Below are 55,952 nucleotides of genomic sequence, written 5' to 3'. Positions count from 1 at the left end.
CCCTTGACCGACATCGTTAAGCGGGTCACATTTTGTGCGAACAACGAATAAAAGTGCGATTACCGCACATCACTGGAGCGACCTGATGATTGATAAAAGCGTATCGACGCTGAGCGAGGCCATCGCCGGGATCCACGACGGGGCGACTATTATGATCGGCGGCTTTGGTCCCGCCGGCCAGCCGACCTTTCTGATTGACGCCCTGATTGACCAGGGCGCCCGCGACCTGACCATCATTAACAACAACGCTGGCAACGGCGAAGTGGGGCTCGCGGCGCTGCTTAAGGCTGGCCGGGTGCGCAAAATGATCTGCTCCTTCCCGCGCCAGGTCGATTCCCAGATTTTCGATGACCTCTATCGCCGCGGCAAAGTGGAGCTGGAGCTGGTGCCGCAGGGCAACCTCGCGGCGCGGATCCAGGCCGCCGGCGCCGGGCTGGGCGCGGTGTTTACCCCCACCGGCTACGGCACGCCGCTGGCGGAAGGCAAGGAGACACGGGAAATCGACGGCCGCCACTATGTGCTGGAGTATCCGATCAAAGCCGATTTCGCGCTGATTAAAGCCCACCAGGGCGACCGCTGGGGCAACCTGGTGTATCGCAAGGCAGCGCGCAACTTTGGACCGATTATGGCGACGGCGGCGAAAACCACCATCGTTGAAGTCTCGCAGCTGGTGTCGCTGGGCGACCTCGACCCGGAACACATCATCACCCCCGGCATTTTCGTCCAGCGCGTGTTCTCGCTGGAAAACCTGACTGCCGCACAACGCGCCTGAGGAACCCGAGATGCAAAAACTGACCCGTGACGAAATGGCCCAGCGCGTGGCCCGCGATATCCCCGAAGGCGCTTACGTTAACCTCGGCATTGGCCTGCCGACCCGGATTGCCAACTACCTGCCTGCCGACAAAGAGGTGTTCCTGCACAGCGAGAACGGCCTGCTGGGCATGGGGCCGAAGCCGCAGCCCGGAGAAGAAGATCCCGAGCTGATCAATGCCGGTAAAGAGTACGTTACCCTCCTGCAGGGCGGCTGCTATTTCCACCATGGCGACTCCTTCGCCATGATGCGCGGCGGCCATCTCGATATCTGCGTGCTGGGGGCCTATCAGGTCTCCGCCAGCGGCGATCTCGCCAACTGGAGCACCGGCGCGCCGGACGCCATCCCGGCGGTCGGCGGGGCGATGGATCTGGCCATCGGCGCTCGCCAGGTGTTTGTGATGATGGACCATCTAACCCGCGACGGCGAGTGCAAGCTGGTGGAACAGTGCAGCTACCCGCTGACCGGCGTCGGCTGCGTGAGCCGGATCTATACCGACCTGGCGGTGATCGACATTACCGACCGCGGCCCGGTGGTGCGGGAAATCTTTAACGGTCTCTCTTTTGAAGAGCTGCAGCGCATCACTCCGGTGACGCTGACCTTTGAACAACTGGCGGAAAGCGCGTAAGGAACCTATGATGAATCAGGCATTTATCTGTGATGCGGTGCGTACACCCTTTGGCCGTTTTGGTGGTACGCTGGCGACGATGCGCGCTGACGACCTGGCGGCGCTGCCGCTGAAAGCGCTGCTGGAGCGTAACCCGGGACTGGATCCTTCGCGCATTGACGATGTGATCTTTGGCTGCGCCAACCAGGCCGGGGAAGACAACCGCAACGTGGCGCGGATGGCGCTGCTGCTGGCCGGGCTGCCGGAGAGCGTGCCCGGCAGCACCATCAACCGCCTGTGCGGCTCCAGCCTCGATGCGATCGGCGTCGCGGCGCGGGCGATTAAAAGCGGGGAGACGCAGCTGATGATCGCCGGCGGCGTGGAGAGTATGTCCCGGGCGCCGTTTGTGATGGGTAAAGCGGAGAGCGCCTTTAGCCGCAGCATGCAGATGGAGGATACCACCATCGGCTGGCGCTTTATTAACCCGCAGATGAAAGCCCTGTACGGCGTGCATTCCATGCCGGAGACGGCGGAAAATGTCGCCGATGAGTTTGCCATTTCCCGCGCCGATCAGGATGCGTTCGCCTTACGCAGTCAACTGCGCACCGCCGCGGCCCAGGAGGCTGGGCGTTTTGCCGATGAGCTGATCGCCGTCCAGGTGCCGCAGCGTAAAGGCGAACCGCTGCGGTTTAGCCGCGATGAACACCCGCGCAGCACCTCGCTGGAGGCGCTGGCGAAACTGCGCGGCGTGGTGCGCGCCGACGGCAGTGTCACCGCCGGCAACGCCTCAGGCGTTAACGATGGCGCCTGCGCGCTGCTGCTGGCCAGCGAAACCGCGCTGGCGGCCAACGATCTTCAGCCGCTGGCCCGGGTGGTCGGCGTGGCGACGGCGGGGGTGGCGCCGCGCATTATGGGCTTTGGCCCGGCGCCGGCGGTGCGGAAGGTGCTGGCGCAGACCGGTCTGACGTTAGCCCAGATGGATGTGATCGAGCTGAATGAAGCCTTCGCCGCCCAGGCGCTGGCGGTGACCCGCGATTTGGGCTTACCGGACGATGCCGCCCATGTGAACCCCAACGGCGGGGCGATCGCCCTGGGGCATCCGCTCGGCGCCTCCGGCGGCCGCCTGGCGATGACCGCAGCTTACCAGCTGAAACGGACCGGCGGCCGCTACGCGCTGTGCACCATGTGCATCGGCGTCGGGCAGGGGATCGCCCTGATTATTGAACGTGTTTAAGGAGCCAGAATGAGTTTGTTGACCCCGATGCTGCGCAGCAGTCCGCTCACCGACTGGTTCAGCGACGCGCAGCGGGTGCAGGGCATGCTGGATTTTGAAGCGGCGCTGGCCCAGGCGCAGGCCGCCTGCGGGATGGTGCCGGCGGCGGCGGTCGGGCCGATTGTCGCGGCCTGCCGCCACGAGGCGATCGATTTTACCGCCCTGGGCGAGGCGGCTGTGGGGGCGGGTAATCTGGCGATCCCGCTGGTGAAACAGCTGACGGCCCAGGTAAAAGCGCGGGATCCAAACGCCGCGCGCTACGTTCACTGGGGCGCCACCAGTCAGGATGCTATCGACACCGGGCTGGTGCTCCAGCTGCGCGGGGCGCTGGATGCCGCCGAGCAACTGCTTGAGCGACTGTTGGCGGCCCTCGCCGGGCAGGCCGACCGTCATTGCCACAGCGTGATGCCGGGCCGGACCTGGATGCAGCATGCGCTGCCGGTGACCTTTGGTCTGAAGCTGGCGGGCACTCTCGACGCGCTGCTGCGCTGGCAGCAGCGGCTGCGGGAGATGCGTCCGCGTCTGCTGGTGCTGCAGTTCGGCGGCGCTGCGGGGACCCTGGACGCGCTGAAAGCGCAAGGACCGGCGGTTGGCCAGGCGCTGGCGCAGAACCTCGGTCTGTCGCTGCCGGATACCCCGTGGCACAGCCAGCGCGATCGGCTGCTGGAGGCAGGCGCCTGGTTCGCTGGCGTCTGCGGCACCCTGGGGAAATTCGCTAATGACTTCTCCCTGCTGATGCAGACCGAAGTGGCGGAGGTGGGCGAGCCGGTAGCGGAAGGGCGCGGCGGCTCGTCGACGATGCCGCATAAGCGCAATCCGGTGGCTTGCGCGGCGATCCTGACCGCCGCCCAGCGCACCCCGGGTCTGATGGCCACCCTCTACGCCTGCCAGATTCAGCAGCACGAGCGGGCGCTGGGCGGCTGGCAGGCGGAGTGGGAGACCCTGCCGGAGCTGATTACCCTGGTGGGCGGGGCGCTGGCGCAAAGCGAGGCGCTGGTGCGCGACATGCAGGTCTTCCCGCAAAAGATGCGCGCCGACCTCGATATCACCCACGGGCTGATCATGGCTGAGGCGGTGACCCTGGCGCTGGCGGAATGCATCGGCAAAGCTGAGGCGCACCATCATATTGAGGTGCTGTGCCGTCAGGCGCTGGACCGCCACCGCCCGCTGGTCGATCTGCTCGCGGCAGACCCGCAGGTTAGTCAGTATCTCTCCCGCGAACGCTTAACCACGCTGCTGGACCCGGCAACGGCGACCGGCAGCGCCGAACGCTTTGTGCGCCAGGTGCTGGCGCGTTATCAGGAGCAACATGATGAATCTTGATTATCAACTCGACGGACCGGAAGGTGCGCCGGTTATCGTTCTCTCCAACTCGCTGGGTACCACCCGGGCGATGTGGCAGCCGCAGATAGAGGCGTTAACCGCCCATTTCCGGGTGCTGCGCTACGACACCCACGGCCACGGTAAAACGACGAAAAATGGCAAAGTGACCCTCGCCCAGCTGGGGGAAGATGTGATTGCGCTGCTCGATCATCTGAATATCGACCGCGCCTGGTTCTGCGGGATCTCGATGGGCGGTCTGACCGGTCTGTGGCTGGGCCGCTTTGCGCCAGAGCGTTTTTATGGTCTGGCCGTCGCGAACACCGCGGCGCGCATCGGCGATCAGGCCAGCTGGCTGTCGCGGGCGCGGGCGGTACGCCAGGAGGGAATGGCGGTGGTGGCCGCCGGGGCGGCAGATCGCTGGTTCACCCACGCGTTTCGCCAGAAGGCGCCGGAGGTGGTGGAGGCCCTGTGTCACCAGCTGACCCATACCGACGCCGAAGGCTATGCCGCCTGCTGTGAGGCGCTGGCCGCCGCCGACCTGCGGGGCGAAGTAGGGCAGATCCCGCTGCCGACGTTAATCATTGCCGGGGAAAGTGACCCTGTCACCACGGTCGGTGACGCTAATTTCCTGCAGCAGCAGATCCCCGCCTCCCAGGTGGTAGTTCTGCCGGCATCGCATCTGTCAAACATTGAGGCGGCGAAAAGCTTTACTTCAGCGCTGCTGAGCTTTTTCCAGGGAGAACGCCATGGAGGATAAACAGCGCTATCAGGACGGGTTGGCGGTGCGGCGCAAAGTACTGGGCGACGCCCACGTCGACCGTACGCTGCAGCATCTGACGCCGTTGAACGAAGAGTTTCAGGACTTTATCACCCGCTACGCCTGGGGTGAGACCTGGACCCGTCCGGGGCTCGACCACCACACCCGCAGTATGATCACCATTGCCATGCTGATTGCTCTCAATCGCGAGGCGGAGCTGAAGATGCATCTGCGCGCGTCGTTTAACAACGGGGTGACCCGTGATGAGCTGAAAGAGTTGATCATGCACTCTGCGCTGTACTGCGGACTGCCGGCGGCCAATGCCACGATGCATCTGGCGCAGCAGGTGTTTGACGACATTGACGCCGCGCAGGGTTGAGTCGTCGTCCAGGTCGGATTGCCCGGCAGTCGTTGTCGGCCGGGTAAGGAACAGACGCCACCCGGCGGAAATGCCGCTACGTTATCCATTATTTCTTACCCTCCTGCGGCGCGACGGCTGGGGCATCGTCCCGGTCGTCCCGAGGGTCAGCATCAACCCGGGAAAGGGAATTATTGTTATTTTTCAGCAATCAAGGGACGACTTGTCGTTGAGCATAGCCGGGCAGGAAGTGAATTCAAGCTGGCGCGGCGCGGCGCGGACATAAAACAAGCCGTCACCTGAACGGCGACGGCCTGCTGTTAGCGCCAGAGGGGGGCGTTAGCCGTGCTGTTTACAGCCGGCGCACTGCTTGTTCTGGATCTGCTGGAAGAAATCGTTGCCTTTATCATCGACGAGAATAAACGCCGGGAAATCTTCCACTTCGATTTTCCAGATCGCCTCCATCCCCAGTTCCGGATACGCCACGCACTCAAGGCTCTTGATGCTCTGTTGCGCCAGCACCGCCGCCGGGCCGCCGATGCTGCCGAGGTAGAAGCCGCCGTGTTTGTGGCAGGCGTCGGTGACCTGCTGGCTGCGGTTGCCTTTCGCCAGCATCACCATGCTCGCGCCATGGGACTGCAGCAGATCGACGTAAGAGTCCATGCGGCCAGCGGTGGTCGGGCCGAGGGAGCCGGAGGCGTAACCGGCAGGCGTTTTGGCCGGGCCGGCGTAGTAGATCGGGTGATCTTTCACGTACTGCGGCAGTTCCTCGCCATTATCGATAAGCTCTTTCAGCTTGGCGTGGGCGATATCGCGAGCGACGATAATAGTGCCGTTGAGACTCAGGCGGGTGGAAACCGGATGGGCGGACAGTTGCGCCAGGATCTCGCTCATCGGCTGATTCAGGTTGATGCTGACCACCTTGCCTTCGCCCTGCTGACGCAGATGTTCAGGGATATATTTTCCTGGATTGCTCTCCAGTTTCTCAATCCAGATACCGTCGCGGTTGATTTTGGCTTTGATGTTGCGGTCGGCGGAGCAGGAGACGCCCATGCCGATCGGACAGGAGGCGCCGTGGCGCGGCAGGCGGATCACCCGGATATCGTGGGCGAAGTATTTGCCGCCGAACTGCGCGCCGAGGCCGAGGTTTTGCGCTTCCTGCAGCAGTTCCTGCTCAAGCTGCACATCGCGGAACGCCTGACCGTGCTCGTTGCCTTCAGTCGGCAGGCCGTCGTAGTAGCGGGTGGAGGCCAGCTTGACGGTTTTCAGCGTCGCTTCCGCCGAGGTGCCGCCGATGACAAAGGCGATATGGTACGGCGGGCAGGCCGCCGTGCCGAGGGTACGCATCTTCTCCACCAGATAGTTTTTCAGCTTCGCCGGGGTGATCAGCGCTTTGGTTTCCTGATAGAGATAGGTTTTATTGGCGGAACCGCCGCCTTTCGCCATGCACAGGAATTTATATTCGTCGCCGTCGACGCTGTAGAGATCGATCTGCGCCGGCAGGTTGGTGCCGGTGTTGACCTCTTTATACATATCCAGCGGGGCGTTCTGCGAGTAACGCAGGTTATCTTCGGTATAGGTGTTGTACACGCCCTGCGCCAGGGCGGCTTCGTCGCCGCCGCCGGTCCAGACGCGCTGGCCTTTTTTACCCATGATGATGGCGGTGCCGGTGTCCTGGCAGGTGGGCAGAATGCCTTTGGCGGCGATTTCCGAGTTGCGCAGGAACTGCAGGGCGACATATTTATCGTTATCGCTGGCCTCCGGGTCGAGCAGAATCGACGCGACCTGCTGCTGATGGGAGACGCGCAGCATAAAGGCGGCGTCGTGGAAGGCCTGCTGCGCCAGCAGGGTCAGCGCCTGCGGTTCCACTTTCAGCACTTCCTGGCCGTCAAATTCGGCGACGGAGACGTGCGCTTTGCTGAGCAGATAGTATTCAGTATCGTCGTGCGCCAGCGGGAACGGATCCTGATAAACAAACGGTTTAGTCGACATAATCACTTACTCCATAAAGATAAAACCGCCGGGGTGGTCCCGGCGGTTATGAATCAGAACATCATGGACATCCACGGATAGCCAATCAGCAGCAGGGCGGCCAGGAAGATGGCGCCAAAGATGGTGCCGAGGCGCCAGTAATCTTTAGTCGGCAGATAGCCGCTGCCGTAGTAGATCGGGCTTGGGCCGGTACCGTACGGGGTGATGATCCCCATCACGCCCAGCGAGGTGACCATCAGCAGAACGAACACTTCCATATTCATCCCCGGAATGGTGGCGGCGATGGTCAGCATGGCCGGCAGCAGCGCGGTAGTGTGCGCGGTGGTGCTGGCAAACAGATAGTGCAGCAGGTAGAACGCCAGCAGCAGGACGATGGTCGCCATCCCCGGAGAGATACCGCTCATCAGCGCGCCGCCCTCTTTACCCAGCCAGGCGATAAAGCCGGTAGAGGAGAGGCCGTCGGCCAGCGCCACCAGGGTGGCGAACCAGACAAAGGTGTTCCACGCCGCTTTGTTGTTGGTGATATCGCTCCAGGAGAGCACGCCGGTCCACAGCATCAGCACGATAACCAGCAGGGCGGCCAGAGCCGGTTCAATCCAGTCGGCGGCGAAGATCCACATCATCAGCGCGAAGCAGACGAACACCAGCAGCAGGATCTCATTGCGCGACAGTTTGCCCAGTTTTTCCAGTTCACGAGCGGCCCACAGCGGCACTTCGTTATTGACTTTCACTTCCGGCGGGTAGAACCAGTAGGCCAGCAGCGGCATGGTCAGGATCAGCAGTACGCCAAGCGGCAGGAAGGCGATGAACCAGGTGCCCCAGGAGATGTTGATACCGACGATGCTTTTTACCAGCGCCAGCGCCAGCAGGTTCGGCGCCAGTGCCGACAGGAACATCGAGCTGGTGATACAGGCGGCAGTGATCGCTACCCACATCAGATAGGAACCGATTTTACGCGCGCTCGGATCGTTTGGTTTTGAACCGTACAGCGGCGGCAGGTTGGCGATAATCGGGTAGATGGTGCCCCCGCTGCGCGCGGTATTCGACGGCGTAAACGGCGCCAGCAGCAGATCCGCGAAGGTGATGGCGTAGCCCAGCGTCAGGCTGCGACGGCCGAGATATTTCACCAGAATCAGCGCCAGGCGGCGGCCGAACTGGGTTTTATCGTAGCCGGCGGCGAACATAAAGGCGCCGAAGATAAGCCACACGGTGGAGTTGCCGAAGCCGCTCACCGCCCACTTAAAGGAGGCGCCGGCCATTTTGAAGCCGGGTGCGGCCATCTGTTCCGGGCTGAACAACAGCCACTGACTGCACAGGGCGATGACCACCACGCCGGTGATGCCGATAACGGCGCCAGGCAGTGGTTCAAAAATCAACCCGACGATCACCCCAACGAAGATAGCGAAGTAGTGCCAGGCGTACGGCGGCAGGCCGTCCGGGACCGGGACGAAGAGTAACAGCACGGCAACGATAATTGGCAGCGCCATCATCAGGAGACGTTTTTTATTCGCAGTCGTTGGATTGACTGCACCGGCAGGCGGTATGGTTGTCTTTTTCTCTTTCATAATGAGTATCTGCAAGTTGTTGAAAATAACGTTTACGCCAGCGATGCGCTCAGTGGTTTCTTTAATTACAAAAGTTTCTTTAGTTTTTATTTTGCGTTTCTGAGTATCGTTGGGGCGATTATTTAACGCGATTTGATGGGCGTTAAATTAAATTTATTGGTTATTTATATATTGCGCTTTCAATGGCCGTTGCAATTGATCAAGATCAAGAAAAGCAGGTGATTTCACTATTTTTTTTATTATCAGTATAACCCTATGTGATGAGGTGTTATTTTGGCGAAAATATCGGTAAATGTTAAAATAAAAATAAGCAATTAATGCTAATTTTTTCCATTTGTTTCGTAAGTTGCTGAATAATAACTGTAATGTGCGCGAGTTTGGTCGTTGTGAATGTTAACGTAAGTATCTGAAATGTTATCGTTCATTTGTATTATGTAAATGCTATTTATTATTTTAATAATACAATAGAGGTAGCGATGTTATTGCTGGGGTTAAATAGTTTTATAACTAACGTAATTGATTTAGTAACTAAAAAACCCGTTATATTATTGGCATGACAACAGGAATTAAAAAAACCACAACCATTAATGATTCCGTCACCCCATTCTGAATTTTTAATATTTTAAAATCTGGAGCGTAACTTATGACCAGTAACGAACGAATTCTGCAGCCATTTACTTTACCAAATGGTACGGAGCTGAAAAACCGTTTGCTCATGGCGCCGATGACCACCTGCACCGGTTATTACGATGGGACTGTCACCAGCGAGCTGGTGGAATACTATCGCGCTCGCGCCGGCAGCATCGGCACCATTATTGTCGAGTGCTGCTTTATTGATGACTACGGCCTGGCCTTCCCGGGTGCTATCGGTATCGATAACGATGAAAAAATCGCCGGCCTGGCGAAAATCGCCGAAGCGATTAAAGCGGAAGGTTCGAAAGCGATTCTGCAGATCTATCACGGCGGCCGCATGGTCGACCCGCAGCTGATCGGCGGTCGCCAGCCGGTGGCGCCGAGCGCTATCGCCGCCCCGCGTGAGGGCGCCGCGATGCCGCGGGCGCTGAGCGGAGACGAAGTGGAAGCCATGATCGCCAAGTTTGGCGATGGGGTCCGTCGCGCTATCCTCGCCGGTTTCGACGGAGTCGAAATTCACGGGGCTAACACCTATCTCATTCAGCAGTTCTATTCGCCGAACTCCAACCAGCGCGACGATGAGTGGGGCGGTAGCCGCGACAATCGCGCTCGTTTCCCGCTGGCGGTGCTCGACATCACCCATAAAATGGCCCGCCAGTACGCTGACGATGCCTTTATCATCGGTTACCGCTTCTCGCCGGAAGAGATGGAGGTCCCGGGGATCCGCTTCGACGACACCATGTATCTGCTGGAAAAACTGGCCGCTCGCGGCGTCGATTATCTGCACTTCTCGGTGGGCGCGACTCTGCGTCCCTCTATCGTTGATACCTGCGACCCAACGCCGCTGATTGAGAAATACTGCGCCATGCGCTCTGACACTCTGGCTCAGGTGCCGGTGATGGGCGTCGGCGGGGTGGTTAACGTCGCCGATGCCGAGCTGGGCCTCGATCACGGCTATGACCTGATCGCCGTGGGCCGCGCCTGCATCGCCTATCCGGACTGGGCGGCTCGTATCGCCGCGGGTGAAGAGCTGGAGCTGTTTATCGACAGCACCCAGCGCGAGGCGCTGCATATTCCGGAACCGCTGTGGCGCTTCTCGCTGGTGGAAGCGATGATCCGCGACATGAGCATGGGCGACGCCAAATTTAAGCCGGGGATGTTTGTTGAAACCGTTCAGGATGACGCCAATGAGCTGGTGATCAACGTCAGCCTCGAAAATGACCATATCGCCGATATCGAACTGGCGGCGAGCCCGGTGCAGACCGTGGAGTTCACCACCAGCTTCGAAGAGATCCGCGAACGTATTCTGACCGCCAATACCCCGCACGTGGACGCTATTTCCGGGGCCACCAGCCAGAGCGAGGCGGTGAAAAAAGCGGTCGCCAAAGCGATGCTGAAATCGAGCAAAGCGCTGGCGGCGGAAGAGGGCGGCAATGACGCCGCGCCGAAAAGCTATGATGTGGTAGTGGTCGGCAGCGGCGGCGCCGGTCTGGCGGCCGCCATTCAGGCTCACGACGAAGGCGCCAGCGTGCTGATCGTCGAGAAAATGCCGACCATTGGCGGGAACACCATCAAGGCTTCCGCCGGGATGAACGCCGCGGAGACCCGCTTCCAGCGCGTGAAAGGCATTCAGGACAGCAAAGAGCTGTTCTATCAGGAAACCCTGAAAGGTGGGCACAATAAAAACAACCCGCAGCTGCTGCGCCGCTTCGTGGAGAATGCCCCGCAAGCCATTGAATGGCTGGCTGACCGCGGCATTATGCTCAACGATATCACCACCACCGGCGGGATGAGCATTGACCGCACCCACCGTCCGCGCGACGGGTCAGCGGTCGGCGGCTATCTGATTAGCGGCCTGGTGCGCAACATCACCAAACGCGGCATCGACGTCCTGCTGGATACCTCGGTGGAAGAGATCCTGATGAGCGGCGATGAAGTCAGCGGCGTGCGTCTGATCAACGACGAAAACGAGATCATTGAAGTCCAGAGCAAAAGCATTGTGGTGGCCACCGGCGGCTTCAGCGCCAACAGCGCGATGGTGGTGAAGTATCGTCCTGACCTCGAAGGCTTCGTCACCACCAACCACAAAGGGGCCACCGGGAGCGGTATCGCGCTGCTGGAGCGTATCGGCGCCGACACGGTGGATATGGGCGAAATTCAAATTCACCCGACCGTTGAACAGCAGACCTCCTATCTGATTTCCGAGTCGATTCGCGGCGGTGGGGCGATCCTCGTCAACCAGCAGGGTAACCGCTTCTTCAACGAAATGGAGACCCGCGATAAAGTCTCCGCGGCGATTATCGCCCTGCCGGAACACTATGCGTACATCGTCTTTGACGAACATGTACGGGCGAAAAACAAAGCCGCCGATGAGTACATCGCCAAAGGCTTCGTCACCAGCGCCAGCTCGCCGCGTGAACTGGCGGAGAAACTGGGGATGGATTACCATGCCTTCCTCGCCACCCTCGAGTGCTACAACGGGGCGGTGGAAAAACAGCATGATGAACAGTTTGGCCGGGCCACCGCGCTGCGCGCGCCGATTAACGAAGGTCCGTTCCACGCCATTCGTATCGCCCCGGGGGTGCACCACACCATGGGCGGCGTGACCATTAACACCGATGGCGAAGTGCTGAACGTTGCCCGGCAGCCGATCCGCGGCGCCTACGCCGCCGGTGAGGTGGTTGGTGGGATCCACGGCGGCAACCGTATCGGGGGTAACGCGGTGGCGGATATCATCATCTTCGGCACCCTCGCGGGCCACCAGGCGGCGAAACGCGCCAGAGGATAACACGCCATTGTTGATGCCGGGCCGGCGCTGTCGCCGCCCGGCTTACCCCTACTAAGGAGAGCCCGATGTCTGATAACCGCGTCTATAGCTACTCCGCCGTTCTGATGGGTTCTCCCATCCTGCTCAAACTCTGCTCCCATGATGAGGCGCTGGCCTCCCGCGTATTTCAGTTAATCAAGCGCTACGAAGATCTGCTTACCGTTAACCGCGCCGAGTCCCAGGTGATGGATATCAACCACGCCGCCGGACGTCACCCGGTGACCGTCAGCCGCCCGGTCTTTCAGCTCATTCAGTGCGCCAAAGCCGCCAGCATGGTGCGCGACAGCGCCTTTAACCTCGCGATTGGGCCGCTGGTGAAGCTATGGCGGATTGGCTTTCAGGGACACAGCGTGCCTGACGCCGGCGAAATCAGGGCCCGGCTGGCGCTGACCCGCCCGCAGGAGGTGATCCTTGATGAGGCAACCTGCAGCGTGTTTCTTCAGCAGCCGGGGATGGAGCTGGATCTTGGGGCGATCGCCAAAGGCTATATCGCTGACCGGGTGCGTGATTATCTGCGTCAGCAGCAGGTGGAAAGGGCGCTGATCAACCTCGGCGGCAATGTGCATACCCTCGGCGAATGGGCTATTGGCCTGAAAAAACCGTTTGCCGATGCGCAGGCGCTGATCGGCTCCCTGACGGTCAACGGACAGTCGGTAGTCACCTCGGGCACCTACGAACGTTATTTCGAGCAGGACGGCAAGCGCTGGCACCATATTCTCGACCCGCGCAGCGGTTACCCGCTGGACAACGAACTCGACAGCGTCACGGTGATTTCCAGCGATTCTTTAGACGGCGATATCTGGACCACGCTGCTGTTCGGCCTCGGCGTCGAGAAAGGCTGCGCAGCGCTGCGTCAACGGCAGGATATCGACGCGATTTTCGTCACCAAAAATCGCGACATTATACTGTCATCGCCGCAGCGCTTGCGCTTTGCGTCGCTGGACAGCGGCTACCGCGTTACTGACTGTACTGCTTAAGCAAACTGTACTGTTCGGCCACCAGGCGGTAGCGATAGACCGGCCGCCCGGTGGCGCCGTAGTGGATAGTGGTATAGAGAATATTGATCTGCGCCAGCCAGATCAGATACTTACGGCAGGAAACGCGGGAGATATTCACCGCCGCCGCCAGCTCATCGGTAGAGAATTCAACGTCCGGGTGGGCGTCAATCCACTGGCACAGGGTGCGCAGGGTTTGCGCGGTAAGCCCCTTGGGCAGCTTGCGCGCGTCGCTGGCCTCCGGCGCGCCGCCGTGCAGCAGGCGGTCAACGTCGGCCTGCTCGTAATAGGGTTGACCGGTTATCAGCTTGCGCTTCTCCCGCCAGGTGGTGAGCGCCTCTTCAAAACGGGGAAACTGGAAAGGTTTAATCAGGTAATCGACCACTCCGTAATGCATGGCGGTCTGCACCGTGGCGGCATCCGCCGCCGAGGTGATCATGATGACATCGATGGCGCGCCCCGATTTACGGATAGTCGGCAGCAGATCGAGCCCGCTGTCCTGCTGCATATAGACATCCAGCAGCACCAGATCGATCTCCAGCTGCGGATCGTTAATCATCTCCCGGGCTTGACTGAGCGTCGAGGCGCTCCCGCTGCAACGAAAGCCGGGAACCCTTGCCACGTACAGGCGATTCAGTTCGGCCACCATGGCATCATCGTCAACAATCAACACATTTATCACGCACGTTTCCTTTTACTATCCCAGGGGAGATGAACAAAAAATTGGGTAAATACGCCGGGTTCCGACTCGACGGCGAGGGTGCCGCCCAGCTCGCGTAATTGCTGGTTGGCGAGAAACAGCCCGACGCCGCGATTCTCGCCTTTGGTGGAGAAGCCTTTGTTAAAGATAGCGTCGATGTTGTTTTCCGGGATCCCCGGCCCGTCGTCGCTCACTTCACCGCTTAGCCAGCCGTCCTGATAGTGCAGCAGCAGGCCGATTTCGCCCTCCGCCTGACCGCTCATGGCGTCCAGCGCGTTCTCGATAAGGTTGCCCAGCACCGTCACCAGCACGGTGACCTGCTTTTCATTCGGGCAATCCGGCACCAGGCTCTCTTCCGCCAGCTTAAGGGTAAAGCCGCACTCGGTGGCGCGCTGCATTTTACTTATCAGAAAGCCGGCCACCACCGGGGATTTTATGCGGTGCTGAATATCGCCGATGTCCGCCTGGTAGCGGTGGGCGGTCTGCAGCACGTACTCCTCGAGTTTGCCATAGCTTTTCATATTCAGCAGGCCGAGGATCACGTGCAGTTTGTTCATGAACTCATGAGAGGTGGTGCGCAGGGCATCCACATAGCTCATCATGCCGTCCAGCCGCTGCAGCAGCTGGCTGACTTCGGTCTTATCGCGGAAGGTACAGATGGCGCCGACCACCGCCTCCTGGCTGCGGATAGGCACCGTGTTGCTGATGAGCAACAGGCCATTGCACCCCAGCTCGCGGTCGTACATCGGCTCGCCGCTGTGCAAAACCGTCTGCAGGTCGGCCAGCAGCGGGGTATGCGCGAGGGTCTTGTCCGGCCCGGAAAAGAGAATCTCGCGCGCCGCCGGGTTGATCAGATTAACCTCACCATGGGCATCGACGGCCACCACCCCCTCCTTGAGGGCGTGAAGCATGGCCTGACGCTGCTGAAACTGAGTGGAGATTTCGTGCGGCTCCAGCCCCAGCAGGACGCGCTTCAGGCCGCGCACCAGGCTCCAGGTGCCGATGGCGCAGACCAGCGCGCTGAACAGGATGGTCAGCAGCACGTCCCAGCGGCTGTTGGCGATCTGCTCGTCCACTTTACTCAGCGAAATGCCGACCGCCACCACGCCAATCTGCTGATGCTGGTCATTGAACACCGGGGTAAACACTCGCAGCGCCGGGGCCAGCACCCCGTGGTTAATGGCCACGTTCTCTTTTCCCTGCAGCGTCGGCTGGATATCGTGGCCGATGAAGCGTTTGCCAATAATCGAGCTGTCCGGATGCGAATAGCGAATACCGTGCATATCGGTGACGATAGCGTACAGCAGGTCGTTGCGCCGGGTGATGGCCTGCGCCAGCGGCTGAATAATCTGCTGCTGCGGCGGCGCCGCCAGTCCGCGCTTCACCTGCGGCATATCAGCCATGGTACGCGCCACCGCCAGCGCGGTCTCTTTCAGGCCGTCGCGGGTGGCATTGCTGATCTGCATATACCACAGGGCATAGACCAGCAGCAGCACGGCGCCGATCACGCTGCCAATCATCAAGGAGACGGCGGTGCTCAGTTTTAGCGGTAAGGCGCGTTGACGAACGCGAGGCGGGTGCTCTGATGCCTTCATGACGATCCCGGATAGATTCAGTGAACGATTATTATCGCTGATAGCGCGGCATTCATAAAGCCGTGTAATCAAAGCAAAAGGCCGCTTTTGCTACGGTAGCCTCGGCCCGACCACGATAAACTGTCGCTTTTCGCCACAGGCTTAAGGCAGACATGATGGAACTGGCATCTCTGGTCCGGGATATCCTCCGGCAACAGCACGTTGAACGACTGACGCAGCATCGTCAACAGGACCGTGAAGCGGAAGCAGAGTGGGAGATCGCGCGCTGGCGGCATCGCAGCGGGGTGGTGATCCAGCACCGCTACGAGCTCGAGCTTCCGCAACAGGATGCCGCCTCCTGCCCGGAGTGCTGGATCGACTGGCTGGTTATCGACAGCGCCGGCCTGGAGGTGAAGCCAATGCGCAAACAATTTTATAACCTCTGTCAGCAATCCTTCTGGCTGGCCATGCAGGCGGAAGGCGAAGATAAGACCTGATACAGGATTGCTCAGATAATCGGCAATTGCCCGTGAACGGGCGATCGGGACGGTAAACTGTGACCCCGACGGCGGTAAAGCGCGGAAGATTCCCCTTATAGTGGCGACAGAGGTTAAATAGTCCTGATGAATATAAGGATATGCATCAGGCCGCTGATTTCGCCGAGATGCGCTTTTTCTGTCGTAAATGGAGGTTGTTATGAGCAGTTCGCTAACCGCGTCAATGCAGGCACGTCGTCATCCGGATACCACCCACATCGATCGCCTCGCCACCGCCGACATGCTGGCGATGCTGCATCAGGATGATAAGCAGATATCGGAGGCGGTCGGCGCCTGTCTGCCGGATATCGCCCGGTTGATTGATATCGCCACCGCGACAATGAGCCGGGGAGGGCGTCTGGTCATTATCGGCGCCGGGGAATCAGGCCGCACGGCAGTCCAGGCGGTCAGCGACTACTCTCCGGAAGGCAAACACGCGCTGGTGGGGCTGATTGCCGGTGGCCAGACGGCGGCGATGGCCGAGCGGGAGACGGCGGCGAATAATTACGATCTTGGCGCCTTCGAGCTGCAGTCGCTGGACTTTTCCAGCCACGATATGCTGCTGGCGCTGACCGTTAGCGGCAAGACCCCGTGGGTCTGGGGGGCGATGCGCCACGCCTGGTCGCTGGGGGCCCCGATCGCGGTGGTGACCCAGCAGGCGGCCAGCGAGGCTGCGCAGCTGGCGGATATTGTTATTGCTCCGCAGACCGGGCCGGAAGCGGTGGCGGGCTTGACCAATCCGAAGGCCCGGCTGGCCCAGCGGCAGATCCTTAACATGGTGTCGACGGGCCTCGCTATCCGTGACGGCCGGGTGTACAGCAACCTGCGGGTGGATCTGCAGGCTGACACTCCGCACTGGGCGGAGCGGCAGGTGGCGATTGTCATGGCGGCCACCGACTGCACGCGCAGCGAAGCAAAAGCCGCGCTGACCAGCTGCCACCACCATTGCCGCACCGCGATCCTGATGCTGCTCAGCGGGCTGGACGCCTGGCACGCGCGGGAGCTGCTGACCAAACATCACGATCATCTGCGTCTTGCCCTGCGCGAAGCCCAGCGCAGCGCTGTCACTCCCGCCCATTAAGCCTGTCGCCAGGCGCGCTCCAACGGTGTGCGCGCCTGGACTTTATTAACTAAAGAAAAGCCTCTCTTTTATTTTTCCCAGCAATCTTGCTGAATTTTCAGCGATAATTTTACGGCGACTTTTATTTTTTGCGTCGTTCTGATTTTTTAAGTTAAATAATTATTTGATTAAAAATGCGAGAGTGTAAATGATATTTTAAAATAAAGTAAAAGTGCGTTAATATGCTGCCTCTTATTACCGTGTGCTACGTGATAATTCTATTATGCCTGCAATGAAAAAAACGATTATTTCCTTTACCGCATTAGCGATGTTCGTCAGCGCGGCGACGCATGCTGAAGCGGATACCTCTAAAAAAACTGACTTCCTGCTGATTGGCGGCGGGATCATGAGCGCCTCGCTTGGCACCTGGCTGCAGGCGCTGCAGCCGGACTGGGACCTGACGATGGTGGAGAAACTGGACGGCGTGGCCCTGGAATCTTCCAACGGCTGGAATAACGCCGGTACCGGTCACTCGGCGAATATGGAGCTGAACTATACGCCGGAGCGGGCGGACGGATCGATTGACGTCAGCAAAGCGCTGGATATTAACGAACAGTTTATGATCTCCCGTCAGTTCTGGTCGGCACAGGTGAAGCGCGGTATTTTGCACGATCCGCACTCCTTTATTAATTCCACGCCGCATATGAGTTTCGTCTGGGGCGATAATGTCGACTATCTACAGAAGCGTTATACCGCGCTGCAGCAGACCACCTTATTCCAGGGGATGAAATTCTCCACCGACCACGCGCAAATTAAACAGTGGGCGCCGCTGGTGATGGAAGGCCGCGATCCGCAGCAGAAAGTCGCTGCCACCTGGACGCCGGTAGGTACCGACGTTAACTATGGCGAAATCACCCGGCAGCTGATCGGCAGCCTGAAGAAAAACAGCCATTTCACCCTGCAAACCTCCTCTGAGGTCACCGATTTCAAACGCAATGCCGATAACTCCTGGCACGTGACCATTAAGAACGTGCAGAGCGGGGAAGCGCAGACTATTGACGCGAAATACGTCTTTATCGGCGCCGGCGGCGGCGCGCTGAAGCTGCTGCAGAAAACCGGTATTCCGGAAGCGGACAACTATGCTGGCTTCCCGGTGGGCGGTTCGTTCCTGATGACCGAGAACCCGGCGGTCACCGCGCAGCACCTCGAGAAAGTGTATGGCCAGGCTTCGGTCGGCGCGCCGCCGATGTCGGTACCGCACCTTGACGCCCGCTACCTGGATGGCAAGCGCGTGGTGCTGTTTGGGCCGTTCGCCACCTTCTCGACCAAGTTCCTGAAAAACGGTTCCTTCTTCGACCTGTTGAGCACCACCACCACTGACAACGTGCTGCCGATGACCCACGTCGGACTCGATAACTTCGACCTGGTGAAATATCTCGTCAGCCAGGTGATGCTCAGCGATGATGACCGCTTCGCCGCGCTGAAAGAGTACTACCCGGACGCGCGTAAAGAGGACTGGAAGCTGATCCAGGCCGGCCAGCGCGTGCAGATCATTAAGAAAGACGCAGAGAAGGGCGGCGTGCTGAAACTGGGCACCGAAGTGGTGGTCGATCAGCAGAAAACCATTTCCGCGCTGCTCGGCGCATCGCCAGGGGCTTCCACCGCCGCGCCGATCACCCTCAATGTGCTCAAGCAGATGTTCCCGACGCAGTTTAACTCGCCGGAGTGGCAGACCCGTATCCACCAGATCGTGCCGAGCTACGGCCAGAAGCTGAACGGTAACGTGGCGCTGACCCAGCAGGTTTGGGATGATACCGCCGCGACCCTGCAGCTGACGAAACCGCCGGTGATCCAGATGCCAGCGGCTGCGCCCACCGCGACCGCGAAGCCGGCTGAGCCGCAGCGCGACGCCTCGCCGCAGCACGATATGGCGCTGTAAAAGCAAACTCGATAGAGAACAAAAGGGAAGACCACGGTCTTCCCTTTTTTGCATTCCTTGCCGGCCTAAGCCGCTCTCTGCCTGCAACTTTGCCGTCATAAACGATATACTGATTTGAATTGAAAAAAGAAAAGCAAATCAGGAGTGTGGAAGGGCTATGCAAGACGATATCAACCAGGAGATCACCTTCCGCAAGCTGTCGGTCTTTATGATGTTTATGGCGAAGGGCAATATCGCCAGAACCGCCGAAGCGATGAAGCTTAGCAGCGTCAGCGTTCACCGCGCGCTGCATACCCTGGAAGAGGGGGTGGGCTGCCCGCTGTTTGTCCATAAAGGGCGCAATCTGCTGCCGCTGCAGGCGGCGTGGACGCTGCTGGAATATTGTCAGGATGTGATGAGTCTGATGAGCCGCGGCCTTGAGGCGACGCGCAAAGTCGCCGGCGTCGGCCAGGGGCGGCTGCGCATCGGCACCCTCTATTCCCTGACCCTGGAAACCGTCCCGCGCATTATCATGGGTATGAAGCTGCGTCGCCCGGAGCTGGAGCTGGATTTGACCATGGGCTCTAACCAGATGCTGCTGGATATGCTGGAAGACGACGCCCTCGACGCTATCCTGATCGCCACCAATGAAGGGGAGTTCAACAATACCGCTTTCGACGTGGTGCCGCTGTTTGAGGACGATATCTTTCTCGCCGCCCCGGCGACAGCGCAGCTGGATAGCACACAGCTTGCTGACCTGCGCGATTACGCCGACCGGAAATTCGTCTCGCTGGCGGAGGGGTTCGCCACCTATGCCGGGTTCCGGGAAGCGTTTCATATCGCTGGCTTCGAGCCGACGATCGTCACCCGGGTGAATGACATCTTTTCGATGATTAGCCTGGTGCAGGCGGGCGTCGGGTTTGCGCTGCTGCCGGGGCGGATGAAAAAAGTCTATGAAAAAGATGTACAGCTGTTAAAGCTGGCGGAACCGTACCAGATGCGCCAGCTGATCTCGATTGTCTATTCACACCATCGCGAACGCGATGCCGATCTGCTGGCGCTGGCGGCGGAAGGGAGAATGTACGCCCGGAGCCTTAATCGCTAAGCCGCTGCGCCAGATGGCGGGCGACATCCACGCCGCTGCGTTCCAGCGAAAGGGTCTCTCCGCGCCAGCCCGCCTGGCGGGTCAGGCAGGTCAATACCCCGCCGGGGGGCATCTCAATGGCTAAGCGCGCGTCGCGCTCATCGGCGGCGATCATCGCCTCCTGCCAGTGGACGGTGCGCGCCATGTTCATCGCCAGATCGTCGGCGATCCGCTGCGGATCCCACAGCACGCGCGCCGTCGAGCCGCTTAAATAGGCGCACTGCGGGCGCGTTAAGGTCACGTCGGCAAAGGCTGTTGCCAGCGCGGCGGCGGGTTTATCCAGCAGCGCGCAGTGCGACGGGACGCTGACCGCCAGCCGCTGCGCCTTACTGGCGCCCGCCTGCAGCGCCAGCTGCGCCACCTCGGCCATGGCTTCATCGCGTCCGGCGATCACGATCTGCGTTTCGGCGTTCAGGTTGGCAAGATAGACCTCGTGACCCTGCATCAGCGCCTCAACCCGCGGGCGGGTCAGGCCCATGATCGCCGTCAGCCCGTAACCGTCGGGATAGGCCTGCTCCATAAGATCGCCGCGCAGGGCCACCAGGCGCAGCGCGCTGGCGAAATCGAGCGCGCCGGCAATCACCGCTGCGGGAAAGGCGCCGATGGACAGGCCGCTGACAATCTGCGGATTGACGCCCTGGCGCTGTAGCTCGCGCGCCCAGGCTACCCCGGCGATCAGCAGGCAGAGCTGGACCGCACGGGTATGTTTTAGCGATCCGGCGCTATCTAGGGCCTCGACTTCATTCCCCAGCACGGCGCGCGCCTGGCTGAGGATCGCTTCGCGGTCGGGGATAGCCGCCAGCATGCCGGGACGCTGGGCACCCTGTCCGGGAAAAGTAAACAAAATCTTCATCATTCCTCCCTGCGCCACGGCGCAGCGGTTAAGCGCGCGCCGCGGGACGTTTTCAGCAGCGCTCGCCCATCGCGTAGCCACTCATTGAGGGCGAAGGCGCCGTATGGCGTTTCGACCTGGGTATCGGCGCGGCACGGGAGCTGGGCCACCCGGGACTGCCAATCCAGCAGCGCCTCGCGGGCCAGCGGCTGCGGGGCGCGGATCAGTAGATCCAGATCGCTTGCCGCATGGAGTACCGGGATTTCGGTCGCCAGCGCGTAGCCGGTGCTGCCGGTGACGCCCCAGCGCCAGGGCCAGTCGCCCAGCGTCAGGGCGATGGCCGCCTGGACCGGCGGCTGCGAAACAAAAGGGGAGCCCAGCAGGCGCTCGCGCTCCACCAGCATCTCCGGGGTGACGCTGCGAACGATATTGTGCGCCTGTACCCAGCCGGCGGCGCGCTGTTCGCGCTTCATGCCCCGCACCCCAACCGGGATGCGGGCCTGGCCGTCAACATCGCGCCTCACCACCACCGGCAGCGCGGCTCGCCACTGCTGCGCCACCCACGGCTCGACAACATCTTCCAGGGCGCTGGCGTGGTTTAACCACACTAAATCGTGGGGACGCGGTGTTGATGACATGGTTTACAGTCCTGAAGTCAAAGAGATAAATAGCGGTAGCGACAGGATACACAGAACCGAGCTCAACAGCAGCACGGCTTCAGCATCCGGGGACTGCACGCCGAAGCGGTTGCCGAAGACCACGCCGAAGAAGCCGGCGGCCAGGGCAATCATCAGGATCGCGGTGATGGCGATGGCGCCGTGCAGACCCAGCAGCATCACCAGACCCCAGGCGATAAATGGCTGCACCAGCAGTTTCACGATGGTGGAGGTGGCGATCAGCGCATTGAGCTGCAGTTTACGCGCCGAGAGGATCACCCCGGTGAGGAACAGCGCCGCGGCGGTGGCGGCCAGGCCCAGCGGTTTGATGGCGGCCAGCAGCAGGTCCGGCATTTTAATGCCGATAGCGGAAAGCACCACCCCGAGCAGCGGGCCCCAGACGATCGGCTTTTTCACCGAACGCCACATCAGCACCGGCAGCATCGCCAGCGTAGAACCGGTGGTTTCCCCCGCGGCGCGGGCTTTTTCACGTTCCAGAATCAGCAGGCAGAAGGGGGTCATCAGTACCGAACCGCAGGCGATAGAGACCGCCACCGACAGCGAAGTCGATGCGCCTTCGCCGAGCACGCTGCCGAGGATCGGCAGGCCCAGCGCGGCATAGTTCGGCAGGGCGACGGTGAGGGTCAGCACCGCGGCATCCTGCGGGGTGCGTTTGAAGACGCTGGTGGCGAGGAAGTAAATCCCGGCGTAGGTGATCCACATCGCGCCAGTGAGCACCAGCACCAACGGCGACTGGGCGACGATACCGGCCCACGGAGTTTGCACCGTGGCGCTGAACAGCGTAGCGGGTAAGGCAAAGTCCATTACAAAGATATTGAGCAGGGAGACATTTTTGTTATCTACCATCCCGGCCTTACCGGCCCAGAAGCCCAGCAGCATAATGACGAAAATCGGGGCAAGAGCATGAATAATCACATAAGTCATAAATCACCTGTAAATAAAATAGAGTACTGGCGCGATTGTTATTTTTTCTAAAAGCCGTCCCTACCCGGCGCGGTTATGACGCGCTCCGGGGGACGGCTTCCGGCAGGTTTTCTTCTACTACTTACGTACGAACGTGTTACCAGCTGGCGCGCATCAGGTCGCGGACCCGCTGCGAGCTGCGGCGGTTTTCCGCACCCAGGCGGCACTTCAGCGAGGGATCCTGGCGCGCGTCAGCGATGGCGTCGCACAGGGTGTGGCTCACCAGCGCCAGATCGTGGTCGTCAGGGGCGTCAGGATGGCTGATATCAAGCAGAGCGGAGAGCAGGCCGAGCGTGGCGTAGTTGCTGACGTCATAGGCCATCGGCGGGATGGTCGCCGCCAGTTTCTCCAGCGCCTCCACGCTGCGCAGGGTAATGCGCGCGGCCGACGCTTTACCCATCGCGTGGACCAGTACGCCGCTGTCGTTAAAGGCGATCAGACGGTTGGCCTGGTAGCCGTGGGCCAGAAACGCCCCGGACATCGCTTTGCCGACGATCAGGCCAATCACCGGGTGGCCGGCCAGACGGGCTTTGGCGTAGGCGCCTGCCGCTCCGGCCAGCGCCTGATGAATACCAAAGGCTTCTTCGCGACGGCCATAGGCCTGGCTGGGGACATCGATAACCGCGATAATCGGGCGCTTTACCGTTTTATCGGCATCGGCGTCGAGGGTTTCGTTGACCACTTTCGCCAGCGTCCAGCCTTCCAGCAGACCGACTTCGCCTCCGGCGGCGCGCGGGTAGTGGTTGTTGGCGTCAGGCACTACGGCGATAAAACGCACCTTTTCGCCATTAAGCTGGCCGTCTGCCACCTGCACGGAAGGGCACAGGCCGCTCATCAGCGGCGCCTCGGGCGCCAGTTTGTTCAGCCATAGCGCGGCGCGGTTTGGGAACTGACTCATTATTTTTCCTCCCGGGCAAAAAGCTGTTTAATCTGCGCGGTATCCGCCTGCTGGCGGGTGTCGAACTGGCTCAAACGGCGCAGATAGTCGTCATAATTGTCGCTGCGGTGCTGCGCCGGTACGCCTTTGGCGATCGCTTCGTTCATCGCGGTTTTGACGGCCTTGACGCCATCGTTAACCAGCGCGTCGACCAGGCCGCTGGCGGCGCGAATTTCGCCGCCGGTCATGCTCCAGATAAACGGCCGGTTACGCGAGTCGTACTCTTCAATGCCGGCTTCCTGCTCGATAACCTGCGGGCCGTTGAGGCCGAGACGGGCTTCTCGGGTGACGATGAGATAGCTGCACAGCGCGGCGGCGATGGACATGCCGCCGAAGCAGCCGACGGTGCCAGCGATGATGCCGACTACCGGGGTGTAGCGGCGCAGATCGACAATCGCGGCGTGAATATCGGCGATGGCGGCCAGGCCAAGGTTGGCCTCCTGTAGCCGGACGCCGCCGGTTTCCAGGCACAGCACCGCCTGCGTCGGGATACCGTTGCGGTTATCCTCCGCCGCCAGCTCCAGCGCGGCGGCCATTTTGGCGCCGGAGACTTCGCCCATACTGCCGCCCTGGAAGGTGCCTTCGATGGCAATCACCACCGCCGGCTGGCCGTTGATAGTGCCTTTGGCGACCACCATACCGTCGTCGGACTGCGGGACAATGCCCTGCGCCCCGAGCCACGGCGACATAATGCCGTCAAACGGATCCAGCAGTTCACGGTAGCTGCCGTCGTCCAGCAGAGCGTGGGCGCGTTCGCGAGCGCGCAGTTCGATAAAGCTGCGATCGTTACGCATGAGCGGCCTCCTCAAAGACTTGTTCAATACGAATACGGGCGACGCCCGGCGTGGCGCCGAAGTCGTGAATAACCAACTGCCCGGCGGGCAGGCCGTTAATCAGGCTCAGCCGGTCGAACAGCGCCTGCCAGCGCGCCTGGCTGTTATCCACCGAGGTGGTAATTTGCACGCTGAGCGTATCGCTCCCGGCGGCGGTATAGAGCACTTCCATATCGCCTGAACCTACAACCCCTGCCAGCGCTCGGCCGCGGAGGGCGCGGCTGGCAGGAAATGACAATGTAATCTGTTCCATAACATCCTCTGAATGCGTTAGCCGGCAACCCGGTCGAGAAACAGGGTGGCGGCAAGGAGATCGGCGGCGCCGCCCGGCGAGGCGTTGTGCGCCAGCATCTGCGCGTCAAGCCGCGCCAGGGCGGCGCGTCCGGCGACGCTGGCGCACCCGCCGGCCGCCAGCACCGCGCGGGCGCCCTGCTGCATGGTCTGCAGGCCGGTCAAGCCGGCGCGCGACAGCACGCAGGTATCGCTCAGCGAGGTCATGATGGCCATCAGCGCGTCAAGTTGCGCCTGCGGCTCGCTGGCGCCCCGGGCGCGGCTTTGCTGTAACTGCGGCAGCGCCAGGGTGGTGATATGCGGGAAACCGCGCTGCGCCTCTTCGCGCGCGCCCGGCACCTGCCAGCGGCGGCTGGCGCGTAGCCCTTTACTGAAGCTTTTCGGCGCCAGGCCGTCGGGCAGACGGGCGAGGGCGGCGGCGGTGTCGGCGATCGCCTGTGAATGACCCGCTCCCCCCAACATCGCTACCGCGCTGACCAGCAGCCCCAGCGCCCAGATGGCGCCGCGGTGGGTGTTGACCCCGCCGGTGGCCTGCATCATCTGCGCTTCGCCTTCCCGGCCAAGGCGGCCGACGGTTTCGCGCAGCGCGATATCCGCCGGGCGGCGCCAGCTTTGCTGGGCCAGCGCGTGGAAGGTCGGCTGCAGGCTGCGGGCGGAGCGTTCCATCAGCGCCAGCGTGAGGTCCTGATGCGCGCCGCTGCCGCGGCTGTCGACCAGACCCGGTTTCGGGCTCAGACGGGCTTCGTCAATCAGACAGGCGCTGGCGGTATCCGCCAGCCAGCTGACGCGGCTTTCTGCGTGCAGGGGGGAGAGAATTTTCATTACCAGCTCCGGAATTTTGCCGGTGGGTTGTACAGTCCGTCGGACCATTCCACCAGGTCGGCGACGCTGCCGGCGGCCAGCAGCGAACGGGTGGCCTCGCTGCGGCGAATGCCGAGATCTTCCGGGTAGACCACTTTGCCGCTCTGACGCAGGGCAGCCACGCGTTTCGCGTCCACTCCGAGGCCAATGTCGGTGATCCCGGCCACGGCAGCGACCATCGCCCGGCGCTCTTCCAGGCTTTCCGCACGATACAGGTAGGCGATACCCTCTTCGGTCAGCACGTGGGTGACGTCATCGCCGTAAATCATCACCGGCGCCAGCGGCATGCCGGAGGTTTTGGCGACGTCGACCGCGTCGAGAGTCTCAACAAAGGTCGGCTTCACCCCGGCCTGAAAGGTTTCGACCATCTGCACTACCAGTTTTTTACCGCGCTGCATTGGGTCCGGCTCGGTGATCATATTGAGCCAGGCAGGGGTGGCATGGCGGCGGCCGTGCGGATCGTGGCCCATGTTCGGCGCGCCGCCGAAGCCGGAAAGGCGGCCGCGGGTGACGGTCGAGGAGTTAGCCAGACCATCAACCTGCAGGGTCGAACCGATAAACATATCCACCGCGTATTGCCCCGCCAGCTGGCAGAAGGCGCGGTTGGAGCGCATGGAGCCGTCCGGGCCGGTAAAGAAGATATCCGGACGGGCGCGGATGTACTCTTCCATCCCCAGCTCGCCGCCGAAGCAGTGCACGCTCTCCACCCAGCCGCTCTCGATCGCCGGGATCAGCGTCGGATGCGGGTTCAGGGTCCAGTGTTTACAGATTTTGCCTTTCAGACCGAGCTGTTCGCCGTAAGTCGGCAGCAGCAGTTCGATGGCGGCGGTGTTGAAGCCGATCCCGTGGTTGAGGGACTGCACCTGATGCTCGGCGTAGATGCCCTTGATCGCCATCATCGCCATCAGAATGTGTTCTTGCTTAATCAGGCGCGGGTCGCGGGTGAACAGCGGTTCAATAAAGAACGGCTTGTCGGCGACCACCACGTAATCAATCCACGAGCCGGGAATATCGACGCGGGGCAGATCGCACTCGTCGTCCACCAGTTCGTTAACCTGGGCGATAACAATACCGTCGTGGAAGGCGGCGGCTTCCACCAGCGCCGGGGTATCTTCGGTACTCGGCCCGGTATACAGGTTACCTTTACGGTCGGCTTTGTAGCCGGCGATCAGCGCGACGTTGGGCGACAGATCGACGTACAGGCGGGAGTAGAGTTCGATATAGGTATGAATGGCGCCGATTTCCAGCAGGCCATCTTCCAGCAGCTGCGAAATGCGCAGGCTTTGGGTACCGGAGAAGGAGAAATCGAGTTTGCGGGCGATACCTTTTTCAAACAGGTCCAGATGCTCGCTGCGCCCGACGCTCGGCATGATCATATGCAGATCGTGGATTTTCTGCGGATTGACTTCCGCCAGCATGCGGGAGAGGAAATCGGCCTGCTTCTGGTTGTTGCCTTCCAGCACCACCCGGTCGCCGGGGGCGAGCAGGTTTTCCAGTACGCTGACCAGCTGGTCAGTGGGGATGACTTTGCCGGGGATGTTGGCCTCGGCCAGCCGCCGCTGCTTTTCCGTCCGGCGACGGTTCCAGACCCGCCCCGTCGTTTGTTCGGCATTCATTATTAACCTCCTGATTCGACAAATCGTTTTGTTTGTCCTGGTGGAGGTTAGTGTGCGATGCGAGGCGCGGAGCATCAATTAAGCACGGCGGCCAATCGTTAGCCTGAGAGTAACAATTGTGATTGGCCCTTTGTGATGAGGATCAATAATACGAAAGGCGTAGTGGTCTACCACAGGTGTCAGGGAGAGGGGGGGCCGGCCAGTCGCCGGCCCGGGGAAGGGTTACTCTTTGCTCACATCACTTAATAAGAATGCGATGCTCTGGCCGCCGCTGGTCTGCTCGAGGGCGATTTTGACGATGATCGTCAACGGCACCGACAGGAGCATACCGACCGGACCCAGCAGCCAGCCCCAGAAGATCAACGACAGGAATACCACCAGGGTGGAGAGTCCCAGGCCGCGCCCCATGATCCGCGGTTCGAGAATATTGCCGAACACCAGGTTAACGATCAGATAGCCGGCCAGCACCACCAGCGCCTCGTACAGGCCGCCGAATACCAGGACCTGCAGGATCGGCGGGATGGCCGCCAGCACGGAGCCAATATTGGGAATATAGTTCAGCGCGAAGGCCAGCAGCCCCCACATAAAGGCGAAACGCACGTCCAGCAGAACCAGCATGCCCCAGACCACCAGCCCGGTGACCAGGCTAATCGCGGTCTTCAGCACCAGATAATGCGACACGCTGTCGATGGCGCGCTGAATGGCCCCCATGCCTTCTACCGGGCGGGACATCAGCTGCTGCAGTTTGGCGGGCAGTTGCGGAACCTCCAGCAGCATAAACACCACCGTCAGCAGCAGCAGAAAAATCGAGGACATGGCGTTCGACAGCTGAGTGAGCAGACCGGTGACCAGGGTCATCACGGCGTTGGGGTCGATGTATTTGTTTAGCTCCACCACCGAGACGGTAAAGCCCAGGCGCTGCAGCCAGGGAGCGATGGTTTGCATCGGTTCGTAGAGATAGTTGCGGTACTGCGGCAGGGTGCGCGCCAGCTCGTTAAGCGAAGTCCCCAGCGAGGCCAGCAGCACAACGGCTAACATGACGATAAGGCCGATCAGCAATGAGATCGCCAGCACGCGTGGCACCCGGCAGCGGACCAGCAGCTGGACCAGCGGATTAATAATCACCGCCAGAAAAAGCGCGAGTATAAACGGGACAATAATGTCTGCCGCAAAGCGAATGCCGGTCAGGATGATCACCAGCATGCCCAGCATGATGACCATCTTTAATCCGTTAAGTGTAATAATAGGTTTAGCCATAGGATCCCGTCCTCAATCTTCCTTGCCTGTTAACAGGTTGCGTTACATTAGCATAATGACGTTTTTTTTCAGAAAAAACGCATTGCAGCAAAACCGCGGCGTAAAGAATTGCAAAGTCTTTGAATAAAATGTAGCACTATGCTACAAATGTACCTGTGTTTAACTACTGAGGACAATTTTCATCCGCACCGGACGAGAAGCAACACCGCGGATAATTGTAATTTTATGGACAATCAGTTCAGGATGTATATTTTAAATCACCCCGCAGTATCCCTCACTTTTTCCCGTTTTGCCGGCGAACAGCACTGGCATTCGGCGCTATAGTCACCTTCTTTCTGCCTGAGCTGGCGCCAAGCGCACAGCGAAATCTACGTCAGAAATTTTCCTGTTTACGCGTCGCGTAAACGGTAATGGATTATATTCTCAAGCAGGAGAAGGGATCATGTTTTATTGGATTTTATTAGCTTTAGCGATTATTGCTGAAATTACCGGCACCTTGTCGATGAAATGGGCAAGCATTAGCGGTGGGCATACCGGATTTATTTTAATGCTGGCCATGATTGCCCTGTCATATATTTTTCTCGCCTTTGCGGTTAAAAAAATTGCCCTCGGCGTGGCCTACGCGTTATGGGAAGGGATTGGTATTTTGCTGATCACCCTGTTCAGCGTACTGTTGTTTGATGAAAGCCTGTCGCTGCTGAAAATAGCCGGTCTGACCACCCTGGTGGTGGGGATCGTCTTAATTAAGTCCGGCACCCAGAAAAAAGCGTCGTCGAAGCAGGAGGTGGCTCATGCAGCAGTTTGAGTGGATCCACGCCATCTGGCTGGCTATCGCCATTGTTCTGGAAATTATTGCCAACGTCTTTTTGAAGTTTTCCGACGGTTTCCGCCGCAAGGTCTATGGCATTCTGTCGCTGGCGGCGGTGCTGGGCGCGTTCAGCGCCCTGTCGCAGGCGGTGAAAGGCATCGATCTGTCGGTCGCCTATGCGCTGTGGGGCGGCTTCGGTATCGCGGCGACCATCGCCGCCGGCTGGGTGCTGTTTGGCCAGCGCCTGAATAACAAAGGCTGGGCGGGAGTCATCCTGCTGGTTGCCGGCATGGTGTTAATTAAACTCGCCTGACGTCGCGCCGCTTGCAAAGCCAGGCGGCAAAACGGGTTCGCTGTAGTATGCTTACTCAAGACCGGCCCCGCAGGTATTGTGCCCGGTGACGATGAGGACTGCGCATGCTCACAGCTTTCGGCTGGCGGAAAATTCCTTCCGCCAGGACGTTGTCAATAATGATTTTTCTCGCCGGGCTCGGCCTCACCGCGTCGCTGATCTCCCTGCTTTACCTCTCGCAACACCTCATTGCCAGCAAATCCAATGAAATTGATCAGCAGCGCTCGGTCCTGTCGGTGGAAGGGGCGGTGCAGACCTCGGTCAACCGGGTGCTGTCGCTGGTGCTGGACAATGCCATCTGGGACGATGCGGTGACCCAGACTTACGCTCCCAGCCTGGATCAAAAATGGCTGTACGACTCCTGGGGATCCGGCTTCAAAATCAATAACCTGTATGACGGCACCTTTGTCCTTGATGAACATTATCACATCCTGTGGGGCGCCTTTCAGAGTCAGGTCATGCCCCGCGCAGACCTCTCATTTCTCGGCGCCGGGCTGACCAGCCTGATCCGCTATCATGCACAGGCTCTGCGCGAGGGGAAAAACGCCTTCGCCGGCATCACACGTACCGAGGCCGGGATCGCTTTCGTCGGCATCGGCCTGATACGGCCGACGAGCGGCCGGCTGCAGGTGGCTGACGAGACCCGACGCTATCTGGTCATTACCCGGCACATCAGCCCTCAGCTGCTGGAGCGTTTAGGCGACACCTTCCAGATAAGCCATCTGCATCTCAGCGACGGCCCAGGCGAACACCGGATCCCGCTGCGCACGCAGGGAGGCGAGGTTCTGGGCTATCTGGCGTGGCAGCCGCGTCTGCCCGGCGCCGAAGCGGCCCTGGCCTCGTCAGGCAGTATGCGGCTCATCGCCGGGGTGGCCGCCAGCCTGATCCTGCTGTTTATTCTGTTCAGCAGCCTCGGCATGTATAAGCTGGCCCGCGGCGAACGTCAGGCGCGGGAGATCGCCCTGATTGACTGGCTCAGCCGCCTGTCCAACCGGCGTGCGCTGCTGCTGCGGCTCAGCCAGGTGTGCGACACGAGTAAGCACGATATGCAGTGCGTGGTGTTTATCGATCTGGACGGTTTTAAGGATGTGAATGATAACTATGGCCACGATGTGGGCGACACTCTGATCCGCCATATCGCCAGCGCGCTGCAAAAACGGGTGCCGGCGGGGGCCATGCTGGCAAGAATGGGCGGGGATGAGTTCGCCATGGCGGTGAGCGGCGAACAGGCGATCGACCGGGCCGCGGCGTTCGCCTGGGGGGCGCTGGAGTTGCTTAAAGCGCCGGTGGCGCTGAGCAAACGCACAATTTATATCGGCGCCAGCATCGGCATCGCCAGCGGTACTCCGGCGGAATGCTCCAGTACCGAACTGTTTCGCCGGGCGGATATCGCCATGTACCACGCCAAGAAGAGCGGCAAGGGGCGGACGGCCTGGTATGACGATGCGCTGGATGCCGTGCGACGTCATCAGCTGATGATTGAGAATGGCATCCGTCAGGGGCTGGAGCAGGATGAATTTGAGGTCTGGTATCAGCCGGTGGTCGATGCCGATACGCTGGCGATGACCGGCGTTGAAGCGCTGCTGCGCTGGCCGCGTCGCCCGCAGGGTGCGCTGGCGCCGGATGCGTTTATCGCCATTGCCGAGAGTAGCGGCCTGATTGACACCCTCGGCCAGTTCGTCCTGCAACGCGCCTGCAGCGACCTGCAGCCGGTGGGCGATCTGCTGCTGTCGGTGAACATCTCGCCGGCGCAATTTCGCGATCCGGCGTTTGAAAGCCGGGTGATGGAAACGGTCGCTGCCTGCCGCTTTCCGCCGTCGCGCCTGCAGGTGGAGGTGACGGAGAGTTATGTGCTGGAAAATCCGGAACGTTCGCAGGCGGTGATGGAGAATCTGAAGGCCCAGGGCATCGCCGTGGCGCTGGACGATTTTGGCACCGGTTACTCCAGCATCGGCTATTTACGCCGCTTTCGCTTTGACAGCCTGAAGATTGACAAATCCCTCGCCGGGCGGGTGGATTGCGATGCGCAGGCGGCGGAGATGGTGCGCGGCACGGTGCGCATCGCCCGCGCGCTGGGGATGACGGTCGTGGCGGAGGGGGTTGAAGATCCGCAACAGCTGGCGCTGCTGCGGCGGGCCGGTTGCGACCGGCTACAGGGCTTTTACTTCAGTAAACCGATGCCGATCGCCGACCTGCTGCAGCGGCGTCAGCAGCAGGGGTAATTACTCTCCGGCCAGCGCCTCCAGCTTATCGCGAAAGCCGGTCACCGCGATGGCGCGGTTGTCCGCCCGCCAGCGATCCTGCGGGCCGGGAGCCGAACTTTGCACGGCGATCACTTGCCAGCCGTCCGCGGTTTTCAGCAGCAGCGGCGAGCCGCTGTCGCCGGGCAGGGTGTCACACTGGTGCGACAGGACGCTGTTTTGCGCCCAGCCGGTGACGATGCAATCCTGATGGCTGTAAAGATTGTCCAGATGATCTTCAGGATAACCTGACTGGGTCACTTTCCGGTCCGCCGCCTTCAGAGCGGCGGTTAAATCGGCCTTACTGCCGGGGAAGAGCGGGATCGGCGTGATGCCCGAGGGGGCATAGCGCAGCACGATCAGGCCAAAATCCGAGGGCGCCGCGGCGGAGGGAACGATCCAGCCATCACCGTCGGCTTTCAGACGCTTGCCTAACCCGGGATCCACGCGTCCGTCAATGCCGTGGATCTCATACACCCAGTTACCCTTGCGGGAAATAAAGCGCAGAGCGACCGCTTTGTCCGGCTTGCCGCGCGGGGGCGTTAACAGGCAGTGGCCCGCGGTCAGCGCCAGGTTGGGGGAGATGAGCGTCGCCGTGCACAGATTGCCGCTGGCGGTCTCCAGCTGGCCAATCGCGTCCCACGGACTCTCCTCCGGGCGGCTCACCGCTTTACGCTCATCGTGGCCGAAAAACAACGTCTTAATATCTTTGGCGCTCAGTCCGCTATCTTCGGCATGTGCGCCCAGAGGTAACAGATAAAATGAACACAGTAATAACAGAACGTCTCTACGCATATCACTCTCTGGGGGAGGCTATGATGTCTATTGACAGTAGCAGGAGATTTAAGTTTTTGAAAGTAAACAATAATTCTAATCAGGCCAAACGGCATGTCTCATCTGCGCGCGACAGGCTCTGGCGCGGGTAAAACCTTCTGATTTCAATCGGTTAATACCATTAACCTTCTGCTGCTATTTCCGCAGAAAGCACGGTCTGGCGCAAGCACATTCGTGTATCAGAACGTACTGAAATTGGCGAATAATGCAGCAATACCTCTTTGAGGTTATTCCTGGTTTGGCAGCATAATGCGCAAAAATAATACTTTTACCCGCCAGAACTTCACCAGAATTCGCACTTCTTTACGCCTCACGTAATTATTTTCAATGCGAAACATTTTCTCACCGAAAACGTTGTTACCGTCACCCGGCCGTTGAGTAAATAGAGAGGTAATACCGGCGATGATAGCCTGAATTCTATTTCCCCGGCGTTCGGAGGGTATATGTCTAAAAAAGGTATTCGCGCACTGGTCTATGTTTCCCTGGTCTCGGTGGCCATCTGGGGCGCAACCGGCTATCTGGTGATGGAAGCGGTACGTGCGTTGTGATGAGTCTGGCCGCCGCGTGGGGGCCAGGCGCGCGATGGTTTATTGCTAACGTGTCTGGCGTCTTCGGGCGCCGGGCATGATTTGCGCCGCTGGCAGCGGCAGGGTAAAAGAGACTGATAAGGGTGGGCAACAATATTTGCGCGACCTTCACCTTGCGGGAAGTCTGAGCCAGGCGGCAAAACGGGAGAGAAAGGCGAAATGATTAATAGAGGAAAAAGCGGGTCGCAACCACTGCGCAAATGATTAACAGGATCAGGATGAGCTCAAAACGATAACGCCGCAGCATAGTGCTCTCCAGAAAAAACGGCGCTGAAGCAGCGCCGATTATTTAAGAAGGTTGGTTCACCGGGAGGAATTAGGCTGCCGGCTGTGCAGCAGGTTTAGCGGCCTGGTGTTTGGTTGTTTTGTGGTGTTTTTTCGCTGCCTGAGCTTTCTGGGCTACCGGTTTAGCGGCAGCTTTGTGGTGCTTTTTCGCGGCCTGGGCTTTCTGCGGAGCGGCGGGTTTGGCTTCTGCTTTTTTGTGTTTTTTAGCGGCCTGGGCTTTCTGGGCAGCGGCTGGTTTAGCTTCTGCTTTCTTGTGTTTTTTGGCAGCCTGAGCTTTCTGCTCTGCAGCTGGTTTGGCCGCGGCTTTATGGTGTTTTTTGTGATGGGTGGTCTTGGCAGCAGTGCTGTGGGTAGCAGCTGGCGCCTGAGTGGTGCTTACTGCGTCAGCAGCGAAAGCGGCGGAAGAGAGACCCATAGCAGCGGCAACGACCAGAGCTAATACTTTTTTCATTCTGATATCCTCGAAAAGTTTTCTTAATTTCAACCCCACTGCGGGGCCGGTGAAATCACTATATGCTTGTCTTTTCGGGCTTTCCGTGAGTGTTTGGTATCGGCGTGTAACCGAATGTACAAGGCGGGGAGTGGAAGGACGCGCCGGGCAGCCCGGCGCGGACGATCACAGATAGCGGGCGGTAAGGTGGTCGCGGAAGTAGCAGCTGTTAAGATCCTCGCCGGTGGCCTGCTGGATCAGCTGCGAGGTGGTGAAGCGGCTGCCATGCTGCCAGATATTCTGCCGCAGCCAGTCAAACAGGGCGCTGAAATCCCCTTCCGCGATATCGCGGTCTAACGTCGGCAGCGCGCGACGGGCGGCGGTCATCAGCTGCGCGGCATACATCGCCCCCAGCGTGTAGGAAGGGAAGTAGCCGAAGCCGCCGTCGGTCCAGTGAATATCCTGCATACAGCCGTCCCGGTAGTTGCCGGTGGTCGACAGTCCCAGCCAGTGCTGCATTTTCTCATCCCACAGCGACGGAATATCTTCCACCTCTATCTCGCCGTCGATCAGCGCGCGTTCAATTTCATAGCGCAGGATCACATGCGCCGGATAGCTGACCTCATCGGCATCAACGCGAATAAAGCCTGGTTTCACCCGCTGGTTCCAGGCGATGAAATTCTCCTCGCTAAAGGCCGGCCGATCGCCAAAGCGTTCGCGCACCGCCGGCAGCAGGCGTTTCAGGAAGCGCTCGCTGCGTCCCAGCTGCATTTCGAAGAACAGGCTCTGCGACTCATGGATAGCAGTAGAGCGGGCCAGTCCTACCGGCTGGTCGACCCACGGGCGAGGCAGATTCTGCTCATAGCGGGCGTGGCCGGTCTCGTGGATCACGCCGAACAGAGCGCTGAGCAGGTCGTTTTCGTTGTAGCGGGTGGTGATGCGCACATCCTGAGGGACGCCGCCGCAAAACGGGTGGGCGCTGATGTCCAGACGCCCGCCGTCAAAGTCAAAGCCGAGGATGCGCATCGCCTGCAGACCCAGTTCGCGCTGCTCAGGGATCGGGAACGGCCCCTGCGGGGCGATCAAGGTTCGCGTCGCCTGCTTATCGACCGCTTGTCGCAGCAGGGAAGGCAGCCAGGACTTGAGATCGGCAAACAGGCTGTCCAGCCGGGCGCTGGTCATATCCGGTTCGAAAATATCCAGCAGCGCGTCATAGCGTGAGCCGCCCCGGGCGTCGGCGCGGATCTGCGCTTCCTCGCGGCTCAGCCTGACCACCTCGCGCAAATTATCGGCAAAGCCAGCCCAGTCATTAGCCGGCCGCTGACTGCGCCAGGCATGTTCGCAACGGCTACCGGCCAGCGATTTGGCCTCCACCAGGCTCTCCGGCAGCAGCGCCGCCTGAGCGTACTGGCGCTGCATTTCCCGCAGGTTGGCCTGTTCGAGGTCGTTGAGATCCTGCTGGCGGGCCGCCTGCAGCCATTGGCCCACTTTTTTATCGGTCAGGATCTGATGCTGTAGCACGCCGAGTTCCGCCAGCGCTTCGCCGCGGGCGGCGCTACCGCCCGGAGGCATCATGGCGAACATATCCCAGCCGGCGATGGCGGAGAGATGCGAAAAGCGCGACAGGCGCTGAAAGGTGCGGGTAAGCTGCTGATAAGGCGTATTTTCAGTCATAGTAGCGTTCGGTCCGTGACAGGTGAATGAACAGATTATCGGTATGCCTCTACACTATCCTGATACGCCTGGCGGGTCGAGCGTGGCGCGCAGAGGGCGGGGTAAAGCATTAGCCGCGTGATAGCAGGAAAAAAAGCGTGGCTCTGTGAGCAGTATTGCAGAAATCGGTAACGCATCGTGACTAAACTGTGATCGATAACGCAAGTCTGGAGGTTCGGGGGTGGTTTATGAATCCGTTCACCTGGCTGTTTATTGCCTTACTGTCCGTTGATGCCGTCAGAGAGCTGATGGGCTTGTCATCTATCATGGGCATGTGGTGAAACGTGGCCCGCAGGCCACGTCACGCGCGATTATTTGAGTCGCCGATACAGGCAAGTGCCGGTCAACAGCGCGGCAAGGAGCAGCAGCGCGATAAATCCGCCGACGCCGTTCCAGCCGTAGCGATGCCAGAACACCCCGCCTAATGTCCCCGCCAGGCTTGAGCCAAGATAATAGCTGAACAGATACAGCGATGACGCCTGACCGCGGGCGCGGCGCGCGCGCGGGCCAATCCAGCTGCTGGCGACGGAGTGCGCGGCGAAGAAGCCGGCGGAGAACAGCAGCATGCCGAGGAAAATAAGCCACAGGGAAGAAAAGAGCGTCATCAGCAGGCCGCAGAGCATCACGCCGGTAAAGCCGAGCATCACCGGACCGCGGCCATAGCGTACGGTCATGGCGCCCGCTTTCGGCGAGCTCCAGGTCCCGGTGAGATACGCCACCGACAGCAGACCCACCACCGCCTGGCTTAACGACCACGGCGACATCATCAGACGGTAGCCAATGTAGTTAAACAGGGTGACAAAGGCCCCCATCAGCAGGAAACCCTCGACGAATAGCAGCGGCAGGCCGCGATCGCGCCAGTGCAGGCGGAAATTAATCAGCAGCGTTTTTGGCCGCAGCGAGGTCGGGCGGAAATGGCGCGACTCGGGCAGGATTCGCCAGAACATAATCGCCGCGGCCAGGGCGAAGCCGCTGATCACCGCCAGCGCCACGCGCCAGCCGAAAAAATCGGTAAAGACCCCGGTGAGCAAGCGGCCGCTCATGCCGCCGATGGAGTTGCCGCTGATATAGAGTCCCATAGAGAAGGCCACAAAGCTGGGGTGGATCTCCTCGCTCAGGTAGGTCATACCGACCGCCGCCACGCCGCTCAGCGACAGGCCAATCAGGGCGCGCATAATCAGGATGCCGTGCCAGCTGGTCATCATGGTCGACAACAGCGAGCAGCAGGCGGCCAGCAGCAGCGCGGTGACCATCACCGGCTTGCGGCCTATGGCGTCCGACAGCGGGCCGGTAAACAGCAGGCCCACCGCCAGCATCGCCGTGGAAATGGAGAGAGAAATACTGCTGCTGGCCGGCGATACACCGAACTCGTTCGACAGCACCGGCAGGATCGGCTGTACGCAGTAGAGCAGGGCGAAGGTGGCCAGACCGGCGGAGAATAGCGCGAGCGTGACGCGCATAAACTGCGGGGTGCCGCGCTTAATAAACGGATCCGGGCGGGATGCACCAGCGACGCTGACCTCGCCCGCCGGCACGGTGTCAACGGTTGTTGTACGACTCACAGAGAATTCCTTGGGTAGAAGTTGCTGCTTACCAACAGAGTGTTGTGACCATTCAGCTCACATTTTTAGGGTATGAAAATGTAAATATTCTGTCTAATATATTAATAATCTCAAATAAGACGTTTTAAATATGAATATCGAGTTGCGTCATTTGCGCTACTTTGTCGCCGTCGCCGAGGAGCTGCATTTTGGCCGCGCCGCGGCGCGACTGAACATCTCTCAACCGCCGTTAAGCCAGCAAATTCAGATCCTCGAGCAGCAGACCGGCGCCCGCCTGTTCGCCCGCACCAACCGCAGCGTCAGCCTGACGGCGGCGGGGAAACAGTTTCTCGCCGACAGCCGACAAATTCTCGCCCAGGTGGAGGACGCGGCCGCCCGCGCCGCCCGTCTGCACCATGGGGAAACGGGCGAACTGCGTATCGGCTTTACCTCCTCGGCCCCTTTTATCAAGGCGGTATCCGATACGCTGTCCCTGTTTCGTCAGCGCTACCCGGATGTGCATATTCTCACCCGCGAGACCAATACCCGCGAACAGATTGTCCCGCTGAGCGAGGGAGCCCTCGACCTCGGCCTGTTGCGCAATACCCAACTGCCGGACACCCTGGCGTGGCAGCGAGTGCTGCGCGAGCCGCTGCTGGCGATGGTCCCAGTGGACCATCCGCTGGCCCGCCAGCCCTCGGTCAGCCTGGCGGCGCTGGCGCGGGAGCCGTTCGTCTTTTTCGACCCGCACGTCGGTACCGGCCTGTATGACGACATCCTTGGCCTGCTGCGCCGCTACGGCCATACGCCGGTGATTGCCCAGGAGGTGGGGGAGGCGATGACCATTATTGGCCTGGTAGCCGCCGGGCTGGGGGTGTCGATCCTGCCGGCCTCCTTTCAGCGCGTGCAGCTCAGCGAAATGCGCTGGCTGCCGATTGACGAAAAGGATGCGGTGTCGGAGATGTGGCTGGTGTGGTCGAAACACCATGAGCAGGGGGCGCTGGCAAAACGCTTTCGTGACACGCTGCTGGCCTGGAAAAACGAGCGCAATTGAGGCAAAAAGGGGCTGGAAATGTGCGGTAAATCACAAGGCTAAGCAAAAATTTGACGTTCACCATCGAAGTGCTTCACCATAGCCGAAAGTTTATTTCGAAGCGCGAAAATAAAGGGAGTCAATGGTGGTAGCGGATAGTCAACCAGGCCATATCGATCAGATTAAGCAGACCAATGCGGGCGCCGTCTATCGCCTGATTGATCAGCTCGGCCCGGTATCGCGTATCGACCTCTCCCGATTTGCGCAACTGGCGCCCGCCAGCATCACCAAAATTGTCCGCGAGATGCTGGAAGCGCATCTGGTGCAGGAGACCGAGATTCAGGAGCCCGGCAGCCGCGGGCGCCCGGCGGTGGGTCTGATGGTGGAAACCGAGGCCTGGCACTATCTGGCGGTGCGCATCAGCCGCGGCGAGATCCACCTTTCGCTGCGCGATTTAAGCAGCCAGCTGGTGGTGGAGGAGCAGCTGGAGCTGGCCCTTACCGACAGCTCGCCGTTTCTGACGCGGATCATCGACCATATCGATCGCTTCTTTATTCGCCACCAGAAGAAGCTGGAACGCCTCACCTCCATCGCCATAACGATGCCGGGTATCATTGATACCGAAAACGGCATTATTCATCGCATGCCGTTTTATGAAGAGGTCAAAGACGTCCCGTTGGGCGAAACGCTGGCCAACCATACCGGGGTGCCGGTCTATATTCAGCATGACATTAGCGCCTGGACCATGGCGGAATCGCTGTTTGGCGCCTCGCGCGGCGCCCGGGACGTCATTCAGGTGGTGATCGATCATAACGTCGGCGCCGGGGTTATCACCGACGGACGTCTGCTGCACGCCGGCAGCAGCAGCCTCGTGGAGATCGGTCATACCCAGGTCGACCCCTATGGCAAACGCTGCTACTGCGGTAACCATGGCTGTCTTGAAACGATCGCCAGCGTGGAGAGCGTGCTGGAGCTGGCGCAGATGCGGATGGCACAGTCGATGAGCTCGCTGCTGCATCAGCGTCCGCTGAGCGTGGAGTGGCTGTGCCAGGCGGCGCTGCAGGGCGACCTGCTGGCCCGGGACATTATCAGCGGCGTCGGTCATCACGTCGGTCGCATTCTGGCGATCATGGTCAATCTGTTTAACCCGCAGAAAATCCTGATCGGCTCGCCATTTAACCTGGCGGCAGACATTCTTTTTCCGGCAATTTCCAGCTGCATTCGGCAACAATCACTCCCGGCCTACAGCCAGCATATCGCGGTTGAAAGCACCCAGTTCTCCAACCGCGGAACGATGGCTGGCGCGGCGCTGGTCAAGGATGCGCTCTATAACGGATCCTTACTCATACGACTGTTACAGGGTTAACATTTTTTCATAGTCACACCAAAAATTGCGCTATCTCAAGCTGACCCCCAGCGGCTTCACGTAGACTTTGCCCACTGTTGATTATTTCTCTCCCGTATATTTCATCGACAAAACTGTGGGGTTAGTGATGTTTAAGCGTTTCTTTATTACAGGTACAGACACTGCTGTCGGGAAGACAGTGGTTTCCCGTGCGCTGTTGCAGGCACTTGCTGCCAGAGGCAAAAGCGTGGCCGGGTACAAGCCTGTGGCGAAGGGCAGCAAAGAGACGCCGGACGGTTTGCGTAATAAAGACGCGCTGGTGCTGCAGAGCGTCTCCACGCTGGCGTTACCCTATGAAGCTGTCAATCCCATCGCCTTAAGCGAAGACGAAAGCAGCGTGGCGCACAGCTGCCCGATCAACTACGGTCTGCTGTCGGATGGTTTGCAGCGGCTGGCCGGGCAAGTTGAACACGTGGTGGTTGAAGGCACCGGCGGCTGGCGCAGCCTGATGAACGACCTGCGACCGCTCTCCGAATGGGTGGTACAGGAGCAGCTCCCGGTGCTGATGGTGGTAGGGATCCAGGAAGGGTGCATCAACCATGCGCTGCTGACGGCCCAGGCGATCGCCAATGACGGGCTGCCGCTGATCGGCTGGGTGGCTAACCGCATCAACCCCGGTCTGGCGCACTACGCCGAAATCATCGATGTGCTCAGCAAAAAGCTGCCGGCGCCGCTCATTGGCGAGCTACCGTATCTGCCGCGCGCCGAACAGCGTGAGCTAAGCCGCTACGTCGACTTAGACATGCTCGGCAACGTGATGGCGATAGATCGAATCCCGGCGTAACGTCCGCGACAGCACCGACGCCACCACGCAGGTGATCAGCAGGCCGGGCAGCAGCACATACTGCCCGGTCATCTCACAAATCATCAGAGTCGACATGATTGGCGCATGGGTAGTGGCGGCAAGAAACGCCGCCATGCCGGTCAGTCCCATCATCATAGCCATCTCCTGCTCCCCCGGTAGCCACAGCCCGCTGAAGCGGGCCAATAGCATGCCCATCGCCAGGCCGACAAACAGCGTGGGGGTAAACACCCCGCCCGGCGCACCGGAGCCACTGCTGGCCAGCACCGCCAGCAGTTTGCACAGGAATACCGCCACCAGCAGCGCGCCGGGCGGCGGCAGCAGCAGATAGCTTTGCACCACGCTGTAGCCGTTGCCCCACACCGCCGGCGTGATGAGCGATAGGCCGCCGACGATCAGACCGCCCAGCGCCAGCTGCCACGGCGGCGCCAGTTTCAGCCTGACGAACCCGCGGTGGCTGTATTCCATCAGCCAGATAAACAGCGGCCCGCACAGTCCGGCCAGCAGTCCAGTGGCGAGCATCAGGCCATAGTGCAGCGCGCTGAGATCCTGCTGCAGGACGACATGGTACAACGGCGCGGCGCCGCCGTTGAGAAACTGGGTCAGCAGCAGGGCGATCACCGCCGAGATCACTACCGGCCCAAGCGAGGCCAGCATCAGCGTGCCAAACAGAATTTCAGCGATAAACAGGCTGCCGGCCAGTGGAGCATGATAGGCGCTGGCCATCCCGGCGGCGGCGCCGCAGGCGACCCACAGTTTCCATTCGGCCTGCGGCGTGAAGCGGCGGGCGAACAGCGAGGCTGCCAGCGCGGCCAGCAGGATCATGGCGCCTTCCCGGCCAATCGCGCTGCCGGTGACCACCACCAGCAGCGAGGCCAGCGACTTCACCAGGCTTGCCGGCGTATCGAAGCAACCGTCTCCGGTCTCCAGGGCTTCCATATAATCGGTGGCGGCGTGCGGACGGGCAACGCGGCGTCGTTGCCACAGCCAGAGAAGTGCCCCTGCCGCCAGTCCCCCCAGCGCCGGGGTAATCAGCCGTCGCCACGCCGGCAGCGACTGCGCGGCGTTGACCAGGCTCCCGCTGTCGTTACCGAGAAACAGCGTTTCCAGCACCACCATGGCATGGCGAAACAGGGCCACCGCCAGGGCGGCGAGAAGGCCAATCAGCGTGGCGATCAGCAGGCGACGAAACATCACCTGCACATCAGGATAGGGATGAAGACGGTGCATCGGTCACGGCGAGATTGGGAAAACATGGCCTTATTGTGATAGGGAATAAACTTATATGCAAAAGCGATAAGTGCGGGTTACGGAGAGGGGAGCCATCAAGGAAACCGCGCCGACTCCCGGCGCGGCAAAGGGATTAGCGATAGAGCGGCTTTTCCGCCACCGCGAGGGGCAGACCCGCCTGCCACTGCGCCAGGGTCGCCTGCGCCAGCTGGCCCAGCGCCTGGTAGAAGGGGTGGGCGGCATGTTCGACAAAGACGCTCAGGAAGCGCCCGGACCACGGCAGCAGATGCCAGGCCAGCAGCTGGGCAAACAGCGCCTCGTGCTCCGTTTCGCACAGCCACGCCGCCAGCAGCAGCAGGGTGCCGAAATGGTCTTCCGGCTCGTTGAGATCGGCGTCCAGTGCGATGCCGTTCGCGCGCATCCATTCGCGCAGGGCCAGTGTGGATTCGCCGAACAGCACCGACTCTTTATCCAGCCAGACGGATCCCCAGGGCGGCGCCGGCAGGGCCCACGGTCCGATAAACAGGCGCTGCCAGGCTTCCGGCAACGACTCTTCAACCGACGCGGCAAACCCCGATGCCAGCGGGGCGGCAACCGGGAAGGGCCACTGTTGCTGCCAGCTGCCGTCCTGGAAGGCGGCCACCAGCGGCGCGATTTGCGGGCTATTCGGCGCATAAGAGAACAACGCGCCCAGGGTACGGGCGCTTAAGGCGACAGCGTCGCGGTGAGGGAACGGCATCATCACTTATTCCTTTCTGCGGCGCGCGCCGGCGCGCCGTCTCATTAACGGGCAACCGCCATACCGACGGTCATATGGAGCCCATAAAACAGGCCGCGGCCAATACATTCCGCGATCAAGACCAGCAGCAGACCGGCCAGCAGCCCCGCAGCGCGCGGCGGCTGACGGCGGATCAGCGGACACAGCCAGCAGCCGAGTCCCAGCGCCAGCAGGATCAGACGTAAGGCCTGCAGTCTGCCGTAATCCGGCAGCAGGGTGGCCGCCTGCTGAACGGAGCTGTGTATGGCGCCGAGCCCGGCGCTTTGCATCACGATAATCGCGGCGCTGATGACCAGCGCGGCCACGTTCAGACCGGCAATAAACCAAGCGTTAACGTCGACTTTCGCCATTCGCAGCAGCAGGGCGGCGAACAGCGGCCCGCTGAGGAGTACCGTCAGGAAGAAGGCGCTGGTGGTGTAGCCAGTGTACCATGTCGGCACGGTATCGATTTGATAAACCCGGGTCATCGCCAGCACAAACAGCAGTCCCAACAGCAGGGCGATCGCCAGCCAGACTTTACCCAGCGCCGCCGGCATTTTTTCCAGCACGGCCAGCAGCCACCAGAATCCGCCCACGACGAAAAACAAGGCGCCGCTGGCGATTTCGTTGCTCAGCGCCGAGGCCCCGACGCGGTTCAGCGAGTTAAACGCCCGCAGCGGCGAACCGAGATGCATCACTGAGGCGAGAAAACCGATCCCCATCAGCAGCCAGATAAAAAACATGCTGCGCACCAGCCGCTGCCGCGCTTCGCGCTGGTCCGCCAGCGTCAGCCAGACCAGACCGCTGACGAGGGTCGCGCCGACCACGCATTGCCCCAGTACCGTAAACAGCACCAGCGGCCATTCCTGCCATCCGCTTCCCATCTCACACCTCCTTCGGGTTTGCAAGATAACCGGTGGTATCGCCACACGGCCGGGCGTTGCGGTTAGGTTTGATCGCGATGCTCGGCTGAGTGAAGTGCGCCGAGGGCAGCGGGGCCACCGCCGCCAGCTGGCCGTGCTTAGCGCGCAGTTCGGCAATGGGGCCGAAATCGAGCGCCCGCAGCGGGCAGGACTCGACGCAGATCGGCTTTTTCCCCTCGGCGACGCGCTGATAACAGCCGTCGCACTTGGTCATATGGCCTTTGTCGGCGTTGTATTGCGGCGCGCCGTACGGGCAGGCCATATGACAGTAGCGGCAGCCGATGCACACCTCTTCATCCACTACCACAAAACCGTCTTCGCGCTTGTGCATCGCTCCGCTCGGGCAGACCTTGGTGCAGGCCGGATCGGCGCAGTGGTTACAGGCGATGGAGAGGTAATAGGCGAACACGTTCTGCTGCCAGATGCCGTTGTCCTCCTGCCAGTCGCCGCCGGCGTACTCATAGATGCGACGGAAGCTGACCTCCGGAGTCAGGTTCTTATAGTCCTTACAGGCCAGCTCGCAGGTTTTGCACCCGGTACAGCGAGCGGAGTCGATAAAGAATCCATATTGCGTGCTCATGGTTTACTCCTTAAACCTTCTCGATGTCGACCAGGTTGGTATGCTGCGGATTCCCTTTCGCCAGCGGCGACGGGCGATGGGTGGTCAGGGTATTCATGCAGGCGCCATGGTCAACCCGGTCCCCGGCCATATTGGCGTCGTGCCACGCGCCCTGGCCCATCGCCGACACGCCCGGCATGATGCGTGGCGTCACTTTCGCCGGCAGCCGGACTTCGCCGCGCTGGTTGAACACCCGCACCAGATCGCCGTTTTTAATCCCGCGTTTTTCCGCGTCCAGCGGGTTGATCCACACTTCCTGACGGCAGGCGGCCTGCAGCACGTCCACGTTGCCGTAGCTGGAATGGGTGCGCGCCTTATAGTGAAATCCAAACAGCTGCAGCGGATACTGGCTGCGCAGCGGATCGTCCCAGCCTTCAAATGTGGAGGCATAGACCGGCAGCGGGCTGATGACTTCGTCTTTCTCCAGCTGCCAGCGGGCGGCAATCTCGGCGAGCCGGCTGGAGTAGATCTCAATTTTGCCGGACGGGGTTTTGAGCGGATGCGCTTCAGGATCGCGGCGGAAGTCGCGATAGGCGACGAAGTGGCCGTTCGGGTCCTTGCGTTTGTAGATGCCCATTCGCTTCAGCTCATCGTAGGCCGGCAGCGCCGGATCTTTCGCCACCATTTTGGCGTACAGATGCTGCAGCCACTGCGCCTGAGTGCGTCCCTCGGTAAAACGCTGGTAGACATCGTCGCCGAGCCGTTTCGCCACTTAGCTTAAGATCCAGTAAATCGGTTTGCGTTCAAATTTCGCCGAGGTGGCGGGCTGGATGAAAATCAGATAGCCCATATTGCCGGCGTAATCGTTGGGAATAATATCTTCCTGCTCAACGGTCATCAGGTCGGGCAGCAGCAGGTCGGCGTATTTCGCTGACGAGGTCATAAAGTTGTCGATGACCACGATGGTTTCGCACTTGCTTTCGTCCTGCAGGATCTCGTGGGTCTTATTGATGTCGGAGTGCTGGTTGATGAGGGTATTGCCCGCGTAGTTCCACAGGAACTTGATCGGCACATCCAGCTTCTCTTTGCCGCGCACGCCGTCGCGGGTGGCGGTCATCTCAGGGCCTCGAGCGATGGCGTCGGTCCAGGTGAAGCAGGAGATGGCGGTTTTCACCGGGTTTTCCAGCACCGGAAGACGCTCGATGGTGATGGTGTAGGTCGATTCACGGGCGCCGCTGTTGCCGCCGTTGATGCCGACGTTGCCGGTTAAGATCGGCAGCATGGCGATCGCCCGGGCGGAGAGTTCGCCGTTGGCCTGGCGCTGCGGCCCCCAGCCCTGGCAGATGTAGGCCGGTTTGCTCATGCCGATGTCGCGCGCCAGCTTAATGATGCGATCGGCGGGGATGCCGGTGATACGCGAAGCCCACTGCGGCGTTTTGGCGACGCCGTCGTCGCCCTCGCCGAGGATATAGGCTTTATAGTGGCCGTTTGCCGGCGCCCCGGCCGGCAGCGTCTTCTCATCGTAGCCGACGCAGTATTTATCAAGGAACGGCTGATCCACCAGATTTTCGTTAATCAACACCCAGGCGATACCGGCGACCAGCGCGGCGTCTGTGCCGGGGCGAATGGGGATCCACTCATTTTCGCGACCGGCGGCGGTATCGGTGTAGCGCGGATCGATAACGATCATCCGCGCGTGGGAGCGCTCGCGGGCCTGTTCCAGATACCAGGTAATACCGCCGCCGCTCATGCGGGTTTCCGCCGGGTTGTTGCCGAACATCACCACCAGCTTACTGTTTTCAATATCCGAGGTGCTGTTGCCGTCGTTACTGCCGTAGGTGTAGGGCATGGCGCAGGCGATCTGCGCGGTGCTGTAGGTACCGTACTGGTTAAGCGAGCCGCCGTAGCAGTTCATCAGCCGCGCCACCGGCGAAGCGGAAGGCGAGGAGCGGGTCATGTTCCCGCCGACGATTCCTGATGAGTAGTTAATGTACACGGCTTCGTTGCCATATTGCGCGACGACGCGTTTCAGACGGTCAGCAAGGGTATCCAGCGCTTCCTGCCAGCTGATACGCTCAAATTTGCCTTCTCCGCGTTTGCCGACGCGCTTCATAGGATAGTTAAGGCGATCCGGGTGGTTGATGCGCCGGCGAATCGAACGCCCGCGCAGGCAGGCGCGGACCTGATGATCGCCGTAGCGGTCGTCGCCGGTGTTATCCGTTTCCACGTAGACCACTTCATCGTCACGCACGTGCAGCCGCAGGGCGCAGCGGCTGCCGCAGTTGACCGAACAGGCGCCCCAGACAATGTGGGTGTTGTCGCCGGCAGCCTGCTGTACCGCCGCCGCGGCGCTGCGCAGCGTAAAGGGCAGGGGAAGCCCGCCGGCGGCCAGCGCCAGAGAACCGAGGGCTGTGGATTTAAGTAGTGCGCGTCGGGTGACGCCGCCGGAAGATTCCTGATTCGACATTGCTCACTCCATGATAGTTATGCTGGGCGGAGAAGGGCCGCCGCGTCTTCAACAGACGCCGGGGTGAGCGATAATACGTTATGGGTAGCCGGCAGATCTTATCCCTGGTCAAGGCAGGGATAAGATCTTTCGTTTGAAAGCGAGGCGGGTTTACTGAGCGTCGTTTTCGGCGGGACTGTCGCTGTTACGGGTGTAGGTGATTTTGAATGTGTCGTTGGCGCAATGACCCACCACCTGAGCGCCGGGCTGGTCCGCCTGGTCGTTTGGCACGATGGCCAGACTGAAGGCCGTTTCCGGTACGCCATTGTTAATGATCTTCTGTTGAATATCATTTTTGACCCGTTCACAGGAGTCGGGGGCCGCCAGCACGGTCGTGGAGCACAGCAGCAGCGCGGCGCCTGTCCAGAGGGATAGTTTCATCTTACGCTCCTTATCGATGGTATCCAGATTTAAGCATAGCAGAACTGGTGTAAACAATTGTATTTGCTAATATGATTGGATGTACACAAAAGGAATCACCTGTGAAAAGACTGTATTGGTTGATCCCCACCGCGCTGCTGCTGACGGCGTGCGACCGCGAAAGCGCCCCGGAAGCCTTCACCCCGGAGATGGCGAGTTTTTCCAATGAGTTTGAGTTCGATCCGCTGCGCGGTCCGGTGAAGGATTTTAGCCAGACGTTACTGGACGAACACGATGTGGTGGTCAAGAAGGTGAGCGCGCAGCTGTCAAAAGAGGGATGTTTCGATCTGCTGACGCTGGAGGATGTGGAGAATAACACCGGCGCCACGCTACTGCTGGACGCCAACTATTACGTCGATGGCCGCACCCATGAAAAGCGGCTGCGTCTGCAGGGGAAATGTCAGCTGGCGGAGATGCCCGCCACCGGCGTGAGCTGGGAAACGGATGATAACGGCTTTATTATCAGCTCCCGCGGCAAAGAGACTACCGCCACCTACCGTTACGACAGCGATGGCTATCCGCTGGGGAAAACCACCACCGCCAAAGAGGAGCGATTTACCGTCGCCTCCACGCCGTCGAAGGATCCGCGCAAGAAAATGGACTATACCGCCATCAGCACCTTCAACGACCGCACGCTGGGCACGGTGCGCCAGACCTGCGACTACGATCGCCATGACAATCCGCTGAGCTGTGAGCTGCAGGTGATCGATGAAAGCGTCCAGCCGCCGCTGACCCGTCACTACACGATTAAAAACCGCATTGATTATTACTGAGCCGTCGGCTTCAGCAGAGACGGGCCCGGCGTTTTGTGTTCCGCAAGATACTGATGCTGGAACAGACACATGCGGATGGTGTTGCGGTACTCGCCGTTAATGAAAAACTCATGGATCAGTTCACCCTCGACCATAAAGCCGAGCTTGCGGTAAATATGGATCGCTTTTTCATTCTCTTTATCCACAATCAGATACAGCTTATACAGATTGAGCACGGTAAAGCCATAGTCCATCGCCAGCCGCGCGGCGCGGGTGGCGAGGCCTTTTCCCTGGAAGTCGGGTGAGATGATGATCTGAAATTCGGCCCGGCGGTGCACATGGTTGATTTCCACCAGCTCCACCAGTCCGGCCTTATCGCCATTGCATTCGATCACAAAGCGACGCTCGCTTTGATCGTGAATATGCTTGTCGTACAGATCGGAAAGCTCAACGAAGGCTTCATAGGGCTCTTCAAACCAGTAGCGCATCACGCTGGCGTTGTTGTCGAGCTGGTGAACAAAGCGCAAATCTTCGCGCTCAAGGGGGCGGAGTCTGACGTGTAGCGCGTCGGTCATGGGAATTCCTGTGGTCAAAGCGGAAAAGAGGGGACTGAAAGGCGGCGCCCGCAGGCGCCAGCGTGCTCAGGGATTGATCGCCCGGCCGGTGCGGCGGTCAAGGCAGCGCAGGGTGTTTGGTTCCCAGTAGGCATTGACGTTGGCGCTCTTCTGGCAGTTATCCTGCGCGTCAAAGGCGACATCGGTTTTGTCCCACTCTTTTTCCGCCCGTTTGTTCACCTTCTGGCGCAGGCTGCGGGTGTCGTTCCATTGCTCTTTTTCCATCGACGCCTGCTGACGGCTTTGCGCGCTGTCGCCGGACTCAATCACCAGCCGGTCGGTGGCCGCGAACGAGCTGGAGGTATAGACGACGGCGCTTAACGCCAGAATGGCGGTCAGGCACCAGCGTTTGGTCAGTGTCATGTTCATCACGATTTCCTTTAAGTGATGGGTTAACCCTCAGGTTAAGTTTACTACAGCTCTTTTGCCGGGTATAGCCGCCGAAACAGCGTAGGGAAAGGGCTATTATCGCGTAGAATAGTTCAACGCTTTGTCTCTTTTACGAATCTTTTAATGCTCAAAACAACGCTGCTGTTCTTTGCCACCGCCCTGTGTGAAATCGCCGGCTGCTATCTGCCGTGGCTATGGTTAAAGCGCGGGGCCACGCCGCTGCTGCTGATCCCCGCCGGCCTGGCGCTGGGGCTGTTCGTCTGGCTCCTGACGCTCCATCCGACCGCCAGCGGGCGGGTATATGCCGCCTACGGTGGCGTCTACGTTTGTACGGCATTGCTCTGGCTGCGGGTCGTTGATGGGGTCAAATTAACCCATTATGACTGGGCGGGCGCGGCCATCGCCCTGTGCGGCATGCTGATCATCGTGGCGGGCTGGGGACGAGCGTAAGCCCGTCTTGTGTGATCCCTACCACTTTTTTAAACCCTAATTCTTGTATGGTAGTCGACCTGTTGCCTTACTTATCAGACATCATATTGGGTTATGACTCTGTAAGGAATCACGATGGCTATTGAGACATTTGCCCCACAGGCGGGCGCGACGCCGCTGCGCATCCGTCGGGTGCAGAAGATCACCCTGACGCTGCTGTTTATCGCCGGGATCGTTAACTTTCTTGACCGCTCTTCCCTGAGCGTCGCCGGGGAGGCGATACGCGCCGATCTGGGTCTGAGCGCCACCGAGTTCGGGGTGCTGCTCTCCGCTTTTTCTCTCTCCTATGGCTTCGCGCAACTGCCCTCGGGAATTTTGCTGGATCGCCTCGGACCGCGGGTTGTGCTGGGCGCCGGGCTGATATTCTGGTCTGCGATGCAGGCCCTGACCGGGATGGTCAATTCATTCTCGCATTTTATTCTGCTGCGCATTGGCCTCGGGATCGGTGAAGCGCCGTTTATGCCCGCCGGGGTGAAATCGATCAACGACTGGTATGCGCAAAGAGAGCGCGGCACGGCGGTGGGGATATTTAACTCCTCGACGGTGCTGGGGCAAGCCATCGCCCCGCCGGCCCTGGTCATCATGCAGCTGGCCTGGGGCTGGCGGACAATGTTTGTGGTGATTGGTTTGGCCGGTATTCTGGTCGGCCTGTGCTGGTATGTGGGATACCGTAACCGGCGGCAATTTACCCTCCAGGAGGAGGAGCAACGCTATCTGGCCAGCGAGGAGGCGGCCCGGCCGGCGCTGAAACTGAGCGAATGGCTGGCGCTGTTTAAACGGCGTACCACCTGGGGGATGATCCTCGGCTTCTCCGGGGTGAACTATACCGGCTGGCTATATATCGCCTGGCTGCCCGGCTATTTGCAGGCTCAGCAGGGGTTAAGCCTGGCGCGCACCGGCTGGGTGGCGGCGATCCCGTTCCTCGCCGCGGCGGTGGGGATGTGGGTCAATGGTCTGGTGGTCGACGCCCTGGCGCGCAGAGGCTACGATCTGGCGAAAACCCGCAAAACGGCGATCGTTGCCGGTCTGGTGCTGTCGGCGCTGGGAACGCTGCTGGTGGTGCAATCGTCCACGCCGACCCAGGCGGTGGCATTTATCTCTATGGCGCTGTTCTGCGTCCATTTCGCTGGCACCTCGGCCTGGGGATTGGTACAGGTGCTGGTGGCGGAGCATAAAGTGGCGTCGGTGGCGGCGATCCAGAACTTTGGCAGCTTTGTGTTTGCCTCCTTCGCGCCGATAGTCACCGGCTGGGTCGTGGATACCACCCATTCTTTCAATCTGGCGCTGGTGATCGCCGCCGGGGTGACCTTCGCCGGGGCGCTGTGCTACTTCTTTATCGTCAAAACCCGCATCGATTAACCGACCAGGAAGCCACAGGCCCGCAGGGAGGCGCGGCCTGCGCCATGTTCCATCTTCTCTTACCGCTTCGCGGCGGATTTTCTCCTGCCATCCCAGAGATTTTGTGATCGCTCGCCAGCGACCACAACCCGGCAAAAGCTTCTTGTATGGTAGTTGACAGAAATCAAAGATGTTATACCAATTGCGTGAGATGGTTGAGGCACAAAGGCATTCTCCTCGAGAGTTCTCCCAGAGAATGGTTGATGAGCCACATAACAACGAGAGTCATCATGGAAAACACCCTCTTAACCGCTAACGCCATACAGCCGGACTACGATCGCCGCGCGCTGGTTCCCCGTATCGTCCATCTGGGTTTTGGCGCGTTCCACCGCGCCCATCAGGCGGTCTACGCCGATATACTGGCCAGCGAGCACGGCAGCGACTGGGGCTACACTGAAGTCAACCTGATTGGCGGCGAGCAGCAGATCGCCGATCTCCGGCAGCAGGATCTGCTGTACACCGTGGCAGAAATGTCCGCCGACGCGTGGACCGCGCGCGTGGTCGGGGTGGTGAAGCAGGCGCTGCACGCCCAGGTCGATGGTCTCGAGGCCGTGCTTTCGGCGATGTGTGAGCCACAGGTGGCCATTGTCTCCCTGACCATTACCGAGAAAGGCTATTGCCATTCGCCAGCCAGCGGCGAGCTGCAGCTCGATCACCCGCTGATCGCCGCCGATCTCGCTAACCCGCGCCAGCCGAAATCGGCAGTGGGCGTGGTGGTGGCGGCCTTAGCGCGTCGCCGGGCGGCAGGGCTGTCGGCCTTTACCGTGATGTCCTGCGATAACATGCCGGAAAACGGTCATGTGATGCGCAACGTCGTCTGCGCCTACGCCCGGGCGCTGGACGCGGATCTCGCCGCATGGATAGAACAGAATGTCACCTTTCCGTCGACCATGGTGGACCGTATTGTCCCGGCGGTGACGGCGGAAACCCTCGATAAAATTGAACAGCTGACCGGCGTGCGCGACCCGGCTGGCGTGGCCTGCGAGCCTTTCCGCCAGTGGGTGATTGAGGATAACTTTGTCGCCGGACGTCCACAGTGGGAGAAAGCGGGGGCGGAGCTGGTCGCCGATGTGGTGCCTTTCGAAGAGATGAAGCTGAGGATGCTCAACGGCAGCCATTCGTTCCTCGCCTATCTCGGCTATCTGGCCGGTTATCAGCATATCAACGACTGTATGCAGGATGACAACTACCGCCGCGCGGCGCTGGCGCTGATGCTGGACGAGCAGGCTCCGACCTTGAAAGTGCAGGGGGTGGATCTGTCACACTATGCCAGTCTGCTGATTGACCGCTACTGCAATCCGGCGCTCAAACACCGTACCTGGCAGATTGCCATGGACGGTAGCCAGAAGCTGCCGCAGCGTATGCTGGACTCGGTACGCTGGCACCTGGCGCACCAGCATGACTTCACGCTGCTGGCGCTGGGCGTGGCGGGCTGGATGCGCTATGTCGGCGGTGTTGACGACGCCGGCCAGGCGATCGAAATTTGCGATCCGCTGCTGCCGGTGATCAAGGAGGCGGTAGCCGCCAGCGCCGATGGCGAAGCGCGCGTCAAAGTGCTGTTGGGCATTGAGGCCATCTTCGGCCGTGAGCTGCCGCAGAAAGCGCGGTTCGTCTCGGCGGTGACCCGCGCCTATGTTGCGCTGCAGCGTCAGGGGGCCAAAGCCACCGTTGCCGCATGGGCTGAGGCGCAATAATCGTTTATTCCCGGTGTCGGTCATGGGGTCGACACCGGCTCTTCTGCTGTTTCCGCACGGTTCCGCTGATATATCTTTTTTTGCTGTCGATCGCTTTTAGCAGACTAAAAATATGATCGACCGCAATGTCCTTACATAACTCTATATTTCCCTGATTTACTAAAGATAATTAGCTGTTATTTTTCCGAATAAAGGCTGGTCATTCACCGCAAAAATGGCATAGTTAAGTTATTGAAAAATCACTTTCTCTGGAAAAGGAGTGCGGGCCATGTATAAAAAGATTTTATTGCCTGTTGATGTTTTTGAAATGGATTTAAGCGATAAGGCAGTGCGTCACGCGGAATTTCTCGCGTCGGCGGAAAATGGCGAAATCACCTTGCTCAATGTTCTGCCGAACAGCAGCCGTTCGTTATTACGCGGGTTTACGGCGGATATTCGTAAATTCGAAGCCTATATGCAGGAAGAGTCGGAGAAAAAGATGCGCGAGGTGGCGCGACTGTTCGACATACCGATGTCGCGGATCCATACCCGGGTCGTCTTTGGTAACGTGCGCGATGAAATTCTGGCTATCAGTAACAACGAAGCGTTCGATGTGATAGTGATTGGCTCCCGCAAACCGGGGATCTCCACCCATCTGCTGGGCTCCAACGCCGAATCCATTTTGCGCTACGCCAAAACGCCGGTGCTGGTGGTCAGATAATCCTTTCCATTACGACGGCTGCGTCTGCCTTATTTCGCAGCCGTCTGATCCTTACTCTTCGCTAAACCAGTCGCGATTCTCCTGGCGGATCAACAGCACGGATTCGCTGATTTCATGCAAATGAATACTCATGGCTTTCTCGACCGCCTCGGCGTCGCGTTTTTCCAGCGCGGTGAAAATTTCATGATGCTGGCGCAGCAGCATCTCCGGGGAGGAGACATGGTCGAGGCTCATGTAGCGCACGCGGTCAATAGCGGCTTTGATGTTTTCCACCGTATCCCAGGCCAGCTGACAATCGGCAATAACTGACAACTTCTGGTGAAATTCATCATCAAGCAGGAAAAAGTCGTTTAACTGCTGACGGTCGACGGCAATACGCTGCTGATGAAGATTCTGCTCCAGCTGATAGACTTGCTCATCGTTAATCATGCCAGCGGCACGGCGGACCACCGCGCATTCAATCGCCTGGCGGACAAAGCAACCATTGCGCACCTGAGACAGGGAAATTTTGTTGACGTAGCTGCCGCGCTGGGGACGGATCTGGATAAGTCCATTCTCCGCCAGCTTAATAAAGGCCTCGCGCACCGGCTGACGAGATACCGCAAAACGCACGGAGACTTCTTTCTCCGACAGCGGCGTGCCAGGCGGGATCAGGCAGTGAACGATATCCCGGCGGAGGATGCGATAAATTTGCTGATTGACGGGTTGCGTCGGATTCAGTTGCGATTCTGCGGCCATTGATGGTTACTTTTTATGGGGTTATGCGCACTATTTTACGCGTTTTTTGCGGTTCCGCCCATACCCGGCCAGCAGGCCGGGTGGCTGACGGTTAGCCCTGGCGGTGAACGCTGAGTCCGGCAAAGCTCTGGCTCACCGGCATCATCTCCAGGGTGTTGATGTTGACGTGTTTCGGCAGGGTGGCCACCCACCAGACCGCCTCGGTCACATCTTCCGGCGTCAGGGCTTCGGTGTTCTCGTAGGTTTTACCGGCTTTGGCGTCATCGCCTTTAAAGCGGACGTTCGAGAACTCGGTGCCGCCCACCAGGCCCGGCTCGATGTCGGTGACGCGCACTGCGGTGCCGTGCAGGTCGGTGCGAAGATTGAGGCTGAACTGACGGACGAAGGCTTTGGTCGCCCCATAGACGTTACCGCCGGCGTAAGGCCAGCAGCCTGCCGTGGAGCCGATGTTGATGATGTGGCCGCGATTGCGCGCCACCATGCCCGGCAGGACGGCGCGAGTCATGTACACCAGCCCTTTATTATTGGTGTCGATCATATCTTCCCAGTCTTCCACGCTGGCGCGGTGCGCCGGCTCCAGACCGAGCGCCAGACCCGCGTTGTTCACCAGCACATCGATTGCCTGCCACTCGGCGGGCAGGTCGGCAATCAGCGTCTCAATAGCGGCGCGGTTGCGAACGTCCAGTTGCGCGATATAAAGATTATCGCCCAGCTCGTCTTTCAGCGTCTTCAGGCGCTCTTCGCGACGTCCGGTCGCAATCACTTTATGACCGTTAGCGACAAAACGGCGAGTAATACTTTCACCAAAACCGGCAGTGGCGCCGGTGACCATGATAATCATCTTACTGTTCCTCAACGCTTTTTGTGTTTTCATACCATAGCACGCACAGGCGGCGACCGGTAACGGAAATCATTGCGACCCCTTAAGGAGAAGCCTAATCTTACAGGATAAGCCTGTACAGGAGAGAAAGATGTCCGAACAAAACCCCTTTTTTAGCGTCAGTCTGTTGCCTTACCAGGCGCCGCGGTTTGATCTGATTGAAGACAGTCACTATCGGCCGGCGTTTGATGAGGGCGTCCGGCAGCAGCGCGAGGAGATCCGCGCCATTATCGACAATCCGCAGCCTGCCAGTTTCGCCAACACGCTCGAGGCGCTGGAGCAGAGCGGACAGCTGCTGGCGCGGGTGACGCGGGTCTTTTTCGCCATGGCCAGCGCCCATACCAACCCTTATCTGCAATCACTGGATGAACAATTTTCCGCCGAGCTCGCCGGGCTGGGGAATGACATCTGGCTCAACGAGGCTTTATTCCAGCGGGTGAACAGCGTCTACGAGCAGCGCGAGACGCTCTCGCTTGACGGCGAATCCCGGCGTCTTCTGACCCTGACATGGCAACGCTTTGTTCACGCCGGGGCAACGCTGGCCCCGGCGCAGAAGGCGGTGCTACGCGCCCTGAACACCGAAGCGGCCACTTTGCAAAGTCAGTTCCAGCAGCGCCTGCTGGGGGCGGCGAAAAGCGGTGGCCTGGTGGTCGATGACCGGCATCAACTGGATGGCCTGACCGATGAGGAGATAGCGGCAGCGGCCGACGCGGCGCGGGAAAAAGGGCTCGGCGATCGCTGGCTGCTGACGCTGACCAACACCACCCAGCAGCCGCAGCTGCTTGCGCTGCGCGACCGGCAAACGCGGGAGAATCTCTTCGCCGCCGGCTGGACGCGCAATCAACAGGGCGATGAGCATGATACCCGTAGTCTGGTGCTGCGGCTGGCGGCGATCCGCGCGCAGCAGGCGGAACTGCTGGGGGCGGCAAATTACGCCAGCTGGGCGCTGACCGATCAAATGGCGGCTTCTCCGGCGGAGGCATTGGGCTTTATGCGTCAGATCGCGCCGGCGGCGCGGGCGAGGGCGGAACGTGAGCTGGCGGACATCCAGCAGGTGATCGACAACGAAGGCGGGGAGTTTCGCGCGCAGGCATGGGACTGGCTCTACTACAGCGAGCAGGTGCGGCGGGCTGCCTATGCCATTGATGACGCACAGCTCAAACCCTATTTTGCCCTCGAGCGCGTGCTGCAGGACGGCGTCTTCTGGACGGCATCGCAGCTCTTTGGGCTCCGCTTCGTGGAACGCTTTGACATCCCGGTGTACCACCCGGATGTGCGGGTTTGGGAGATCTTCGACCACAATGGCGAAGGGATGGCGCTGTTTTACGGTGATTATTTCGCGCGCGATTCAAAGAGCGGCGGCGCCTGGATGGACGTGTTTGTCGAACAGTCGACCCTACGGGAGCAGCGCCCGGTTATCTACAACGTCTGCAATTATGCCCGGCCGCAGAGCGGACAGAGCGCGCTGTTGTCATGGGATGAGGTGATCACCCTGTTCCATGAGTTTGGCCACGCCCTGCACGGACTGTTCG

At 60.1% G+C, this 55,952-nt stretch carries 54 protein-coding genes and 1 pseudogene (1 of these 55 running past the window's edge); 26 read left to right on the top strand and 29 right to left on the bottom strand.

All coding sequences use genetic code 11. The features are described 5' to 3' along the window. The first annotated feature begins 85 nt into the window (after window positions 1-85). Genes AC6CWS_RS14010 through pcaC form a run of 6 tightly spaced genes read left to right on the top strand, consistent with a single transcriptional unit; the run spans window position 86 to window position 5,150 of the window. Window positions 86-772, top strand: a complete 687-nt coding sequence (locus AC6CWS_RS14010; RefSeq protein WP_023289514.1) for a 3-oxoacid CoA-transferase subunit A — start codon at window positions 86-88, stop codon at window positions 770-772. Window positions 773-782: 10 nt separating this feature from the next. Beyond that, window positions 783-1,439, top strand: coding sequence for a 3-oxoacid CoA-transferase subunit B (locus AC6CWS_RS14005; protein ID WP_023289515.1), 657 nt, complete (start codon window positions 783-785; stop codon window positions 1,437-1,439). Window positions 1,440-1,449: 10 nt separating this feature from the next. Continuing rightward, entirely contained in the window at window positions 1,450-2,652 is a 1,203-nt protein-coding gene (gene pcaF / locus AC6CWS_RS14000; RefSeq protein ID WP_048297434.1) for a 3-oxoadipyl-CoA thiolase, read from the top strand. Window positions 2,653-2,661: 9 nt separating this feature from the next. Next, window positions 2,662-4,014: a 3-carboxy-cis,cis-muconate cycloisomerase gene (locus AC6CWS_RS13995; RefSeq protein ID WP_065882276.1), complete on the top strand. Its 1,353-nt coding sequence runs from the start codon at window positions 2,662-2,664 to the stop codon at window positions 4,012-4,014. Beyond that, complete coding sequence (gene pcaD, locus AC6CWS_RS13990) at window positions 4,004-4,771, top strand: 3-oxoadipate enol-lactonase (protein ID WP_080901503.1); 768 nt, start codon at window positions 4,004-4,006, stop codon at window positions 4,769-4,771. The genes AC6CWS_RS13995 and pcaD overlap by 11 nt, the downstream gene beginning before the upstream one ends. Further along, entirely contained in the window at window positions 4,761-5,150 is a 390-nt protein-coding gene (gene pcaC, locus AC6CWS_RS13985; RefSeq protein ID WP_023289519.1) for a 4-carboxymuconolactone decarboxylase, read from the top strand. The genes pcaD and pcaC overlap by 11 nt, the downstream gene beginning before the upstream one ends. Window positions 5,151-5,468: 318 nt before the next feature. Here the strand turns inward: pcaC and fumA are convergent, their stop codons facing one another. Beyond that, on the bottom strand, window positions 5,469-7,121 hold the full coding sequence (gene fumA / locus AC6CWS_RS13980; protein WP_065882283.1) for a class I fumarate hydratase FumA: 1,653 nt from the start codon (window positions 7,119-7,121) through the stop codon (window positions 5,469-5,471). Between the two features lie 53 nt (window positions 7,122-7,174). Next, window positions 7,175-8,686, bottom strand: a complete 1,512-nt coding sequence (locus AC6CWS_RS13975) for an anion permease (RefSeq protein WP_049092623.1) — start codon at window positions 8,684-8,686, stop codon at window positions 7,175-7,177. Between the two features lie 643 nt (window positions 8,687-9,329). On the opposite strand from AC6CWS_RS13975, the gene AC6CWS_RS13970 reads away from it, so the two are divergent. Continuing rightward, window positions 9,330-12,107 carry a flavocytochrome c gene (locus AC6CWS_RS13970; protein ID WP_065882285.1) on the top strand — a complete coding sequence of 926 codons (2,778 nt, stop codon included), beginning with the start codon at window positions 9,330-9,332 and terminating at the stop codon, window positions 12,105-12,107. Window positions 12,108-12,172: 65 nt separating this feature from the next. Beyond that, window positions 12,173-13,123, top strand: coding sequence for an FAD:protein FMN transferase (locus AC6CWS_RS13965; protein ID WP_023289523.1), 951 nt, complete (start codon window positions 12,173-12,175; stop codon window positions 13,121-13,123). On the opposite strand, the gene dcuR is transcribed toward AC6CWS_RS13965, so the two are convergent. Continuing rightward, window positions 13,104-13,823 carry a two-component system response regulator DcuR gene (gene dcuR, locus AC6CWS_RS13960; protein ID WP_023289524.1) on the bottom strand — a complete coding sequence of 240 codons (720 nt, stop codon included), beginning with the start codon at window positions 13,821-13,823 and terminating at the stop codon, window positions 13,104-13,106. The genes AC6CWS_RS13965 and dcuR overlap by 20 nt on opposite strands. After that, window positions 13,820-15,436, bottom strand: a complete 1,617-nt coding sequence (locus tag AC6CWS_RS13955; RefSeq protein WP_065882288.1) for a sensor histidine kinase — start codon at window positions 15,434-15,436, stop codon at window positions 13,820-13,822. The genes dcuR and AC6CWS_RS13955 overlap by 4 nt, the downstream gene beginning before the upstream one ends. A 155-nt stretch (window positions 15,437-15,591) precedes the next feature. Between AC6CWS_RS13955 and AC6CWS_RS13950 the strand changes: the two genes are divergently transcribed. The 4 genes from AC6CWS_RS13950 to AC6CWS_RS13935 all read left to right on the top strand — a co-directional run bounded on the left by AC6CWS_RS13950 (window position 15,592) and on the right by AC6CWS_RS13935 (window position 20,034). Continuing rightward, entirely contained in the window at window positions 15,592-15,912 is a 321-nt protein-coding gene (locus AC6CWS_RS13950) for a hypothetical protein (RefSeq protein ID WP_065882290.1), read from the top strand. A gap of 199 nt (window positions 15,913-16,111) precedes the next feature. Beyond that, window positions 16,112-17,032, top strand: a complete 921-nt coding sequence (locus AC6CWS_RS13945) for an N-acetylmuramic acid 6-phosphate etherase (protein ID WP_023289527.1) — start codon at window positions 16,112-16,114, stop codon at window positions 17,030-17,032. A 307-nt stretch (window positions 17,033-17,339) separates the two neighbouring features. After that, a complete protein-coding gene (gene mqo / locus AC6CWS_RS13940) occupies window positions 17,340-18,950 on the top strand; it encodes a malate dehydrogenase (quinone) (RefSeq protein WP_135734263.1) in 1,611 nt (536 codons plus the stop codon). Between the two features lie 157 nt (window positions 18,951-19,107). Continuing rightward, window positions 19,108-20,034: a LysR family transcriptional regulator gene (locus AC6CWS_RS13935; protein WP_023289529.1), complete on the top strand. Its 927-nt coding sequence runs from the start codon at window positions 19,108-19,110 to the stop codon at window positions 20,032-20,034. Here the strand turns inward: AC6CWS_RS13935 and mdcH are convergent. The 9 genes from mdcH to AC6CWS_RS13890 form a co-directional block, all read right to left on the bottom strand. After that, entirely contained in the window at window positions 20,024-20,926 is a 903-nt protein-coding gene (gene mdcH / locus AC6CWS_RS13930) for a malonate decarboxylase subunit epsilon (RefSeq protein ID WP_065882292.1), read from the bottom strand. The genes AC6CWS_RS13935 and mdcH overlap by 11 nt on opposite strands. After that, window positions 20,926-21,543, bottom strand: a complete 618-nt coding sequence (locus AC6CWS_RS13925; RefSeq protein WP_065882294.1) for a malonate decarboxylase holo-ACP synthase — start codon at window positions 21,541-21,543, stop codon at window positions 20,926-20,928. The genes mdcH and AC6CWS_RS13925 overlap by 1 nt, the downstream gene beginning before the upstream one ends. Before the next feature lie 3 nt (window positions 21,544-21,546). After that, on the bottom strand, window positions 21,547-22,506 hold the full coding sequence (locus tag AC6CWS_RS13920; protein WP_044522774.1) for an AEC family transporter: 960 nt from the start codon (window positions 22,504-22,506) through the stop codon (window positions 21,547-21,549). Window positions 22,507-22,642: 136 nt separating this feature from the next. Further along, a complete protein-coding gene (gene mdcE / locus AC6CWS_RS13915) occupies window positions 22,643-23,443 on the bottom strand; it encodes a biotin-independent malonate decarboxylase subunit gamma (protein ID WP_065882297.1) in 801 nt (266 codons plus the stop codon). Then, the gene (locus tag AC6CWS_RS13910) at window positions 23,443-24,276 is read right to left on the bottom strand and encodes a biotin-independent malonate decarboxylase subunit beta (RefSeq protein WP_032452728.1); all 834 of its coding nucleotides are present in this window, start codon (window positions 24,274-24,276) and stop codon (window positions 23,443-23,445) included. The genes mdcE and AC6CWS_RS13910 overlap by 1 nt, the downstream gene beginning before the upstream one ends. Next, window positions 24,269-24,568: a malonate decarboxylase acyl carrier protein gene (gene mdcC / locus AC6CWS_RS13905; protein ID WP_023289535.1), complete on the bottom strand. Its 300-nt coding sequence runs from the start codon at window positions 24,566-24,568 to the stop codon at window positions 24,269-24,271. Before mdcC ends, AC6CWS_RS13910 begins: the two co-directional genes overlap by 8 nt. A gap of 17 nt (window positions 24,569-24,585) precedes the next feature. Then, window positions 24,586-25,428 carry a triphosphoribosyl-dephospho-CoA synthase gene (locus tag AC6CWS_RS13900; RefSeq protein ID WP_065882299.1) on the bottom strand — a complete coding sequence of 281 codons (843 nt, stop codon included), beginning with the start codon at window positions 25,426-25,428 and terminating at the stop codon, window positions 24,586-24,588. Next, entirely contained in the window at window positions 25,428-27,083 is a 1,656-nt protein-coding gene (mdcA, locus tag AC6CWS_RS13895) for a malonate decarboxylase subunit alpha (protein WP_004206060.1), read from the bottom strand. The genes AC6CWS_RS13900 and mdcA overlap by 1 nt, the downstream gene beginning before the upstream one ends. Window positions 27,084-27,305: 222 nt before the next feature. Beyond that, window positions 27,306-28,340 carry an AI-2E family transporter gene (locus AC6CWS_RS13890; protein WP_023289538.1) on the bottom strand — a complete coding sequence of 345 codons (1,035 nt, stop codon included), beginning with the start codon at window positions 28,338-28,340 and terminating at the stop codon, window positions 27,306-27,308. Window positions 28,341-28,478: 138 nt separating this feature from the next. On the opposite strand from AC6CWS_RS13890, the gene AC6CWS_RS13885 reads away from it, so the two are divergent. The 3 genes from AC6CWS_RS13885 to kpnF all read left to right on the top strand — a co-directional run bounded on the left by AC6CWS_RS13885 (window position 28,479) and on the right by kpnF (window position 29,461). Further along, window positions 28,479-28,664 carry a protein YdgV gene (locus AC6CWS_RS13885; protein WP_074442599.1) on the top strand — a complete coding sequence of 62 codons (186 nt, stop codon included), beginning with the start codon at window positions 28,479-28,481 and terminating at the stop codon, window positions 28,662-28,664. 118 nt (window positions 28,665-28,782) lie between these two features. Beyond that, the gene (gene kpnE, locus AC6CWS_RS13880) at window positions 28,783-29,145 is read left to right on the top strand and encodes a multidrug efflux SMR transporter subunit KpnE (RefSeq protein WP_023289539.1); all 363 of its coding nucleotides are present in this window, start codon (window positions 28,783-28,785) and stop codon (window positions 29,143-29,145) included. Beyond that, on the top strand, window positions 29,132-29,461 hold the full coding sequence (gene kpnF / locus AC6CWS_RS13875; protein ID WP_023289540.1) for a multidrug efflux SMR transporter subunit KpnF: 330 nt from the start codon (window positions 29,132-29,134) through the stop codon (window positions 29,459-29,461). Before kpnE ends, kpnF begins: the two co-directional genes overlap by 14 nt. Before the next feature lie 55 nt (window positions 29,462-29,516). Here the strand turns inward: kpnF and AC6CWS_RS13870 are convergent, their stop codons facing one another. Continuing rightward, the gene (locus tag AC6CWS_RS13870) at window positions 29,517-29,606 is read right to left on the bottom strand and encodes an ArsR family transcriptional regulator (RefSeq protein WP_258315333.1); all 90 of its coding nucleotides are present in this window, start codon (window positions 29,604-29,606) and stop codon (window positions 29,517-29,519) included. Here AC6CWS_RS13870 and AC6CWS_RS13865 point away from each other — a divergent pair. Then, window positions 29,566-31,722, top strand: coding sequence for a putative bifunctional diguanylate cyclase/phosphodiesterase (locus AC6CWS_RS13865; protein WP_498256407.1), 2,157 nt, complete (start codon window positions 29,566-29,568; stop codon window positions 31,720-31,722). The two genes, AC6CWS_RS13870 and AC6CWS_RS13865, sit on opposite strands and share 41 nt — an antisense overlap. On the opposite strand, the gene AC6CWS_RS13860 is transcribed toward AC6CWS_RS13865, so the two are convergent. The 4 genes from AC6CWS_RS13860 to AC6CWS_RS13845 form a co-directional block, all read right to left on the bottom strand. Next, window positions 31,723-32,535 (bottom strand): trypsin-like serine peptidase, encoded by an 813-nt coding sequence (locus AC6CWS_RS13860; protein ID WP_044522790.1) that lies wholly within the window; start codon window positions 32,533-32,535, stop codon window positions 31,723-31,725. 789 nt (window positions 32,536-33,324) lie between these two features. Then, window positions 33,325-33,408: a small membrane protein YdgU gene (gene ydgU, locus AC6CWS_RS13855; RefSeq protein ID WP_049245797.1), complete on the bottom strand. Its 84-nt coding sequence runs from the start codon at window positions 33,406-33,408 to the stop codon at window positions 33,325-33,327. Between the two features lie 69 nt (window positions 33,409-33,477). Continuing rightward, window positions 33,478-33,897, bottom strand: coding sequence for an acid resistance repetitive basic protein Asr (gene asr / locus AC6CWS_RS13850; RefSeq protein WP_004206052.1), 420 nt, complete (start codon window positions 33,895-33,897; stop codon window positions 33,478-33,480). Window positions 33,898-34,062: 165 nt separating this feature from the next. Continuing rightward, the gene (locus AC6CWS_RS13845) at window positions 34,063-35,550 is read right to left on the bottom strand and encodes a carboxypeptidase M32 (RefSeq protein ID WP_065882303.1); all 1,488 of its coding nucleotides are present in this window, start codon (window positions 35,548-35,550) and stop codon (window positions 34,063-34,065) included. A gap of 227 nt (window positions 35,551-35,777) precedes the next feature. Here AC6CWS_RS13845 and AC6CWS_RS13840 point away from each other — a divergent pair, with 227 nt between their 5' ends. After that, window positions 35,778-35,870 (top strand): KPN_01571 family protein, encoded by a 93-nt coding sequence (locus AC6CWS_RS13840; RefSeq protein WP_004206050.1) that lies wholly within the window; start codon window positions 35,778-35,780, stop codon window positions 35,868-35,870. Between the two features lie 30 nt (window positions 35,871-35,900). On the opposite strand, the gene ynfM is transcribed toward AC6CWS_RS13840, so the two are convergent. Continuing rightward, window positions 35,901-37,151 carry a multidrug efflux MFS transporter YnfM/SxtP(Kp) gene (gene ynfM, locus AC6CWS_RS13835; protein WP_023289545.1) on the bottom strand — a complete coding sequence of 417 codons (1,251 nt, stop codon included), beginning with the start codon at window positions 37,149-37,151 and terminating at the stop codon, window positions 35,901-35,903. A 130-nt stretch (window positions 37,152-37,281) separates the two neighbouring features. On the opposite strand from ynfM, the gene ynfL reads away from it, so the two are divergent. From ynfL to bioD, 3 genes are all read left to right on the top strand, one after another. Beyond that, window positions 37,282-38,184 (top strand): multidrug efflux transcriptional activator YnfL/SxtR(Kp), encoded by a 903-nt coding sequence (gene ynfL, locus AC6CWS_RS13830; protein WP_065882306.1) that lies wholly within the window; start codon window positions 37,282-37,284, stop codon window positions 38,182-38,184. Window positions 38,185-38,308: 124 nt separating this feature from the next. After that, window positions 38,309-39,529 carry a sugar metabolism global transcriptional regulator Mlc gene (mlc, locus tag AC6CWS_RS13825; RefSeq protein WP_032429145.1) on the top strand — a complete coding sequence of 407 codons (1,221 nt, stop codon included), beginning with the start codon at window positions 38,309-38,311 and terminating at the stop codon, window positions 39,527-39,529. Between the two features lie 127 nt (window positions 39,530-39,656). Next, window positions 39,657-40,352 carry a dethiobiotin synthase gene (gene bioD / locus AC6CWS_RS13820; protein WP_065882308.1) on the top strand — a complete coding sequence of 232 codons (696 nt, stop codon included), beginning with the start codon at window positions 39,657-39,659 and terminating at the stop codon, window positions 40,350-40,352. On the opposite strand, the gene clcB is transcribed toward bioD, so the two are convergent. From clcB to AC6CWS_RS13790, 6 genes and pseudogenes are all read right to left on the bottom strand, one after another. Then, entirely contained in the window at window positions 40,305-41,600 is a 1,296-nt protein-coding gene (gene clcB / locus AC6CWS_RS13815) for a voltage-gated ClC-type chloride channel ClcB (RefSeq protein ID WP_064154666.1), read from the bottom strand. The genes bioD and clcB overlap by 48 nt on opposite strands. Window positions 41,601-41,733: 133 nt before the next feature. Beyond that, the gene (dmsD, locus tag AC6CWS_RS13810) at window positions 41,734-42,342 is read right to left on the bottom strand and encodes a Tat proofreading chaperone DmsD (RefSeq protein WP_065882309.1); all 609 of its coding nucleotides are present in this window, start codon (window positions 42,340-42,342) and stop codon (window positions 41,734-41,736) included. 41 nt (window positions 42,343-42,383) lie between these two features. Continuing rightward, window positions 42,384-43,241, bottom strand: a complete 858-nt coding sequence (locus AC6CWS_RS13805; RefSeq protein WP_065882310.1) for a DmsC/YnfH family molybdoenzyme membrane anchor subunit — start codon at window positions 43,239-43,241, stop codon at window positions 42,384-42,386. A 1-nt stretch (window position 43,242) separates the two neighbouring features. Further along, a complete protein-coding gene (locus AC6CWS_RS13800; protein WP_023289552.1) occupies window positions 43,243-43,860 on the bottom strand; it encodes a DMSO/selenate family reductase complex B subunit in 618 nt (205 codons plus the stop codon). Window positions 43,861-43,870: 10 nt separating this feature from the next. Continuing rightward, window positions 43,871-46,306: pseudogene (gene ynfE, locus AC6CWS_RS13795) on the bottom strand (selenate/tellurate reductase subunit YnfE). A gap of 150 nt (window positions 46,307-46,456) precedes the next feature. After that, a complete protein-coding gene (locus AC6CWS_RS13790) occupies window positions 46,457-46,726 on the bottom strand; it encodes a DUF1161 domain-containing protein (protein ID WP_004206039.1) in 270 nt (89 codons plus the stop codon). A gap of 101 nt (window positions 46,727-46,827) precedes the next feature. On the opposite strand from AC6CWS_RS13790, the gene AC6CWS_RS13785 reads away from it, so the two are divergent. After that, the gene (locus AC6CWS_RS13785) at window positions 46,828-47,538 is read left to right on the top strand and encodes a YnfC family lipoprotein (protein WP_065882315.1); all 711 of its coding nucleotides are present in this window, start codon (window positions 46,828-46,830) and stop codon (window positions 47,536-47,538) included. On the opposite strand, the gene speG is transcribed toward AC6CWS_RS13785, so the two are convergent. Together speG and AC6CWS_RS13775 are read right to left on the bottom strand one after the other, a co-directional pair. Continuing rightward, the gene (gene speG / locus AC6CWS_RS13780) at window positions 47,532-48,092 is read right to left on the bottom strand and encodes a spermidine N1-acetyltransferase (protein WP_004206037.1); all 561 of its coding nucleotides are present in this window, start codon (window positions 48,090-48,092) and stop codon (window positions 47,532-47,534) included. The genes AC6CWS_RS13785 and speG overlap by 7 nt on opposite strands. Before the next feature lie 66 nt (window positions 48,093-48,158). After that, the gene (locus AC6CWS_RS13775; RefSeq protein WP_065882317.1) at window positions 48,159-48,500 is read right to left on the bottom strand and encodes a DUF1283 family protein; all 342 of its coding nucleotides are present in this window, start codon (window positions 48,498-48,500) and stop codon (window positions 48,159-48,161) included. A 108-nt stretch (window positions 48,501-48,608) separates the two neighbouring features. Between AC6CWS_RS13775 and AC6CWS_RS13770 the strand changes: the two genes are divergently transcribed. The 4 genes from AC6CWS_RS13770 (at window position 48,609) to AC6CWS_RS13755 (ending at window position 52,802) form a co-directional block, all read left to right on the top strand. Next, window positions 48,609-48,971, top strand: coding sequence for a YnfA family protein (locus tag AC6CWS_RS13770; RefSeq protein ID WP_074442600.1), 363 nt, complete (start codon window positions 48,609-48,611; stop codon window positions 48,969-48,971). Window positions 48,972-49,085: 114 nt separating this feature from the next. Then, a complete protein-coding gene (locus AC6CWS_RS13765; RefSeq protein WP_023289556.1) occupies window positions 49,086-50,369 on the top strand; it encodes an MFS transporter in 1,284 nt (427 codons plus the stop codon). Window positions 50,370-50,638: 269 nt separating this feature from the next. Then, on the top strand, window positions 50,639-52,102 hold the full coding sequence (locus AC6CWS_RS13760; RefSeq protein ID WP_135721040.1) for a mannitol dehydrogenase family protein: 1,464 nt from the start codon (window positions 50,639-50,641) through the stop codon (window positions 52,100-52,102). 268 nt (window positions 52,103-52,370) lie between these two features. After that, window positions 52,371-52,802 carry a universal stress protein gene (locus AC6CWS_RS13755; RefSeq protein WP_048334875.1) on the top strand — a complete coding sequence of 144 codons (432 nt, stop codon included), beginning with the start codon at window positions 52,371-52,373 and terminating at the stop codon, window positions 52,800-52,802. A 51-nt stretch (window positions 52,803-52,853) separates the two neighbouring features. On the opposite strand, the gene AC6CWS_RS13750 is transcribed toward AC6CWS_RS13755, so the two are convergent. Next, window positions 52,854-53,540 carry a GntR family transcriptional regulator gene (locus AC6CWS_RS13750; protein WP_004206025.1) on the bottom strand — a complete coding sequence of 229 codons (687 nt, stop codon included), beginning with the start codon at window positions 53,538-53,540 and terminating at the stop codon, window positions 52,854-52,856. Window positions 53,541-53,631: 91 nt separating this feature from the next. Further along, complete coding sequence (ydfG, locus tag AC6CWS_RS13745) at window positions 53,632-54,381, bottom strand: bifunctional NADP-dependent 3-hydroxy acid dehydrogenase/3-hydroxypropionate dehydrogenase YdfG (RefSeq protein WP_023289559.1); 750 nt, start codon at window positions 54,379-54,381, stop codon at window positions 53,632-53,634. Between the two features lie 130 nt (window positions 54,382-54,511). On the opposite strand from ydfG, the gene dcp reads away from it, so the two are divergent. After that, window positions 54,512-55,952 carry the 5' portion of a peptidyl-dipeptidase Dcp gene (dcp, locus tag AC6CWS_RS13740; RefSeq protein WP_080901508.1) on the top strand. Its footprint extends 605 nt past the window's final position, so the window shows 1,441 of its 2,046 coding nt (coding positions 1-1,441); it begins with the start codon at window positions 54,512-54,514; its stop codon lies off the right edge, out of view.

The organism is Klebsiella sp. M041 (assembly GCF_059759695.1).
This window is presented reverse-complemented; position numbering and strand designations above follow the sequence as displayed.

Excerpts from the sequence above, each read along its gene's own strand:
- AC6CWS_RS13800 (WP_023289552.1), bottom strand. The coding sequence starts at position 43,860 with ATGAGCACGCAATATGGATTCTTTATCGACTCCGCTCGCTGTACCGGG.
- kpnE (WP_023289539.1), top strand. The coding sequence starts at position 28,783 with ATGTTTTATTGGATTTTATTAGCTTTAGCGATTATTGCTGAAATTACC.
- AC6CWS_RS13805 (WP_065882310.1), bottom strand. The coding sequence starts at position 43,241 with ATGGGAAGCGGATGGCAGGAATGGCCGCTGGTGCTGTTTACGGTACTG.
- kpnF (WP_023289540.1), top strand. The coding sequence starts at position 29,132 with ATGCAGCAGTTTGAGTGGATCCACGCCATCTGGCTGGCTATCGCCATT.
- pcaD (WP_080901503.1), top strand. The coding sequence starts at position 4,004 with ATGAATCTTGATTATCAACTCGACGGACCGGAAGGTGCGCCGGTTATC.
- AC6CWS_RS13840 (WP_004206050.1), top strand. The coding sequence starts at position 35,778 with ATGAATCCGTTCACCTGGCTGTTTATTGCCTTACTGTCCGTTGATGCC.
- bioD (WP_065882308.1), top strand. The coding sequence starts at position 39,657 with ATGTTTAAGCGTTTCTTTATTACAGGTACAGACACTGCTGTCGGGAAG.
- speG (WP_004206037.1), bottom strand. The coding sequence starts at position 48,092 with ATGACCGACGCGCTACACGTCAGACTCCGCCCCCTTGAGCGCGAAGAT.
- ynfL (WP_065882306.1), top strand. The coding sequence starts at position 37,282 with ATGAATATCGAGTTGCGTCATTTGCGCTACTTTGTCGCCGTCGCCGAG.
- ydfG (WP_023289559.1), bottom strand. The coding sequence starts at position 54,381 with ATGATTATCATGGTCACCGGCGCCACTGCCGGTTTTGGTGAAAGTATT.
- ydgU (WP_049245797.1), bottom strand. The coding sequence starts at position 33,408 with ATGCTGCGGCGTTATCGTTTTGAGCTCATCCTGATCCTGTTAATCATT.
- pcaC (WP_023289519.1), top strand. The coding sequence starts at position 4,761 with ATGGAGGATAAACAGCGCTATCAGGACGGGTTGGCGGTGCGGCGCAAA.
- AC6CWS_RS13890 (WP_023289538.1), bottom strand. The coding sequence starts at position 28,340 with ATGGCTAAACCTATTATTACACTTAACGGATTAAAGATGGTCATCATG.
- AC6CWS_RS13765 (WP_023289556.1), top strand. The coding sequence starts at position 49,086 with ATGGCTATTGAGACATTTGCCCCACAGGCGGGCGCGACGCCGCTGCGC.
- dmsD (WP_065882309.1), bottom strand. The coding sequence starts at position 42,342 with ATGATGCCGTTCCCTCACCGCGACGCTGTCGCCTTAAGCGCCCGTACC.
- mqo (WP_135734263.1), top strand. The coding sequence starts at position 17,340 with ATGTTCGTCAGCGCGGCGACGCATGCTGAAGCGGATACCTCTAAAAAA.
- mdcH (WP_065882292.1), bottom strand. The coding sequence starts at position 20,926 with ATGAAGATTTTGTTTACTTTTCCCGGACAGGGTGCCCAGCGTCCCGGC.
- AC6CWS_RS13945 (WP_023289527.1), top strand. The coding sequence starts at position 16,112 with ATGAGCAGTTCGCTAACCGCGTCAATGCAGGCACGTCGTCATCCGGAT.
- AC6CWS_RS13965 (WP_023289523.1), top strand. The coding sequence starts at position 12,173 with ATGTCTGATAACCGCGTCTATAGCTACTCCGCCGTTCTGATGGGTTCT.
- AC6CWS_RS13865 (WP_498256407.1), top strand. The coding sequence starts at position 29,566 with ATGCTCACAGCTTTCGGCTGGCGGAAAATTCCTTCCGCCAGGACGTTG.
- AC6CWS_RS13885 (WP_074442599.1), top strand. The coding sequence starts at position 28,479 with ATGCTACAAATGTACCTGTGTTTAACTACTGAGGACAATTTTCATCCG.
- pcaF (WP_048297434.1), top strand. The coding sequence starts at position 1,450 with ATGAATCAGGCATTTATCTGTGATGCGGTGCGTACACCCTTTGGCCGT.
- AC6CWS_RS13925 (WP_065882294.1), bottom strand. The coding sequence starts at position 21,543 with ATGTCATCAACACCGCGTCCCCACGATTTAGTGTGGTTAAACCACGCC.
- AC6CWS_RS13755 (WP_048334875.1), top strand. The coding sequence starts at position 52,371 with ATGTATAAAAAGATTTTATTGCCTGTTGATGTTTTTGAAATGGATTTA.
- mdcE (WP_065882297.1), bottom strand. The coding sequence starts at position 23,443 with ATGAGTCAGTTCCCAAACCGCGCCGCGCTATGGCTGAACAAACTGGCG.
- AC6CWS_RS13970 (WP_065882285.1), top strand. The coding sequence starts at position 9,330 with ATGACCAGTAACGAACGAATTCTGCAGCCATTTACTTTACCAAATGGT.
- AC6CWS_RS13910 (WP_032452728.1), bottom strand. The coding sequence starts at position 24,276 with ATGCGTAACGATCGCAGCTTTATCGAACTGCGCGCTCGCGAACGCGCC.
- AC6CWS_RS13975 (WP_049092623.1), bottom strand. The coding sequence starts at position 8,686 with ATGAAAGAGAAAAAGACAACCATACCGCCTGCCGGTGCAGTCAATCCA.
- AC6CWS_RS13860 (WP_044522790.1), bottom strand. The coding sequence starts at position 32,535 with ATGCGTAGAGACGTTCTGTTATTACTGTGTTCATTTTATCTGTTACCT.
- AC6CWS_RS13790 (WP_004206039.1), bottom strand. The coding sequence starts at position 46,726 with ATGAAACTATCCCTCTGGACAGGCGCCGCGCTGCTGCTGTGCTCCACG.
- AC6CWS_RS13935 (WP_023289529.1), top strand. The coding sequence starts at position 19,108 with ATGCAAGACGATATCAACCAGGAGATCACCTTCCGCAAGCTGTCGGTC.
- AC6CWS_RS13900 (WP_065882299.1), bottom strand. The coding sequence starts at position 25,428 with ATGAAAATTCTCTCCCCCCTGCACGCAGAAAGCCGCGTCAGCTGGCTG.
- AC6CWS_RS14010 (WP_023289514.1), top strand. The coding sequence starts at position 86 with ATGATTGATAAAAGCGTATCGACGCTGAGCGAGGCCATCGCCGGGATC.
- mdcC (WP_023289535.1), bottom strand. The coding sequence starts at position 24,568 with ATGGAACAGATTACATTGTCATTTCCTGCCAGCCGCGCCCTCCGCGGC.
- AC6CWS_RS13845 (WP_065882303.1), bottom strand. The coding sequence starts at position 35,550 with ATGACTGAAAATACGCCTTATCAGCAGCTTACCCGCACCTTTCAGCGC.
- AC6CWS_RS13920 (WP_044522774.1), bottom strand. The coding sequence starts at position 22,506 with ATGACTTATGTGATTATTCATGCTCTTGCCCCGATTTTCGTCATTATG.
- AC6CWS_RS13995 (WP_065882276.1), top strand. The coding sequence starts at position 2,662 with ATGAGTTTGTTGACCCCGATGCTGCGCAGCAGTCCGCTCACCGACTGG.
- fumA (WP_065882283.1), bottom strand. The coding sequence starts at position 7,121 with ATGTCGACTAAACCGTTTGTTTATCAGGATCCGTTCCCGCTGGCGCAC.
- AC6CWS_RS13950 (WP_065882290.1), top strand. The coding sequence starts at position 15,592 with ATGGAACTGGCATCTCTGGTCCGGGATATCCTCCGGCAACAGCACGTT.
- AC6CWS_RS13775 (WP_065882317.1), bottom strand. The coding sequence starts at position 48,500 with ATGAACATGACACTGACCAAACGCTGGTGCCTGACCGCCATTCTGGCG.
- AC6CWS_RS14005 (WP_023289515.1), top strand. The coding sequence starts at position 783 with ATGCAAAAACTGACCCGTGACGAAATGGCCCAGCGCGTGGCCCGCGAT.
- clcB (WP_064154666.1), bottom strand. The coding sequence starts at position 41,600 with ATGCACCGTCTTCATCCCTATCCTGATGTGCAGGTGATGTTTCGTCGC.
- mdcA (WP_004206060.1), bottom strand. The coding sequence starts at position 27,083 with ATGAATGCCGAACAAACGACGGGGCGGGTCTGGAACCGTCGCCGGACG.
- asr (WP_004206052.1), bottom strand. The coding sequence starts at position 33,897 with ATGAAAAAAGTATTAGCTCTGGTCGTTGCCGCTGCTATGGGTCTCTCT.
- AC6CWS_RS13760 (WP_135721040.1), top strand. The coding sequence starts at position 50,639 with ATGGAAAACACCCTCTTAACCGCTAACGCCATACAGCCGGACTACGAT.
- AC6CWS_RS13750 (WP_004206025.1), bottom strand. The coding sequence starts at position 53,540 with ATGGCCGCAGAATCGCAACTGAATCCGACGCAACCCGTCAATCAGCAA.
- AC6CWS_RS13955 (WP_065882288.1), bottom strand. The coding sequence starts at position 15,436 with ATGAAGGCATCAGAGCACCCGCCTCGCGTTCGTCAACGCGCCTTACCG.